Below are 56,757 nucleotides of genomic sequence, written 5' to 3'. Positions count from 1 at the left end.
TGGGATATCGGTCTGCTGATGTCGCAGATGCAGTTGATGCGGATGTTCGGTCCCAATCTGTGGGGCTGGCTGGTCGATCACTTCGGCCATCGCATCACGGTCATCCGGCTGGCCGGGGCGATCGGGCTGGCCGGCTTTTCCGCATTCTTCTGGCTGGACCGGCTGCCCGGCATGCTCGTCGCGATGGCGGTGCTGGCCCTGTTCTGGAGTGCCGCGCTGCCCCTGGTCGAGACCCTGACCTTCGACCACCTGCGCGAGGAACGCGGGCGCTACGGCAACATCCGGGTCTGGGGGTCGGTTGGTTTCATCATCGCAGTGATGGGCACCGGCGCGCTGCTCGACCGGGTCGCGCCGGTCGGCGTGCTCTGGGTCTGTGCGCTGATCCTCGCCGGCATCCTCGGTTGCGCGCTGGTTCTGCCGGAAGCGCCGCAGCGCCCGGTCGGCGGCGACGAGGCGCCGATCGGCCGGATCCTCCGGCAGCCGCGCGTGCTGGCCCTGATGGGTGCGTGCTTCGCCATGTCGGCGGCGCATGGCGGGTTCTACGTATTCTTTTCGATCCACCTGAGCGGCAACGGTTACGCCAAGACGGCGGTAGGCCTGCTCTGGTCGCTCGGCGTGCTCGCCGAGATCGGCATCTTCCTGCTGATGACGCGGATCGCCCGGCGCTTCTCGCTGCGTATGATCCTGCTCGTCTGCTTCCTGGCGGCAGTCGTGCGTTTCCTGCTGATGGGCTGGGCGGTTGCCTCGGTCGGCGCGATGGTCTTTGTCCAGCTGCTGCACGGGCTGACCTTCGGGGCCTACCACGCGTCGGCGATTGCCGCGGTCAACCAGTGGTTCCCCGGGAAATCGCAGGGGCGTGGGCAGGCGCTCTACTCCAGCCTGTCCTTCGGCGCCGGTGGTTTGCTCGGCGCGCTGGTCAGCGGCTGGACCTGGGACGACTGGGGCGCCGGCTGGAGTTTTTCGCTCGGCGCCGCCTTCGCGCTTGCCGGATTCCTGCTCGTCTGGCGCTGGGTTGGCGACGATGCCACGGTCGACATGGCCAAACCGGAAAAAACGCCGGATCCTGTGCAATAATTCAAGGCTTTACCGCACACTGCCAGGTCCCATGTCGAAGACACTTTACGACAAGCTGTGGGAGAACCATGTCGTCCATCAGGAAGCGGACGGCACGGCGCTCCTCTATATCGATCGCCACCTCGTCCATGAAGTGACCAGCCCGCAGGCCTTCGAAGGCCTGAAGCTGGCCGGTCGCAAGCCGTGGCGGGTTTCGTCGATCGTCTCGACCCCCGATCACAACACGCCGACCGACCACTGGGAAGAAGGGATCAAGGATCCGATCTCCCGCCTGCAGGTCGAGACGCTGGACGCCAACATCCGTGAGGTCGGCGCACTGGCCTACTTCCCGTTCAAGGATCCGCGGATGGGTATCCTGCACGTCGTCGGTCCGGAAAACGGTGCCACGCTGCCGGGCATGACCGTTGTCTGCGGCGATTCGCATACCTCGACGCACGGCGCCTTTGCCTGCCTGGCGCACGGTATCGGCACCTCCGAGGTCGAGCACGTGATGGCGACGCAGTGCCTGGTGCAGAAGAAATCGAAGACCATGCTGATCGCAGTCGAGGGCAAGCTCGGCAAGGGCGTCACCGCCAAGGACGTGGCCCTGGCCATCATCGGCACCATCGGTACCGCCGGCGGTACCGGCTACGCCGTCGAATTCGGCGGCAGCGCCATCCGCAGCCTGTCGATGGAAGGTCGCATGACGCTGTGCAACATGGCGATCGAGGGGGGCGCCCGGATGGGCTTCGTCGCCGTCGACGACACCACGATCGAATATCTCAAGGGGCGGCCGTTCTCGCCCAGGGGCGAGACCTGGGATCGGGCGGTCGCCTACTGGCGCACGCTGCATTCCGATCCGGGGGCCAGCTTCGACCGCGTGGTCACGCTCAAGGCCGAGGACATCCGGCCGCAGGTGACCTGGGGCACCTCGCCGGAAATGGTCGTCGGTATCGATGCCGTGGTTCCCGATCCGGCCAAGGAAAGCGATCCGGTCAAGCGCGAAGGGATGGAACGCGCGCTGCAGTACATGGGTCTCAACCCGAACACGCCGATCGCAGCGATCGCCATCGACAAGGTCTTCATCGGTTCGTGCACCAATTCGCGGATCGAGGACCTGCGCCAGGCCGCCGCCGTGCTCAAGGGCCGTCATGTCGCCGCCAACGTCAAGCTGGCGCTGGCCGTGCCCGGATCCGGGCTGGTCAAGCGCCAGGCCGAGGAAGAAGGCCTCGACCAGGTGTTCCGCGCTGCCGGCTTCGAGTGGCGCGAGCCGGGTTGCTCGATGTGCCTGGCGATGAACGCCGACCGCCTGGAACCGGGCGAGCGCTGCGCCTCGACGTCGAACCGCAATTTTGAAGGTCGCCAGGGTCCTGGCGGCCGGACTCACCTCGTCAGTCCTGCGATGGCCGCTGCTGCGGCGATTGCCGGGCGTTTTGCCGATGTTCGCGATATTTCCTGACCTAAGGAGCTGATCATGAAAAAAGTCGTTTTTGCCCTGTTGACCGTGACCACCCTGCTCGGCCTGAGCGCCTGCAATACCGTCCAGGGAATCGGCAAGGACATCGAAAAGGGTGGCGAAGCCATCCAGCGTTCGACCAGGTAAGGTGCCCATGGAAAAGTTCGTCCGCCTCGAGGGCCTGGTTGCGCCGCTCGACCGCAGCAACGTCGATACCGACGCGATCATCCCGAAGCAGTTCCTCAAGTCGATCAAGCGTTCCGGCTTCGGCCCGAACGCCTTCGACGAATGGCGCTACATGGATGTCGGCCAGCCCGGCCAGGATAATTCGCAGCGCCCGAAGAATCCGAACTTCGTGCTCAACCAGCCGCGCTACCAGGGTGCCGAAGTGCTGCTGACGCGTGCCAACTTCGGCTGCGGCAGCTCGCGCGAGCACGCCCCCTGGGCACTGCTCGACTATGGCTTCAAGGCAATCATTGCCGAGAGCTTTGCCGACATCTTCTTCAACAACTGCTTCAAGAACGGCATCCTGCCGATCGTGCTGCCGGCTGCCGAAATCGAGGTGCTGTTCCAGCAGGTCGAGGCGACGCCGGGCTACAAGCTGGTCGTTGACCTGCCGGCGCAGGCAGTCGTCCGTCCCGACGGCCACGGCGTTCCGTTCCAGATCGACGCCTTCCGCAAGGAATGCCTGATCAACGGCTGGGACGACATCGGCCTGACCCTGCGCCATGCCGACAAGATCAAGGCCTTCGAAGAGAAGCGCCGCGTCGAACAGCCCTGGCTGTTCGCCCAATAAGGAGTTTTCATGAAGATTTGCGTTCTGCCGGGTGACGGCATCGGTCCGGAAATCACTGCCGAGGCGGTGCGGGTACTCAATGCGCTCGATCTCAAGTTCGAGATGGAAACGGCGTTGCTTGGCGGCGGTGCCGTCGATGCGACCGGCAACCCCTATCCGGAAGCGACGCAGAAGCTGGCGCGGGCGGCCGATGCCGTGCTGCTCGGCGCCGTCGGCGGCCCGCAGTGGGACAGCCTGCCCCGCGAGCAACGCCCGGAGCGTGGCCTGCTCGGCATCCGCAAGGATCTCAACCTGTTCGCCAACCTGCGTCCGGCGATCCTTTACCCGGAACTGGCCAACGCCTCGACGCTGAAGCCGGAAGTCGTCGCCGGCCTCGATATCCTGATCGTCCGCGAACTGACCGGCGACATCTACTTCGGCCAGCCGCGCGGCGTGCGCGAGGAGAACGGCGAGCGCGTCGGCTTCAACACCATGGTCTACAGCGAGTCGGAAATCCGCCGTATCGGCCACGTTGCCTTCCAGGCCGCGCAGAAGCGCAACCGGAAGCTGTGCTCGGTGGACAAGATGAACGTCCTCGAGTGCACGCAGCTGTGGCGCGATGTGATGATCGAGGTGAGCAAGGATTATCCGGACGTCGAACTCAGCCACATGCTGGTCGACAATGCCGCCATGCAACTGGTCAAGGCGCCCAAGCAGTTCGACGTGATGGTCACCGGCAACATGTTCGGCGACATCCTCTCGGATGAAGCCTCGATGCTGACCGGTTCGATCGGCATGCTGCCGTCGGCCTCGCTCGACGACAAGAACAAGGGCCTCTACGAGCCGTCGCACGGTTCGGCCCCTGACATCGCCGGCAAGGGCGTGGCCAATCCGCTGGCGACCATCCTGTCGGCGGCGATGATGCTGCGCTACACCTTCGGTCTGGAAGAGCAGGCGGTGCGCGTCGAGAACGCAGTCAAGACGGTGCTGGCCCAAGGCTATCGTACCGGCGACATCTACGAGCGCGGGACCAACAAGGTCGGCACGAAGGAAATGGGCGACGCCGTGCTGGCGGCGCTGGCGTAAACCGATTTCACGGTCGACGCGTTAAACAGGGACATTTTGGGAGAGCTAGGATGAAGAAGGTTGGTCTGGTCGGTTGGCGTGGCATGGTCGGTTCCGTGCTGATGCAGCGCATGGTCGAGGAGGGCGATTTCGCCCATATCGATCCGGTTTATTTCTCGACGTCCGCCGCCGGCGGCAAGGCGCCGGTCTTCGGCGGCAAGGAAGCTTCCCTGCCGCTGCAGGACGCGACCAACATCGAGGCGCTGAAGGCCTGCGAGATCATCATCACCTGCCAGGGCGGCGACTACACCAAGGAAGTCTTCCCCAAGCTGCGCGCCGCCGGCTGGAGCGGTCACTGGATCGACGCCGCCTCGTCGCTGCGCATGGCCGACGATGCCGTGATCATCCTCGATCCGGTCAACATGCACGTGATCAAGGACGCGCTGGCCAAGGGCGGCAGGAACTGGATCGGCGGCAACTGCACCGTCTCCCTGATGCTGATGGGCCTGGGCGGACTGTTCCAGAACGACCTGGTCGAGTGGGCGACCTCGATGACCTACCAGGCTGCGTCCGGCGCCGGCGCGCAGAACATGCGCGAGCTGATCTCGCAGATGGGCGTCATCCACGACTCGGTCAAGGACCTGCTCGCCGATCCGGCCTCGGCCATTCTCGACATCGACCGCAAGGTTGCCGAGACGATCCGCTCCGACAGCTTCCCGAAGAAGAACTTCCGCAACACGCCGCTTGCCGGCTCGCTGATCCCGTGGATCGACGTGCCTTACGAAAACGGCCAGTCCAAGGAAGAGTGGAAGGGCGGCGCCGAATGCAACAAGATCCTCGGCAAGCCGGCTTTCCGCACGGCCGGTTCGATCCCCATCGACGGCCTGTGCGTGCGCATCGGCGCGATGCGCTGCCACAGCCAGGCGCTGACCATCAAGCTGAAGAAGGACGTGCCGCTCGACGAGATTTCCGACATGCTCGCCAAGGCCAACCAGTGGGCCAAGGTCGTGCCGAACGATCGCGAGATCTCCGAGCGCGAGCTGACCCCGGCCGCCGTCACCGGCACGCTGACGGTGCCGGTCGGCCGTCTGCACAAGATGGCGATGGGCCCGGAATACCTGGCCGCCTTCACCTGCGGCGACCAGTTGCTGTGGGGCGCCGCCGAGCCGCTGCGCCGCATGCTGCGCATCCTGCTCGACGCCTGACGTCATTTTTATGCCAAACAAACGGGGCTGCGGCCCCGTTTTTTATTTGTTGGGTATATGCAAAAAGTCAGCTACTGAGAAGCGGGTTTAGCTTGCATTGCTAAGTCCATGATGTTAATTTGATTCTCCCAAGTTATACGCTCAGGGCATGGCCGTGACCGACAACAATTCTTCCAAATTCAAGAAATGTGCGCTGGCGCTTGCCGTCGCTTCCTGTATGTCGCTTGCGACCACGGCCGCCGATGCGGCCGGACTCGGGAAGCTGACCGTGTTCTCCAGTCTCGGGCAGCCGCTGAAGGCTGAAGTCGAGATTGCGGCGACAGGTGAAGAACTGGTCGGCATGACGGCGCGCCTGGCGCCGCCCGACGTATTCAAGCAGGCCGGCATCGACTACGCCTCGTCGCTGAGCGACCTGCGCTTCGTGGTTGAAAAGCGGGCCAACGGCAAATCGGTGCTCAAGCTCAGCTCGCTGCGCCCGGTCAACGAGCCTTTCCTCGATTTTCTGGTCGAGTTGAACTGGCCGGCCGGTCGCCTGGTCCGCGAATACACCTTCCTCCTCGATCCCCCGGAATTCGCCGCGCCCCAGGGCACGCGTAGCAGCGTCGATGCCAAGCTGGTGGAAACCGTGCGTGGCGGCGCGGTCGTGCCCGAAGCGGTGGCGCGTCCGCAGCGTCCGGCTCGCGATCTGCCGGCGCCGGTCGCGCCTGTCGACAAGCCGGCCCCGGCCAAGCCCGCGGCAGCTGCCGACGGCGCTACCCGCCTGGTCGAAAAGGGCGACACCTTGCGCAAGATTGCGGCCGAGCGCCAGTACGCGGGCGTTTCGCTCGAGCAGATGCTGGTCGGGCTCTATCGCAACAACCGCGAAGCCTTCATCGAGAACGACATTCACCGCCTCAAGGCGGGGGCCATCCTGAACATTCCCGATGCGGCGAGCGTTGCCGCGGTATCGGACAAGGAGGCGCGGCAGATTTATGTGTCCTCCGGCGATTTTTCCGCTTACCGGCGCAAGATGGCGAGCGCGGCGAGCAATGCGCCGGCACGCGACGACGCGCCGGCAGCGCAGAGTACCAGCGGCCGGATCACGCCGAAAATCGACGAAAAACTGCCGTCGACCGATAGTGCCAAGGATCAGGTCAAGGTGGCGCGCGCCGATGCGCCGGGCAGTCGCGATGTCGACCGCATCGCTGCGGAAAAGGCGCTGCAGGAATCGCAGGCTCGGGTGACGCAGCTCGAGAAGAATCTCGGCGAGTTGCAGAAGCTGCTCGAAATGAAGAACCAGCGCCTGGCCGAGCTCGAAAAGCCGGCGGCGCCGGTCGAGAAACCCGCCCCGGCGCCGCTCGCGCCGGTAGCGCCGGTGGAGAAGGCGGCGCCGGTGGAGAAGGCGGCCCCGCCCGTCGAGCCGCCGCCCACCCCGGCGCCCGTGGTCAGTCCGGCGGCGCCCGCCGAAACGGCGCCGCCAGCGCCGGCCCCGGTCGAGCAAAAGCCGGTCGAGCCGGCCAAGCCGACCTTGCCGCCGGTCGAACCGGTGCCGGTCGAAGAGCCTGGGATGCTCGATGCGCTGCTCGAAGATCCGTTGCCGCTTGCCGGTGGCGCCGGCGCCATCGCGCTGCTGGCCGGCTTGCTGCTCTATCGCCGGCGCAAGGGCGAGGCCGCAGCTGCGCCGACGCAGACGACGGCAGTGCCTTCGCCGTCCAGCCTCGGTCCGAATTCGGTCTTCCGCATGACCGGTGGCCAGAGCGTCGATACCGGCAGCACGCCGCCGCATACCGGCGAGTTCAGCCAGGCCGGCCCGGGCACGATCGATACCGATGAGGTCGATCCGGTCGCCGAGGCCGATGTTTACATGGCCTACGGCCGCGATGCGCAGGCCGAGGAAATCCTGCTCGAGGCCATGCAGAAGGATCCGAATCGCCTGGCGATCCACGCCAAGCTGCTCGAAATCTACGCCAATCGCCGCAGTCTGAAGCAGTTCGAAACGCTGGCCGGCGAGCTTTACGCCCAGTCGGCCGGACTCGGCCCGGAATGGGAAAAGGTCGCCGCACTCGGCGCCGAGATCGACCCCGGCAACCCGCTGTACGGCGGCGCCAGTCTGGCCGCCAAGCCGGCCGCGGAAAAGTCCTTCGATCCGGATGCGACCGTCGTTGCCGGGGCTGCTGCTGCAGCTGCCGCAGCACTCGCGGTCGCCGACGTTACCGCCGACCAGCCGACGGCCGAACCGGTTCCGACGCCGGTGTTCGATGTCCCGGAATTTTCTGCGGAGGCCGACCCGGTCTTTGCCGAAGCCCTGGATATGCCGGACGCGGCTTCGGTCGACGCGCTGCCGGTCGATGAAATGAGCCTGGACTTCGATCTCGGCGATGCGGCGACAGTGGCAACTGCGGTCGAGGCCGTCGACGTCGTCGAGGCGACGCCCGAAGCCGTGGCTGAAGAGCACTACGTCGATACCGTGGTGACCGCCGAGGCGACACCGGATGCGCTCGATTTCGACCTCAGCGGCATGGTCGGCGGCGATACGCCGGCCGATGCCCCGGCAGAGGCCGGGTCGGTGCCGGTGGTCGACCTGGCGACGCTCGATCTGGCGGTCGAGGAGCCGGTCGAGTCTGCCGGCGACGCCGATGCGACGCCGGATTTCTCGCCGGAAGGCACGCTGGTGATTTCCGGCGGCCCGGGTTTCGGCCAGGCGGTGGATACCGATTTCTCGCTCGACGATTTGCCGTCGGTCGAGGAAACGCCGGTGGCCGATGTCGCCGCCGAACAGCCGGCCGAACAGCCGCAGCCGGTTGAGCCGGCGGTGGACGCTGTGCCGGAAGCGCTGCCCGCAACCTCTGCCGGCGAAGACCTGTCGCTGGAAATCGACGCCCCGGATCTGGTCAGTACCGTGGTCAACCCGGTCGCCGGTACGCCGGACGACATGGATTTCGATGTCAAGCTCAGTGATTCCGTCTTCCTCGGTCAGCCGATGATGGCTTCGGAGTTCGACATTGGCGCGATCAGCCTCGATCTTTCCGAACCGCCGGCAGCGGAAGCCGCTCCGGCCGAGGTCGCGGCGCCGGAAGCGCCGGCAGCCGAGCCGGCTGCACCGGCCGCGGTGCACGACGCGCACTGGGAAGAGGTCAATACCAAGCTCGACCTGGCCAAGGCCTACGAAGAGATGGGCGACCTCGAGGGGGCGCGCGAACTGCTCCAGGAGGTCCTCGGCGAAGGCTCGCCCGACCTGGTCGAGCAGGCGCAGGCGATCCTCGGGCGCATTGGCGGGTAAAATCCCGTCTTGCGATCGGCAAAAGGCCCCGTTCGGGGCCTTTTGCATTTCCGGAGCCGCTTCACCTTGCATCCATCTGCCGCTTTGCTTCTCTGGCTAGCCGCCGTCGTCGCGGTCCAGTACCTCGACTACCCGGGCCTGCTCGCTGCTGTCCTGCTGCTGCTGGTCCCCGGTGTTGGCGCCGCCTGGGCCGGCTTTGTCCGCCGTGCACGCTGGCTGTTGCTGACGCTGTGGCTGATCCTGGCCTACAACACCCCTGGCGAGGCCTGGGCCGACCAGGCCTGGGCGCCGACTTACGAAGGCCTGGCCGAGGCCAGTCTGCACGCGGTACGCCTGGTCGTCATGCTCGGTTGCCTGGCCTGGCTGTTCGTCCGCCTCGGCCGCGACGGGCTGCTTGCCGGGCTGTGGGGCTTGCTGGCGCCGCTGCGCCGCCTCGGGCTCGACAGCGAACGGCTGGTCGTCCGCCTGGCGCTGGTGCTCGAACGCCTGCAGCAGCCGCAGGAGAAAGGCGCCTGGCGGCGCATTCTCGTCGGCGAGCCGGATTTCGCCGGCGGCCCGCAGACGATCCGCTTGGCCGGCGCTGTCTGGGCCGGGCGCGACAGCCTGCTGGTGGCGGTGGCGGCGGTCTTGCTGACGGTGGCGGTGCTGGCATGAGGGTGGCGCTGGGGGTCGAGTATTTCGGTGCGCCGTTTCACGGCTGGCAAAGCCAGGCCGGCGGCGGTACCGTCCAAGATGCGCTCGAGGCGGCGCTGGCGACGATCGCCGGTAGCCCGGTGGCGACGCTGTGCGCCGGGCGGACCGATGCCGGCGTGCACGCGACGCAGCAGGTGGTGCATTTCGATGCCCCGGTCGAGCGCCCGTTGTCGGCCTGGGTGCGCGGCGTCAATACGCACCTGCCGGCTGGGGTTGCGGTGCGCTGGGCGCAGCCGGTCAGCGACGAATTTCATGCCCGCTTCAGCGCGCACGGGCGGCGTTACCGCTACCTGCTGCTCAACCGGCCGCAGCGTCCAGGCCTGTGGCAGGGGCGGGTCGGCTGGTTCCATCTGCCGCTCGACCTGGCAGCGATGCAGGACGCTTGCGGTCGACTGCCTGGCGAGCACGATTTCTCGGCCTTCCGGGCGGCACAGTGCCAGGCCAAATCGCCGGTCAAGCTGATGACCGGCGCCAGCGTCCGCCAGCAGGGGGCGATGTTCGTCTTCGACTTCGCCGCCTCGGCCTTCCTGCACCACATGGTGCGCAACCTGGTCGGGGCGCTGGTGCATGTCGGCAAGGGCGCGCAGCCGCCGGCCTGGATCGACGAGTTATTGCAACAGCGCGACCGCACCCGGGCGGCGCCGACGTTCTCGCCCGACGGCCTGTACTTCCGCGGCCCGGTTTATGCGCCCGAGTGGGGACTGCCCGAGCCGACCGACGATTTTCTCGATGGATTGCTGACATGAAAACCCGCATCAAGATCTGCGGCCTGACCCGCGAGGCCGATGTCGACGCGGCGGTCGCCGCCGGCGCCGACGCCATCGGCTTTGTCTTCTATCCGCCCAGCCCGCGTTACGTTGCGCCGGCGCGGGCGGCCGAACTGGCGCGCCGGGTGCCGCCCTTCGTCGACATCGTCGGGCTGTTCGTCAATGCGCCTGCCGGCGAAGTCGCGGCGACCTGTGCCCAAGTGCCGATCAACCTGCTGCAATTCCACGGCGACGAAGCGCCGGATTATTGTCGCAGCTTCGCCAGACCCTGGCTGCGTGCGGCGCGGGTGAGGCCGGGGCTCGATCTGGTAGAATTCGCGCGCTCGCATTCCGATGCGCGGGGATTGTTGCTCGATGCCTTCGTTGACGGTTATGGCGGCGGTGGCCATGTCTTCGACTGGACGCTGATTCCGCCGGGCTTGCCGGGGTTTTTGGTGCTTTCCGGCGGGTTGACCGTGGACAACGTCGGCGACGCCATTGCCCGGGTCCGGCCGGATGCGGTCGATGTTTCCTCCGGCGTCGAAGCGGGCAAGGGCATCAAGGATCACGACAAGATCGCGGCTTTTGTTGCCGCCGTCCGGGCGGCGGATGCGGCGATCAGCGAAGGATGAGGAAAATGCGGGAATCCGCGGGGGGTATCACCCGAACCTGTTGGCGGCGCCATCTGGCCAATCACCCTTGAGGTTGGGCGGCAGTTCCTTTGCGTCCACTTTTTTCAAGGAGTTATTCGATGTCCACGATCCCTTATGATTTTCCCGATGCACACGGCCATTTCGGTCCCTATGGCGGTGTCTTCGTCGCCGAAACGCTGTTCGGCGCCCTCGACGAGCTGAAGGCCGCCTACGCCGCGGCCCAGGCCGACCCGGCCTTCCGCGCCGAGTACGAGTACGAGCTCAAGCACTTCGTCGGCCGTCCGTCGCCGATCTACCACGCCAAGCGCTGGTCCGAACTGCTCGGCGGCGCCCAGATCTACCTCAAGCGCGAGGACCTCAACCACACCGGCGCGCACAAGGTGAACAACTGCATCGGCCAGGCCCTGCTTGCCAAGCGCATGGGCAAGCCGCGCGTCATCGCCGAAACCGGCGCCGGCCAGCACGGCGTGGCAACGGCCACGGTGGCCGCTCGCTACGGCTTCGAGTGCGTGGTGTATATGGGTAGCGAGGACGTGCGTCGCCAGGCCGCCAACGTCTATCGCATGAAGCTCCTGGGCGCCAAGGTGGTCCCGGTCGAATCCGGCTCGAAGACGCTGAAGGACGCGCTCAACGAAGCGATGCGCGACTGGGTCACCAACATCCACAACACCTTCTACATCATCGGCACGGTCGCCGGCCCGCATCCTTACCCGATGCTGGTGCGCGACTTCCAGAAGATCATCGGCGAGGAATGCCTCGAGCAGATGCCGGAAATGACCGGGCGCCAGCCGGATGCGGTGATTGCCGCGGTCGGCGGCGGTTCCAACGCGATGGGCATCTTCTATCCCTACATCAACCAGGAAAACGTCCGCCTGATCGGCGTCGAAGCCGCCGGCGACGGTGTCGACACCGGCCGCCATGCCGCCTCGCTGACCGCCGGCGTGCCCGGCGTGCTGCACGGCAACCGCACCTACCTGCTGCAGGACGAGGACGGCCAGATCATCGAGACGCACTCGGTCTCGGCCGGTCTCGACTACCCCGGCGTCGGCCCGGAACACGCCTGGCTGAAGGACATCGGCCGCGCCGAATACCAGCCGATCCGGGACGACGAGGCGCTCAAGGCCTTCCACGACCTGTGCCGCCTCGAAGGCATCATCCCGGCGCTCGAGTCGAGCCACGCCCTGGCCTACGCCGCCAAGCTGGCGCCGACGCTGCCCAAGGACAAGATCCTGCTGGTCAACCTCTCCGGCCGGGGTGACAAGGACATGCATACCGTGGCCGAAAAATCGGGGATCCAGTTCTGATGTCGCGCATCCAACAAACATTCGCCCGCCTCGATGGCCAAGGCCGCAAGGCGCTGATTCCCTTCATCACCGCCGGCGACCCGGATGCGGCGCTGACCTTGCCGCTGATGCACGCGCTGGTCGAGGCCGGCGCCGACGTGATCGAACTCGGCGTTCCCTTCTCCGACCCGATGGCCGACGGCCCGACCATCCAGCGTGCCTCCGAACGGGCGCTGGCCAAGGGCATGACGCTGCGCAAGGTGCTCCAGCTGGTTGGTGAATTCCGCAAGACCGACGCGACGACGCCGGTGGTGCTGATGGGCTACGCCAACCCGATCGAGGCGATGGGCCTGGAAAAGTTCGCGCAGGCGGCGTCGACCGTCGGCGTCGATGGCGTGCTGGTGGTCGATTACCCGCCGGAAGAGGCGGCCAAGTTCGGCGCGGCGATGCAGGCCTGCGGCATGGATCCGATTTTCCTGATCGCGCCGACGTCGACCGTCGAACGCATCGCCCAGGTGGCGAAGATCGCCAGCGGTTATGTCTATTACGTGTCGCTGGCCGGCGTCACCGGGTCCGGCGCGCTCAACGTCGATGCCGTCGCCGAGCGGCTGCCGGCGATCCGCGCCCAGACCGGCCTGCCGGTCGGGGTCGGTTTCGGCATCCGCGATGCCGCAACGGCCGCCCGTATTGCCGCCTTTGCCGACGCCGTCGTCGTCGGCAGCCGGATTATTGAAGAAATCGAGAAGTCGACCGTGGAGACGGCCTGCGCCAATGTCAGGACATTGGTTGCCGAAATCCGTCGCGGTGTTGATGAGGTGAAGAAATGAGCTGGTTGAACAAACTGTTGCCCCCGAAGATCAAGCGTGAGCAGGGCGGTCCGCAACGCCGCACGAACCTGCCCGAAGGCCTGTGGAGCAAGTGCCCGGCCTGCGAAGCGGTGCTCTACGCGACCGACCTGCAGAACAACCTGCAGGTTTGCCCGAAGTGCGGTCATCACCATCGCATCAATGCCCGCCAGCGTCTCGACCTGCTGCTCGATCCGGAAGGCCGCTTCGAGATCGGCGCCGAGGTGGTGCCGGTCGACAGCCTCAAGTTCAAGGATTCGAAGAAGTACCCGGATCGCCTGATGGATGCCAACCGCGATACCGGCGAAAGCGATTCGCTGGTGGTCATGCAGGGCGCGATCAAGAACATTCCGGCGGTTGCCGCCGCCTTCGAGTTCGACTTCATGGGCGGTTCGATGGGTTCGGTGCTCGGCGAGCGCTTCGTGCGCGGGGTCAATGTCGCGATCGAGCAGAAGACGCCGTTCATCTGCGTGGCCGCTTCCGGCGGTGCGCGCATGCAGGAAGGCCTGTTCTCGCTGATGCAGATGGCCAAGACGACGGCGGCGCTGACCCGCCTGTCGCAGGTCGGCCAGCCGTTCATTTCCATCCTGACCGACCCGACCATGGGCGGCGTCTCGGCCTCGTTCGCCTTCGTCGGCGACGTCGTCATCGCCGAGCCGAATGCGCTGATCGGCTTCGCCGGCCCGCGCGTCATCGAGCAGACGGTGCGCGAGAAGCTGCCGGAAGGCTTCCAGCGTGCCGAGTTCCTGCTCGACAAGGGTGCCATCGACATGATCGTCGATCGCCGCGAAATGCGCGACCAGGTCGCGCGGACGCTGGCACTGCTGCTCAACCAGCCGGCCGCCGCTTGAAGACTCTCGCCGACTGGCTGGCCCATCTCGAGGGCCTGCATCCGAAGGGGCAGGCCGGCATCGAGCTCGGCCTGGATCGCATCCGCCAGGTCAAGGCGGCGCTCGGCCAGGTCCAGCACTGCCCGGTGATCGTGGTCGGCGGCACCAACGGCAAGGGCTCGACCTGCGCCTACCTCGAGAACATCATCGACCGCGCCGGCTACAAGGTCGGCTGCTACACCTCGCCGCACATCCTCGCCTACAACGAACGCGTCCGCCTGAACGGCGTGCCGGTCGACGACGCCGCACTCTGCGCCGCCTTCGCCAAGGTCGAGGCAGCGCGCCTGGCGAGCGGTGTCGCCCTGACCTATTTCGAATTCGGCACGCTCGCCGCCTGGGAAGTCTTCGCCGCTGCCGGTGTCGAGGCGGCGGTGCTCGAAGTCGGTCTTGGTGGTCGCCTTGATGCGGTCAACGCCTACGAACCCGACGTTTCCATCGTCACCACCGTGGCCCTCGACCATACCGACTGGCTGGGGCCGGATCGCGAATCGATCGGCTTCGAGAAGGCCGGCATCTTCCGCGCCGGCAAGCCGGCGCTGTGCGCCGACCCGCAGCCGCCGCAACGCCTGCTCGACCATGCTGCGGCAATCGGCGCCGACCTGCGCCTGATCGGCCGCGACTTCGGCTTCGAACGCCCCGGCGCCGAAGCTGCCGAAAACCGCCTGCAGTGGCGCTGGTGGTGCCGTAGCGGCGCCCAGGTCGTGCGCCGCTCGCTGGCCTACCCGGGGCTGCGCGGGCCGACCCAGCTGTTCAATGCCAGCGTCGCGCTGGCCGCGCTGGAAGCCATTGCCGAGCAGTTGCCGGTAACCATGCAGGCGATCCGTCCGGGCTTGATCGAAACCGAATTGAGCGGGCGCTTTCAGGTCGTTCCCGGCAAGCCGGCGATCGTCCTCGACGTCGGCCACAATCCGCAGGCGGTCAAGGTGCTCGCCGACAACCTCTCGAACATGGGCTTCTTCGACCGCACCCGGGCGGTGCTCGGCATGCTCGCCGACAAGGACATCGCCGGTGCCCTGGCGCCGCTCAAGGATCGCGTCGACGTCTGGCACCTGGCCAGCCTGCCCGGGCCGCGCGGGACCACCGCCGCGGCACTGGCGCAGATCGTGCGCGCTGCCGGGGTCGGTGGCGAGATCGTCTGCCACGATACGCCGGCCGAGGCGATGCGGGCGGCCCGGGAGGCAGCCGGGGAAAGTGATAGAATCCTCGCCTTCGGATCATTCTACACGGTGGCCGGCGCGCTCGACGCGCTGGGCAGGAAAGCCTGATTGATGGAAGACAACGACGTTCAGCTGCAGCTCAAGAAACGCGCCCGCCGCCGCCTGGTCGGCGCCGTCTTCTTCGTCTCGCTGGTCGCCCTGGTGCTGCCGATGCTGATGGACCACGATCCGCGGCCGCCGGTCCAGGATGTCGAGATCCGCATTCCCGGCCAGGACGAGAAACCCTTCGCGCCGGCGATGGTCGCCGTCCCGGTCGAAAGCGCGCCGGCCGCGGAAGCGGCGCCGAAGACGCCGGCTGTCGAGGCGCCGGCGAAGATGACGGTCGACCGCCCGCAAAGTGAAAAAATGCCGGAAAAGGCGCCCGAGAAACCGGCCGAAAAACCACTCGAGAAGCCTGTCGACAAGCCGGTCAAGCCGGCGGAAAAGCCGCTCGAGAAGAAAGCCGAGAAAGCGCCCGAGAAGAAGCCTGAGCCGGCCAAGCCGGCTGCTGACGAGGAAGCCCGGCGCGCCGCCGCGATCCTCGCCGGCAAGGCGCCCGAGCCGGCCGCCGCTGGCGGCGCCCATGTCGTGCTCATCGGCGCCTTCGCCAACGAGGCCAATGTCGTCAGCTTGCGCAAGAAGCTCGGCGAGCTCGGCATCAAGACCTATACCGAGCCGCTCGATTCGCCGCAGGGCAAGAAGACCCGCGTCCGCGCCGGCCCCTTCCCGAGCCGCGAAGCTGCCGAGAAGGCGCTCGACAAGATGAAGCGGATCGGCGTCTCCGGCGTCGTCACAGCGAAGTCATGACGCTGTTCGACTACATCGCGATCGGCATCGTCGTCCTTTCCCTCGGTTTCGGTTTGTGGCGCGGCATGGTCAGCGAGATCATCGCGCTGGTCGCCTGGGGGCTGGGCATCTATGCCGCCTTCGTCTTCGGCCCCGAGCTCGGCGCCATGCTGCCCGGCGGCGTCGACGACCCGACGCTGCGCGCGCTGATCGGCTGCACGCTGGTCTTCTTCGGCGTGCTGATTGCCATGGCGATCGTCCGCATCCTCATTCTCAAGGCGGTCAAGGCGCTCGGGCTGTCGGTCTCGGACCGCGTGCTCGGGATGTTCTTCGGGCTTGCTCGCGGCCTGCTGGTGACCTTGCTGCTGGTCGCCCTCGGCGGCATGACCGCGGCGCCCAGCCAGCCCTGGTGGCGCGACGCGACGCTGGCGCCGCCGCTGGAAACGGCGGTGCTGGCAGTCAAGCCGATGTTGCCGGCCGATCTGGCCAAACGAATTCGATTCAGTTAATCAGGAAAAAATCATGTGCGGGATTCTCGGCGTATTGGCGACCACTCCGGTCAACCAGTTGCTCTACGACGGTCTGATGGTGCTCCAGCATCGCGGCCAGGACGCGGCGGGGATCGCCACCGCGCAAGGCAACACCTTCCACCTGCACAAGGGGCCGGGGCTGGTGCGCGACGTCTTCCGCACGCGCAACATGCGCGCCCTGCCGGGCAACTGCGGCATCGGCCACGTCCGTTATCCGACCGCCGGTTCGGCCTACAACTTCGCCGAGGCGCAGCCTTTCTACGTCAATTCGCCGTTCGGCATCGTCCTCGGCCACAACGGCAACCTGACCAATGCCGAGCAGCTCAAGGACGAGATGTTCCGTCTCGACCGCCGGCACATCAACACCAATTCCGACTCGGAAGTCCTGCTCAACGTCCTGGCGCATGAACTGCAGGCTGCCTCGCACGGCTATGAACTCGACGTCGACAGCATCTTCCAGGCGGTTGCCGGGGTCCATCGCCGTTGCCGCGGCGCCTATGCGGTGGTCGCCATCATCGCCGGCTACGGCCTGCTCGCCTTCCGCGACCCGCACGGCATCCGGCCGCTGATCTACGGCCAGAACGAGACGCCGGAAGGTACCGAATACCTGGTCTCGTCCGAGTCGGTCGCGCTCGATACCCTGGGTTTCCAGGCGGTGCGCGACATCGAGCCGGGCGAGGCGGTGTTCATCGATTTCAACCACCAGCTGCACAGCCGCCAGTGCGCCCAGCAGCCGATGTACGCGCCGTGCATCTTCGAATACGTCTATCTCGCCCGTCCGGATACCGTGATCGACGGCGTTTCGGTTTACGAAGCGCGGCTGGCGATGGGCGAGCTGCTGGCCGAGAAGGTGCGCAAGGTCATTCCGGTCGAGGAGATCGACGTCGTCATCCCGATTCCCGATTCGAGCCGGCCGTCGGCGATGCAGCTGGCGCAGGAACTCGGCATCCCGTTCCGCGAAGGCTTCGTCAAGAACCGCTACGTCGGCCGCACCTTCATCATGCCCGGCCAGGCGATGCGCAAGAAGTCGGTGCGCCAGAAGCTCAACACCGTCGGCCAGGAATTCAAGGGCAAGCGCGTGCTGCTGGTCGATGACTCGATCGTGCGCGGCACGACCAGTCACGAGATCGTCGAAATGGCGCGGGCTGCCGGTGCGGTCAAGGTCTACTTCGCCTCGGCGGCACCGCCGGTGCGCTTCCCCAATGTCTACGGCATCGACATGCCGACGCGGGCCGAACTGATCGCCACCGGCCGCACCGATGCCCAGATCGCCGCCGAAATCGGTGCCGACGCGCTGGTTTACCAGGACATCGAGGCGCTCAAGCAGTCGATCACCAAGCTGCGCGCCGACCTCACCGTGTTCGATGCTTCCTGCTTCGACGGCTGCTACATCACCGGCGACATCGACGCCTACTATCTCGACGCGGTCGAGGGCAAGCGCGGCAAGAAGCCGGCCAAGGGCGACGACAAGAACGAGGACGACGGCGACGGTCGCGAATCGCAGCAGATGGTGCTCGGCCTGGCCAACGGCGGACAGGAATGATGGCCGATCGTCCCGACTACCGCCCGGAAACGCTGGCCGTCCGCGCCGGCCAGGAGCGCAGCCAGTTCGGCGAGCATGCCGAGGCGCTCTACCTGACGTCGAGCTTCGTTTTCGGCAGCGCCGCGCAGGCAGCGAAGCGCTTCTCCGGCGAGGAGGAGGGCAATGTCTACGCGCGCTTCTCCAACCCGACCGTGAGCATGTTCGAGGAGCGCCTGGCGGCGCTTGAAGGCGCCGAGGATTGCGTTGCCACGGCCAGCGGCATGGCGGCGATCATGGCGCTGTGCCTGGCGCACCTCAAGCAGGGCGATCACATCGTCGCCTCGAACAGCCTGTTCGGCGCCACCGTGCAGCTGTTCAACAACATCCTGTCGCGCACCGGCATCACCACCACCTTCGTCTCGCATACCGACCCGGCGGCCTGGGAAGCGGCGATCCGCCCGGAAACCAGGCTGTTCTTCCTGGAAACGCCGTCGAATCCGCTGACCGAAATTGCCGATATCCGAGCGTTGACCGCGATCGCCCACGCCCACGGCATCCTGGTCGCCGTCGACAACTGCTTCTGCACGCCGATCCTGCAGAAGCCGCTGGCCATGGGCGCCGACCTCGTCGTCCATTCGGCGACCAAGTACATCGACGGCCAGGGGCGTGTCCTCGGCGGCGCCGTCTGCGGGCCGAAGAAGCTGACCGAGGAAGTCTTCAAGTACCTGCGCACCGCCGGGCCGACGCTGTCGGCATTCAACGCCTGGGTCCTGCTCAAGGGCCTGGAAACGCTGAAGATCCGGATCGAGGCGCAGGCTGCCAACGCCGCCCGCCTCGCTCACTGGCTGGAAGCGCACCCCAAGGTCGCCCGCGTCTTCTATCCCGGGCTGCCTTCGCACCCGCAATACGCGCTGGCGCAGACGCAGCAGGCCAGCGGCGGCGCCATCGTCTCCTTCGAGGTCAAGGGCGCCCGCGAGCAGGCCTGGACGGTGGTGGATAACTGCCGCCTGCTTTCGATCACCGCCAATCTCGGCGACACCAAGACCACCATCACCCATCCCGCCTCGACCACGCACGGCCGCATTTCCCCGGAAGCCCGGGCCGCCGCCGGCATCAACGAAGGCCTGCTGCGCATCGCGGTCGGCCTGGAAGCGGTCGAGGATCTGCAGGCCGACCTCGAGCGCGGCCTTTCCCTGATCTGATTTTCCGTGCGGACTCCCGGCTACGGCCGGGCGTCCGCCTTTGGAGTTGTCCATGCATTTTTCCGAACTCGGCCTCAAGGCCGAAATCCAGCGCGCCGTTGCCGAACAGGGCTACGACACGCCGACCCCGATCCAGCAGCAGGCGATTCCCGCGGTGCTTGCCGGCCATGACCTGATGGCCACGGCGCAGACCGGCACCGGTAAGACCGCCGGTTTCACGCTGCCCATCCTGCACCTGCTGGCGAGCGGGTCGAACGACCGCCTGACGCGCATTGCCAAGACGCCGCGCGTGCTGGTGCTGACGCCGACCCGCGAACTCGCGATCCAGGTCGAGGAAAGCGTGCGCACCTACGGCAAGCATCTGCCGATCAACTCGCTGGCCGTCTTCGGCGGCGTCGGCATCAACCCGCAGATCGCCAACCTGCGCCGCGGCGTGGACATCCTGGTGGCGACGCCAGGTCGGCTGCTCGATCACGTCCAGCAGCGCACGGTCGACCTCTCGGCCATCGAGATTTTCGTCCTCGACGAAGCCGACCGCATGCTCGACATGGGCTTCATCCGCGACATCCGCAAGGTCATCGCGCTGCTGCCACAGAAGCGCCAGAACCTGCTGTTCTCGGCGACCTTCTCGCCGGAAATCCGCGAGCTCGCCGCCGGCCTGCTCAACAAGCCGGTGTCGGTCGATGTCGCGCCGCGCAACACGGCGGCCGAGACGGTGACCCAGAAGGTCATCGAGACCGACCGCGAACGCAAGAAGGAACTGCTCTGCCACCTGTTCCAGACGCACGGCTGGCACCAGGTGCTGGTCTTCGCCCGGACCAAGCACGGCGCCGACGCGCTGGCGCGGACGCTGGACAAGGCCGGCATCAAGGCGGCGGCGATCCACGGCGACAAGTCGCAGGGCGCACGGACCCGCGTCCTCTCCGAGTTCAAGGAAGGCAAGCTGGTGGCGCTGGTGGCCACCGACATCGCGGCGCGTGGCATCGACATCGACGCGCTGCCCTACGTGATCAACTATGAACTGCCCAACGTGCCCGAGGACTACGTCCACCGCATCGGCCGCACCGGCCGTGCCGGCATGGCCGGCGAGGCCGTGTCGCTGGTCTGCCATGACGAGCGCCCGCAGCTGAAGGACATCGAGAAGCTGATCAAGCGCACGCTCGAGCGGGTCGTCATTGCCGGCTTCGAACAGTCGGCGGTGGCCACCCCGCGACCGCCGCAGCCACCGCGCGGGCCGCGCAAGCCGCAGCCGGGGCGCGGGGCGCCGGCGGCAAAATCGGGGCAAAACCCGGGTGGACCGCAAAAACACCGGAGCGGCAGTCGTCATCGCTGATCCCGCCGGCTGACGGCGGGCGTAAAATCCCCGAAAAGTTTTCGTCACACATAAAACAATCGGGGAGGGCAGCATGCCGGTGAAAATCGTCCGGTCGACCGCGTCGGCCTATCAATATCCGCTGTTGATCAAGCAGCTGCTGCTGACGCCACTGGCGACCGCGGCCGATCATGAAATCTGCTACCAGGGCCGGGTCCGCCACGACTACCGGACCCTGCGCCAGCGCATCGGCCGCCTTGCCGACGGTCTTGCCGGGCTCGGCGTCGAAGCCGGGCAGACGGTGGCGATGATGGACTGGGACAGCCATCGCTACCTCGAGAGCTTCTTCGCGGTGCCGATGATGGGCGCCATCCTGCAGACGGTGAATGTCCGTCTCAGTCCCGAACAGATCCTGTACACGCTGAACCATGCCGGCGCCGACGTGCTGATGGTCAACAGCGAGTTCTTCCCCATCCTCGCCGAGATCGCCGGCAAGCTGGAAACGGTGAAGACCTTCGTGCTGATTTCCGACGAGCCGGTCATGCCGGCGGCGCCGGTAGCCGCCGCTGCCGAGTACGAGGCGATGCTGGCGGCGGCATCGCCCGACTACGATTTTCCGGATTTCGACGAGAACGCCCAGGCGACGACCTTCTACACCACCGGCACGACCGGCAATCCGAAGGGCGTCTATTTCAGCCACCGCCAGCTCGTCCTGCACACCCTCGGCGTCGCCTCGGTCCTCGGCGGCGCGCACCGCCAGGGGCACATCCATCGCGACGACGTGTACATGCCGATGACGCCGATGTTCCACGTGCACGCCTGGGGCTTTCCCTACCTGGCGACGATGATGGGGCTGAAGCAGGTCTATCCCGGGCGCTACCAGCCCGACGTGATCTGCCGCCTGATCCACGAGGAGGGCGTCAGCTTCTCGCATTGCGTGCCGACCATCCTGCACATGATCCTCAGCCACGCCAAGGCGCGCGAGACCGATTTCTCGAAGCTCAAGATCCTCATCGGCGGCGCCGCGCTGCCCGAGGCGATGGCGATCGCCGCGCAGAAGCTGGGCATGGACCTGTTCTCCGGCTACGGCATGTCGGAAACCTGCCCGGTGCTGTCGATCGCCCATCTCGATACCGCCGATCTCGCGCTCGACATCGAGGCGCAGGCGGTGATCCGCGCCAAGACCGGGCGGCCGCTGCCGCTGGTCGACCTGCGCGTGGTCGATCCGCAGCTGCACGATGTCGCCCATGACGGCAAGGCCACCGGCGAGGTCGTCGTCCGCGCGCCCTGGCTGACCCAGGGCTATGTCGGCGCACCGGAAGCCTCCGAGGAACTGTGGGCCGGCGGCTACCTGCACACCGCCGACATCGGCAACATCAACCCGGCCGGTTACCTCAAGGTCACCGACCGGATCAAGGACGTGATCAAGACCGGCGGCGAATGGACCTCGTCGCTGCAGCTCGAGGACATCATCGCCAAGCACGAGGCGGTGCACGAGGTGGCGGTGATCGGCGTGCCCGACGACAAGTGGGGCGAGCGGCCGCTGGCGCTGGTGCTGCTCAAGCCCGACTTCGTCGGCCAGGTCAGTGAGCACGCACTACGCAATTTTGCCGCGCACGCAATCGAGGCCGAGGGGATTTCACGCTACGGCGTGCTGCTTCAGGTGCGCTTCGTCAAGACGCTGGTCAAGACCAGCGTCGGCAAGATGAACAAGCGCCTGATGCGGGCCGATCCGGACGCGCTCTGTCTCTGATTTTTGCCGGAAACGGCCGGTCGACCGTCAGTGTTACGGTCGACCGCTGCCCGCGGCGTTTTTCCGCAGTCCGGCCAGTTGCCGGTCGTGCCGGTGCGAGAGCAGCAGCAATGCGCTGGCGGCGCCGATCAGCGCCATGAACATGTCCGACTGGGTGTCCCACTCGTCACCCTGGGTGCCGAGGAATTCGTCGGCGCCCTGGCCCATCAACAGCGCCGCTGCCCACTCGATCAGCTCGTAGCAGGCGCTGATCGCCAGCGCCACGCAGATGCAGAGGAAGGCGCTCATCTTCGCGCCGCGGACCCAGTCGCCGCGCAGCAGGATTTCGCGGGCGACCAGCGCCGGCACGAAGCCCTGCAGGAAATGCCCGATCTTGTCGTAAGGATTGCGCGCCGTGCCCAACAGGTCCTGCAGCCAGAAGCCGAGCGGCACCCGGGCGTAGGTGTAGGCGCCGCCGCCGATCAGCACCAGCGCGTGGATGGCGATCAGCACGTAGAGCAGCGCCGTCAGCGGGTAGCTGTGCCGGGTGACGTAGAGCAGCGGCAGCGCGATCAGTACCGGCGCCACTTCCATCAGCCAGGTGACGCGGTCGTACGGGGCGATGCCGGAGGCGACCAGCGCGCCGACGACGATGCCGGCCAGCCCGGCGTTGATGCGGTCCTGATGGTTCATGCTTCAGCCCTCGTTGCGGATCAGTTGCAGCAGTTCCTCGCCGTAATGCTCGATCTTGGCGCTGCCCATGCCGGTGATGCCGGCGAGCAGGCCGTGGCTGACCGGTCGCGTTTCGGCGAGTTCGCGCAGCGTCTTGTCGTGGAGGATGACATAGGCCGGCACTCCCTGCTCGCGGGCGGTGTCGGCGCGCCACTTGCGCAGCAGCTGGAACAGCGCCTCGTCGGCCGGGGCCAGGTCGCTGACCGCAGCGCTGCTGCTGCGCGATGGCGACGACTTGCGTTTGAGCGGCCGGCGCAACTGGACCTGGCGCTGTCCCTTGAGCACTTCGCGGGCAGCGTCGGTGAGCTGCAGCGCGCCGTGCTCGGCCATGTCGACATGGACCAGGCCGGCTGCGGCGAGCTGGCGGAAAACGCTTTTCCAGGCGTGTTCGTCGAGGTCGCTGCCGACGCCGAAGGTCGGCAGCTGATCGTGGCCGTACTGGCGGACCTTGTCGCTGGCCTTGCCGCGCAGCACGTCGCTCAGGTGGCTGACACCGAAGCGCATGCCGGTGCGGAAGATCGCCGACAGCGCCTTCTGCGCCGCCAGCGTGCCGTCCCACAGTTCCGGCGGGTCGGCGCAGACGTCGCAGTTGCCGCAAGGCTCGCGTTGTTCGCCGAAATAGTTGAGCAGCACCTGGCGACGGCAGCGCGGCGCCTCGCAGTAGGCGAGCAGCGCGGTCAGGCGTTGCGACTCGAGAATCTTCTGGCCTTCGCCGGCACCCGATTCGGCGATGCGCGCGTGCTGCAGCGCGACGTCCTGCATGCCGTAGGCCATCCAGGCCTCCGACGGCTCGCCGTCGCGGCCGGCGCGGCCGGTTTCCTGGTAGTAGGCCTCGATGCTTTTCGGCAGGTCGAGGTGGGCGACGAAGCGCACGTCCGGCTTGTCGATGCCCATGCCGAAAGCGATCGTCGCGCACATGATCAGGCCTTCCTCGCGCAGGAAGCGGCGCTGGTTGGCGGCGCGCTCCTGGGCCGGCAGGCCGGCGTGGTAGGGCAATGCCGGATAGCCCTGGGCGGAGAGCCATTCGGCGGTTTCCTCGACCTTCTTGCGCGACAGGCAATAGACGATGCCGGCCTGGCCCTGGCGGCCGGCCAGGAAAGTGAGCAGTTGCTTCTTGGCGTTGTCCTTTTCCACCACGGTGTAGCGGATGTTCGGGCGGTCGAAGCTGGAGAGGAAGACCCGCGCCTCGCCGAGGCCGAGGCGGGCGAGCATCTCGTTGCGTGTCGCCTGGTCGGCGGTGGCGGTCAGGGCGATCCGCGGCACCCGCGGGTAGCGTTCGTGCAGTGCCGACAGCTGCAGGTATTCCGGGCGGAAATCGTGGCCCCATTGCGACACGCAGTGGGCTTCGTCGATCGCGAACAGCGCCAGCTTGCCGGCCGTGTAGAGGGCGTCGAGCATCGCCAGCGTGCGCTCGAGCAGCAGGCGCTCGGGGGCGATGTAGACAAGGTCGAGGCCGCCGCTGAACATCGCCTGCTCGACCGCCTGCGCCTCCTGCCAGGCCAGCGTCGAGTTGAGCACGGCGGCGCGGACGCCGAGCTGGGTGAGCGCGTCGACCTGGTCCTGCATCAGCGCGATCAGGGGCGAGACGACGATGGCGCAGCCCGGGCGCAGCAGCGCCGGAATCTGGTAGCAGAGGCTCTTGCCGCCGCCGGTCGGCATCAATACCAGGGCATCGCCGCCACCGGCGACATGGCCGATGATCTCGGCCTGGGCGCCACGGAAGGCGGGGTAGCCGAAGACATCGCGCAGGATGTCGAGGGCGGTGCTGACGGTCGACACGCGTTCAGGCCCGTTTTTCAGGGAGCACGGCTTCGCGGCGCAGCACCTCGCCATCCCAGACTAGGCATTCGCCGCGCTCTTCGTGCCAGTCGGCGAGCACCCAGCGTTCGACGTGGATGCCGTCGACGATGTGATCGTGCGTCGCCGGCTGGTGGGTGTGGCCGTGAATGAAGGTGGCGTAGCCGTGCTGGCGCAGGAAGTCCTCGGTCGCCGCCGGCTGCAGGTCGGTGTAGGGATTGTGCTTGTCGCGCTGGCTGGCTTCGCTGGCGGCGCGCATCTGGGCGGCAATGGCCCGCCGTTCGGCGAGCGGCCGGGCGAGGAAGGCGCTTTGCCAGACCTGGCTGCGCACCTGGTCGCGAAAACGCATGTACTCGCCGTCGTCGAGGCAGAGGGCGTCGCCGTGGGCGAGCACGAACTGCCATTCGGCGGTGGACAGGATGTAGGGCTCGTCGATCAGGCGAACGCCGGCGGCGGCGGCGAAGGCTTCGCCGAGCAGGAAATCGCGGTTGCCGTGCATGACCGCGATGTTCACGCCGCTGTCGGCGGCGGCGCGCAGCGCGGCGACGATGGCGACGTTGTCCGGATCGTCGATGTCGTCATCGCCGATCCAGGTCTCGAACAGGTCGCCGAGCAGGTAGAGTTCGCTGGCCTGGCGGGCGCGGCCGCCGAGAAAGTCGAGGAACAAGCGCGTCGCCCCGGGTGACCGGGGCGACAGGTGCAGATCGGATGCGAAGAGGATCAAACCACTTCCGCTTTTTCGATGATCACGTCCTCGACCGGCACGTCCTGGTGGAAGCCCTTGTTGCCGGTGCGCACGGCGCGGATCTTGTCGACCACGTCCATGCCGTCGACGACCTGGCCGAAGACGCAGTAGCCCCAGCCCTGGCCGGACGGCGCCTTGAAGTCGAGGAAGTCGTTGTCGACGGTGTTGATGAAGAACTGGGCGGTGGCCGAATGCGGGTCGCCGGTGCGGGCCATGGCGATGCTGCCGCGGACGTTCTTCAGGCCGTTGCCGGCTTCGTTCTCGATCGGGGCGCGGGTTTCCTTCTGGTTCATCCCGGGTTCCATGCCGCCACCCTGGATCATGAAGTTCTTGATCACGCGGTGGAAGATGGTGTTGTCGTAGTGGCCGGCCTCGACGTAGGCGATGAAGTTGGCGACCGTCTTCGGCGCCTTCTCGGCGTCGAGTTCGAGGCTGATGACGCCGAAGTTGGTGGTGAGCTTGATCATGGTGGGGTCCTTACTTTTCGGAAATGATTCTGACGTTCTGGATGACGACCGGCTTGACCGGCACGTTCTGGTGGAAGCCGGCGTTGCCGGTGCGCACGTCGGCGATCTTGTCGACCACCTCGATGCCGCTGACGACCTTGCCGAAGACCGCGTAGCCCCAGCCGTCGCGGCTCGGGTAGTCGAGCGCCAGGTTGTCGGCGTGGTTGATGAAGAACTGGGCGGTGGCCGAGTGCGGCTCCATCGTCCGCGCCATCGCGATCGTGCCGCGGCGGTTCTTGAGGCCGTTCCTGGCCTCGTTCTCGATCGGTTCGCGCGGCTTCTTCTGGTTCATGTTCGCATCGAAACCTCCGCCCTGGATCATGAAGCCGGGGATCACGCGGTGGAACACGGTGCCGGCGTAGAAGCCGTCCTTGGCGTACTGCAGGAAGTTGGCGACGCTTTTCGGCGCCTTGTCGGCATCGAGTTCGACGACGATGTTGCCCATGCTGGTCTGCAGTTCGACGGTGGGGGCGGCCCAGGCGTTGACGGTCGACAGCGTCAGGGCGGCAAAAATGCCGAGCATTTTCTTCATGTCAGGCGGCTCCTTCGTAGATGATCTTCCATTGACCGCCTTCGCGCACCCAGTACTGGCGCTTCTTCATGCGGTTGTTGAGGTTGTTGCTGCGGTAGTCCTGGTCGAAGGTGACGACCACGACTTCTTCCTTGCCCGGGTTGCGGAACACCGAGAGGTTGTCGAGGCTGAGCTTGATCCAGCTCTTGCCGGCATTGACCTGGCGCTTCTGCGCGGCGAAGTCGGCGTAGCCCTGGCCGCCGGCGTTGAACTCGCGCGAGTAATGCGACAGGTAGCGGTCGCTGTCGCGGCTTTCCCAGTCGGCCCGCCAGTTCTCGATGGTCCGGTTGAGTTCGTCGCGTTCCTTGCTCCAGTCGTCGAGCGACAGCCACTCGACTTCCGGGCTGATGATCACCGGCGTCAGGCCGACCTGCAGGTTGTTGCGGATCGCTTCGAGGTCCTGGTTGGTGAGCACGACGCAACCGTCGGAGGCGAGCGGCGGCCGGGCGAAGGTGTCGGAAGGCGTGCCGTGCAGCCAGATGCCGCTGCCGCCGCGACCGCGCCGGCGGTCCCACTCGTTCGGATAATTGATCGGGAAGGCACCGTTGCCGTAGAGGTCGGGCAGCTTCTGCCGCGACAGGTCGGCGGTGACGTGATAGACGCCGATCGGCGTCTTCTTGTCGCCCTCGGCGAACTTGTCGGCACCGAGTTTGCCCTGGGTGATGTAGTAGTCGGCGACGAAGCGCGGCCGGCCGCCGTTGCTGCGGTCGTTCTCGTAGAGATAGAGGCGCGAGCGGCGGGTGTCGACGACGACGGCGTAGCGCTGGTCCGGGCGCATCTGCAGCAGATAGCGCGGGACGTAGTCGGCCTGCGGTCTGTCGCGGTAGGCCTGGAGGCGCTTGAGCGCCTCGGCGCGGAGGTCGGCGACCTGTTCGGCGGAGGCGCCGCGGGCGGCGCCGAAGCCTTCGATCGGATGCACCCGGGCGAGCAGCAGGTCGCCCTTGATCAGGTGTGCCAGCCGGTAGTTCGGGTATTGCTGGAGCAGCGCCTCGGTCAGCTGCAGCGCGTTGCCCAGCTCACGCCGTTCGATCTCGCCGAAGATGCGCGTCAGCTGTGCTTCCGGACCGCCGTCGGAGACCGTTGCCGGCAGCGTTGCAGCGGCGTTGCCGGCCGGTGTGCTGACCGGCCACACCGGCAACGGCTGGTCGAGCGAGGCGGTGGCCGGCGCAGCCGTGACCGGCACGTCGTTCTCACCGAGAAAATGGATTGCCGCAGCGACGACAGCCAGCCCGATCAGGGCTGGCAGGACCAGCTTCGTCTTGCGCATCAGCGGGCGTTTTCTTCCTTGATCAGCCACTTGCCACCCGAGCGGACGAAGACCAGGGTCTTGCTGCTCGAGCTGTTCAGGCCGGGCGCCTGGTAGTGCTGACGGAAGCGGGCGGTGGCGCGGTCACCGTTGATCGTGATCACCGGATCGTCGACGGTCACCGAGATCTTGCCCGGGCGGTCGCCAATGCGCTGCTGGCGCTCGGCCTCCCAGGCCTTGCGGCCCATTCCCTTGGGGGTGTTGAAGTCGCTGGCGTAGGCGGCCAGGTAAGCCTTCATGTCCTTGCGCGACCAAGCCTTGGCCCAGGCGGTGATGGCCTTGGCGACGTCGTCGCTGGCGGCGTCATGGGCCGGCGCCGCGGCCGGCTTGCTGTCGACGGCGGCGGCCACCGGGCTGGCCGCAGGGGTGGGGGCGGCGACCGGTGCGGCGGCGCCAGGCGTCGTCGTGACCACGGTCGCGCTCGGGGCGACGGCCGGCTTGGCCGGCTGCACCGCAACCGGTGCCGGGGCGGCGGCGATCGCGGCCGGGGCCGGCGGCTTGACGTTGCCCTTGCCGGAGGTGCTGATCAGGTCGCGGATCAGGGCCAGCTTGTTCTGTGTCGTGGCGTTGGCGCCGTCGAGCTGGAGGGCCTTGTCGTAGGCCTGGCTGGCCAGCTTGGCGTAGACGTCGCCGAGGTTCTCGTAGGCGATGGCGTAGGACGGGTGCGTGCGGATCGCCATTTCCAGCGCCGTGCGCGCCTTGTCGTACTGCTTCTGCTGGGCGTAGAGGACGGCGAGGTTGTTGTACGGCTCGGGCAGTTCCGGGTAGTCCTCGGAGAGCTTGGTGAATACGCCGATGGCGTCGGCCGGACGGTTCATCTCGGTGAGGATCAGACCCTTGAGGAAGCGACCCTGGGCATCCTTCGGCCGGCTGCTCAGGTACTGGTCGACTTTTTCCAGGGCCTGCGCGTGCTGGCCATGCTTGATCAGGCGCTGGATGTCGGGCAGGTTGTCGGCAAAAACCGGGGCGGCAAAGCCGATGGAGAGGCCGAAAGCCAACGCGCGGAGCGTCCGGAAGCGAGGCTGGATCAAGGATTTGGAGGTCATCGCCGTGCTATAATTTCCGAGGTTTTCAATCGCTCAATTCTACCAAAGAAGCGGTAGAAGCCATAGGTTTGGCGAGCGTTCCTACACTTCTTTTCATTCCGTCATGCTAAAGATATTCAACTCACTCAAGCGCGAAAAGCAGATATTCGAACCGATCGAGGCCAACAAGGTTCGCATGTATGTCTGTGGCATGACGGTTTACGACTACTGTCACCTCGGTCACGCCCGCGTGATGGTCGTCTTCGACATGGTGTACCGCTGGCTCAAGGCTTCCGGCTACGACGTCACCTATGTGCGCAACATCACCGACATCGATGACAAGATCATCCGTCGTGCTGCCGAGAACGGCGAGACGATCCAGCAGCTGACCGATCGCTTCATCGCCTACATGCACGAGGATGCCGACGCCCTCGGCGTGCTCCGTCCGGACCACGAGCCGCGGGCGACCGAGTTCGTGCCGCAGATGCAGGACATCATCAGCCAGCTCGAGCAGAACGGCCTGGCCTACCAGGCGGCAGACGGCGACGTCAATTACGCGGTGCGCAAGTTCCCGGGCTACGGCAAGCTCTCGGGCAAGTCGCTCGACGACTTGCGCGCCGGTGAACGTGTCGAGGTCGATAACGCCAAGCAGGATCCGCTCGACTTCGTCCTCTGGAAGCGGGCCAAGGCCGGCGAGCCGGCCTGGCCGTCGCGCTGGGGCGACGGGCGTCCGGGCTGGCACATCGAATGCTCGGCGATGAGCTCGTCGCTGCTCGGCAAGCACTTCGACATCCACGGCGGCGGTCAGGACCTGCAGTTCCCGCACCACGAGAACGAGATCGCCCAGTCCGAGGGCGCCAACTGCTGCAGCTACGTCAATTACTGGATGCACAACGGTTTTGTCAGGGTCGACAACGAAAAGATGTCGAAATCCCTGGGCAATTTCTTCACCATCCGCACCGTGCTCGAGAACTACGACGCCGAAGTCGTCCGCTTCTTCATCCTGCGCGCCCACTACCGCAGCCCGCTCAACTACTCGGATGCCCATCTCGACGACGCCCGGCGTTCGCTCGACAGCCTCTATTTCACGCTGCGCGACGTGCCGCCGCTGACGGTCGACATCGACTGGACGCAGGATTTCGCAGCCCGTTTCTCCGCCGCGCTGAACGAGGACTTCGATTCGCACGGCGCGATCGCCGTGCTCTTCGAACTGGCGGCCGAAGCCAACCGCCAGAAATCGGCTGCACTGTCCGGCCTGCTCAAGGCACTCGGCGGCGTCATCGGCCTGCTCGAACGCGAGCCGCTGGCCTACCTGCGCGCCGGCCCGGCCGCCGGCGGGCTCGACGAGGCGGCGATCGAGGCCCTGATCGCCCAGCGTGCCGATGCCAAGAAGGCGCGCGATTTCGCCACCGCCGACCGGGTCCGCGACGAACTCAAGGCGGCCGGCATCGTCCTCGACGACAGTCCGCAGGGAACCACCTGGCGCCGCGCCTGAGCGCCCTCGCCGGAAAAACGGAAACGGCCCGTGAAAACGGGCCGTTTTTTCGTGTCGACCGTCAGTGTCTCAGCGCAGGACCTTGCCGCCCGGGCCGATCACGGTCAGTTCGACGAAGCGCGAACCGTGGCGCGCGGTCGGCGAATAATTGACGCGGTAGCCGCCGAAATCGACGTTGCTGATGCTTTCCAGCGAACTGATCAGCTTGTCGCGGCTGAGGTCGCGGCCGGCGCGGCGCAGGCCTTCGACCATCGTGCGCGCGGTCAGGTAGGCCTCGAGGCCGTAGTAGGAATAGCTGCCGGCCTTGGCGGCGAGCTTCTGGTAATCGCGGACGACCGGCACGATGTCGTTCCAGGGGTAGGGCACGACCTGCGAGATGCCGATGCCGCGGGCTTCCGGACCGAGTTCCTGGACCAGTTGCTCGGTGCCGACCGGCGATAGTGTCATGAACATCGGATTCTGGCCGGCCCGCTTCATCGCCCGGACGAAGGCCGCGGTCGGCTTGTACAGCGTGACCATGACGACCGCCTGGGGGTTGCTCTTGGCAATTGCCTGAACCGCGGCATTGACGTCGAGCGAATTGCGCTCGACGGTGCCGACCGCCGACGGCGCCAGGTTATGTTTCTTCAGCGCCGCGGCGACGCCTTCGAGACCGGCCTTGCCGAAGCCGTCGTTCTGGTAGAAGACGGCGATGCTGCGCAGGCCGATCGAAACCATCTGATTGACGATCGCCTCGGTTTCGTCGGCGTAGCTGGCGCGGACATGGAACATCAGCCGCGAGTTCGGATTGGCCGAGATCGGCTGGCGCAGCGTCGCGGCGCCCGAAATGGTGCCGACCAGCGGTACGCCGGCCGGGCCGAAGACGGTGTTCATGGCTTCGGTGGTCGGGCTCGAACCGTAGAAGGAGAGCAGCGCGAAGACCTTCTTGTCGTTGATCAGCGTGCGTGTGTTGGCAACCGTGCGCTCGGTTTCGTAGCCGTCGTCGAGGGCGACCAGTTGCAGCTTGCGGCCGTTGATGCCGCCGCCCTTGTTGACCTGGTCGAAGTAGCGTTCGACGGTCTGCCGCATGTCCTCGCCGTAGGCGCCGTTCGGCCCGGAGAAAGGCGCCGACATGCCGAGCGTGACGGTCGTGTCGGTGATGCCGTTATCGGCCCAACTGCTTGCCGACAGCGCGATGACGGCAGCGGCTCCGAGTCGTTTCAGGAATTTCATTTTTTTGCTCTCCCCCATGGTCGACCGTCCGATTCTAGCAGTGGAGAGGCGTTTGCGGGCAAGCCAGAAAAAAGGCGCCGGTTTTGCCGGCGCCTTTGGCGGTACTGGGCAAGGTCCGGAAATTATTCTCCGAAGAACTCCCGGACCTTGTCCATCCACGACTTGGCGCGGGGGTTGTGCTTGTGGTCGGAGTCCTTGCTCGATTCTTCCAGTTCGCGCAGCAGTTCCTTCTGGCGGTCGGTGAGGTTGACCGGCGTCTCGACGACGACGTGGCACATCAGGTCGCCGTGGGTATGGCTGCGGACGCCCTTGATGCCCTTGCCGCGCAGGCGGAAGACCCGCCCGGACTGGGTTTCCGGCGGAATCTTGATGGCTGCGGCGCCATCCAGCGTCGGGATCTCGATCTCGCCGCCGAGTGCCGCGGTGGTGAAGGAGATCGGCATCTCGCAGTGCAGGTCGTTGTGGTCGCGCTGGAACACCGCGTGCTGCTTGAGGTGGATCTGCACGTAGAGGTCGCCCGGTGGGCCGCCGTTGACGCCGTGTTCGCCTTCGCCGGCCAGCCGGATGCGATCGCCTTCGTCCACACCGGCCGGAATCTTCACCGCCAGCGTCTTGTGCTGCTTGATGCGGCCGGCGCCGCCACAGGATTTGCACGGGTCGGCAATGAAGCGGCCGGTGCCGTGGCACTTGTGGCAGGTCTGCTGGATCGAGAAGAAGCCCTGTTGCAGGCGGACCTGGCCGGAACCGTTACAGGTCGGGCAGGTCTTCGGCTGGGTGCCGGCCTTGGCGCCGGAGCCGTGGCAGGCGTCGCATTCCTCCATCGTCGGGATGCGGATCTTGGTCTCGGTACCGTGCGCTGCCTGTTCGAGGGTGATCTCGAGGTTGTAGCGCAGGTCGGCGCCGCGGTAGATGTTCGAGCGCCCACCGCCGCCACCGCCCCGGCCACCGAAGATTTCGTCGAAGATGCCGCCGAAGGCGTCGGCAAAACCGGCGCCGCCGCCACCGCCGCCGAAACCGCCCATGCCGGCTTGCGGGTCGACGCCGGCGTGGCCGTACTGGTCGTAGGCGGCGCGCTTCTGCGCGTCCGACAGGATTTCGTAGGCTTCCTTGGCTTCCTTGAACTTTTCCTCGGCCGCCGGATTGTCCGGGTTGCGGTCGGGGTGGTATTTCATCGCCAGCTTGCGGTAGGCCTTCTTGATCTCGTCGTCGGCCGCATCGCGGTTGACGCCGAGGATTTCGTAAAAGTCGCGTTTAGACATGCTGTGGTCCCGTCTATGTGACAAAGGCGCCGAGCGCCGCCGGAGGTCTCCGGAAGGCTCGGCGCCGCGTGCTCAGGCCAGGAATTACTTCTTGTCCTTGTTCACTTCCGTGAATTCGGCATCGACGACATCGCCTTCGACGGTCTTTTCCTTCGGCTGCTCGCCACCGGCGGCACCGGCGGCACCGGCTTCGGCCTGCTGCTGGGCGTACATCTTTTCACCCAGCTTCTGGGCGGCGGCCGACAGGGCTTCGGTCTTGGCGGTGATGACGTCCTTGTCGCCGTCGCGCAGCACGTCCTCGACATCCTTGATCGCCGCTTCGATGGCTTCCTTCTCGGCAGCGTCGAGCTTGTCGCCGTACTCGGTCAGGGACTTCTTGACCATGTGCACCATGCCGTCGGCCTGGTTGCGGGCGTCGGCGAGTTCGTGCGCCTTCTTGTCTTCCTCGGCGTGCAGCTCGGCGTCCTTGACCATGCGTTGAATTTCTTCTTCGCTCAGGCCGGAGTTGGCCTTGATGGTGATCTTGTTTTCCTTGCCGGTGGCCTTGTCCTTGGCGGTGACGTGCATGATGCCGTTGGCGTCGATGTCGAAGATGACCTCGATCTGCGGCGTGCCGCGCGGGGCCGGCGGGATGCCTTCCAGGTTGAACTGGCCGAGGCTCTTGTTGCCGGAGGCGACTTCGCGTTCGCCCTGCAGCACGTGGATGGTCACGGCGGACTGGTTGTCGTCGGCGGTGGAGAAGACCTGGCTGGCCTTGGTCGGGATCGTGGTGTTCTTCTGGATCAGCTTGGTCATGATGCCGCCCAGCGTCTCGATGCCGAGCGACAGCGGGGTCACGTCGAGCAGCAGCACGTCCTTGACTTCGCCTTGCAGCACGCCGCCCTGGATGGCGGCGCCGACGGCGACGGCTTCATCCGGGTTGACGTCCTTGCGCGGCTCCTTGCCGAACACTTCCTTGACCTTCTCCTGCACCTTCGGCATGCGCGACTGGCCGCCGACCAGGATCACGTCGTCGATGTCGCCGACCTTGCAGCCGGCATCCTTCAGCGCGGTCAGGCAGGGGGCGACGGTGCGCTCGATCAGTTCGTCGACCAGCGACTCGAACTTGGCACGGGTGATCTTCAGCGCCAGGTGCTTCGGACCGGAGGCGTCGGCGGTGATGTAGGGCAGGTTGATTTCGGTCTGCTGGCTGGAGGACAGCTCGATCTTGGCCTTTTCGGCGGCTTCCTTGAGGCGTTGCAGGGCGAGCACGTCCTTCTTCAGGTCGGTGCCGGATTCCTTCTTGAATTCGTCGATGATGTAGTCGATCAGGCGCTGGTCGAAGTCTTCGCCACCGAGGAAGGTGTCGCCGTTGGTGGCCAACACTTCGAACTGCTTTTCGCCATCGACGTCGGCGATTTCGATGATGGAGATGTCGAAGGTGCCGCCGCCGAGGTCATAGACGGCGATCTTCTTGTCCTTGCCGGCGACCTTGTCCATGCCGAAGGCGAGGGCAGCGGCGGTCGGCTCGTTGATGATGCGCTTGACTTCCAGACCGGCGATGCGGCCGGCGTCCTTGGTGGCCTGGCGCTGGCTGTCGTTGAAGTAGGCCGGCACGGTGATGACGGCTTCGGTGACTTCCTCGCCGAGGTAGTCTTCGGCGGTCTTCTTCATCTTGCGCAGCACTTCGGCGGAGACCTGCGGCGGCGCGATCTTCTTGTCGCGCGCTTCGACCCAGGCGTCGCCATTGTCGGCCTTGGTGATCTTGAAGGGCATCAGGGCGATGTCCTTCTGCACTTCCTTCTCTTCGAAGCGGCGGCCGATCAGGCGCTTGACCGCGTACAGCGTGTTCTTCGGGTTGGTCACGGCCTGGCGCTTGGCCGGGGCGCCGACCAGGATCTCGCCGTCTTCGGTGTAGCCGATGATCGACGGCGTGGTGCGCGCGCCTTCCGCGTTCTCGATGACCTTGGGGGTGCCGCCTTCCATGATGGCGACGCAGCTGTTGGTGGTGCCGAGGTCGATACCGATGATCTTGCCCATGATGTTCTTTCCTGAAAGTGAATTACCGATGTTCGTGAAGTGGGGATGGCGATCCCGATTTCAAGCGGTTTTTTACGGTCGACCGTAAAAAACGGCGATTTTTGCTATTTGCCCTTGGCGACCATGACCAGGGCCGGACGCAGGACGCGGTCGGCGATCAGGTAGCCCTTCTGCAGGACGGTGACGACGGTGTTGGCTTCCTGCTCCGAATCGACCATGCCGATCGCCTGGTGCTGGTGCGGGTCGAACTTCTCGCCGACCGGATTGACTTCGATCAGCGCATTCTTTTCGAAAGCCGAAACCAGTTGCTTGAGGGTCAGTTCGACGCCGGACTGGAAGCTGTCCACGGTCTGCTCGGGCACGGCCAGCGCCGCCTCGAGGCTGTCCTTGACGGCCAGCAGTTCGCCGGCGAATTTCTCGACAGCGAATTTGTGCGCCTTGCTGATGTCTTCCTGGGCGCGGCGGCGGATGTTCTCGCCCTCGGCCTTGGCGCGCAGCCAGGCGTCGTGGGTTTCGGCGACCTTCAGTTCGAGGGCGCGCAGCTGCTCCTCGAGGCTGGGCAGCGTGTCGATGTGCGATTCGCCGGCGGCCGGCGTTTCTGCGTTCAGGTTTTCCTGCGGGATTTCCGGGTTGGACATGGTGTTTCTCCAAAAAGGCTGTTCGCTAGATGGGGATGCTCCGGCGCCTTTCAAGAGCCGCCGGGAACTTTTTGTCTACACTTGTTTACAGTGCTGGCCGAAACCTCGTGCTAGCATCGGTTCAAAGGTTTTTCCGAACGCACCGGACATGGAATCAATAGGCAAGTACCGCGTCATCCGCGAGCTGGGCAAGGGGGCCACCGCCACCGTCTATCTTTGCGACGATCCGGACAATGCGCGCCAGGTGGCGGTCAAGGTGATCCGCTTCGGCCAGGATTGCGCGGCGATGTCGCGGCGCATGCGCAAGCTGTTCCAGAACGAGGGGATGGTCTCGCGCCGGCTCGATCATCCGAACATCGTGCGCGTCTTCGACGCTGTCGTCGAGGACGATTTCGCCTACCTGGCGATGGAGTACGTCGACGGCTTCAGCCTCGAGGAGCACTGTCGCATCGACAGGCTGCTGCCGATGCACCGGGTCATCGGCATCATCTTCAAATGCTGCATGGCGCTCGATGCCGCCTACCGCCAGGGCATCATCCACCGCGACATCAAGCCGGCCAACATCATGGTCGCTGCCGGCGACGAGGCCAAGATCGCCGATTTCGGCCTGGCCCTGAACATGAACAAGGATCTTGACCGCGACTCGACCTTCATCATGGGCGTCGGTTCGCCGGCCTACATGTCGCCGGAGCAGATCAAGGGCTACCCGCTGAACCAGAAGACCGACCTCTACTCGCTCGGCGTGGTGATGTTCCAGCTGCTCACCGGGCGGCTGCCGTTTCGCGCCAACAACCAGGCGACGCTGGTGTACAAGATCGTCAATACCGATGCGCCAGCGGTCACCGCGCTCAATCCGAACCTGCCCGAGGGGCTCAACGCGATCCTGCGCAAGGCGCTGGAGAAGGATCTGTACAGCCGTTACCGCAACGGTGCCGAAATGGCCAAGGATCTCTCGGCGGTGCGCTACCAGATTCTCGACGACGACGAAACGGCGCAGGATAACCGGCATTTCGAACAGTTGCGCCGGACCGAGTTCTTCACCGAGTTCGAGAATATCGAACTGTGGGAGGTGCTGCGTGTCTCGGTCTGGCGCGAAGTTGCCGCCAATGTCGCGCTGATCCGCGAAGGTACCAACAGCAAGGTCTTCGGGATCATCATCAGCGGTTGCGTCGAAGTATCGGTCGGCGGCAAGGCGCTCTGCCGCCTCGGTCCGGGCGAGCCGGTCGGGGAGGTCGCCTTCCTGCATCCGGCGAGCGACCTGCGCCACGCCACCGTGGTCACGCTCGAACCGACGCTCTTCGTCGAGATCAATGCCTCGGCCCTGGCGCTATCTTCGGAGGAGCTCGGCGAGCGCATGCGCAATGCCCTGCTGGCACGCCTGATCGGGCGCCTGCGCGAAGTCAACAAGATTGCCGCCAGTCTTGGCCAGAAGGCCCTGAATCCGGCCACCAGCTCGCAATACGGCAGCGGTCTAAACCTCGAGCTGTCGCCCGACTGAGCCGGGCCCCGGCGACGGCATTCGGCGCCGCCGCCGGCTACCGGTCAGACCTTGAAGCGGCCGACCAGGTTGGCCAGGCCGTCGGCCAGGCGCTTCAGATCGTGGGCTGCGCCGGCAGTCTGCTCGACGGCGCCGGTATTGTCGCGGGCCATGCCGGCGATCGCCTCGATGCTGGTCTCGACGTCTCCGGAGAAACGGCGCTGCTGGTCGGTGGCACTGGCGATCGCCTCGAGACCGTGGTCCACCTCGCTGACCGAGCCGTTGGTCGCCTGGAGCACGCTGGAGACCGAGGCAACGGCTGCCTGGCTGGTTTCCAGATGGTGAATGCCGGCCTCGATGCTGCGCCGGACGGCGACCGACTGGGCGCTCAGGTTGGCAGTGATCGAGTCGATCTCGCTGGCCGAACGCGACGATTTTTCTGCCAGCTTGCGCACTTCGTCGGCGACGACCGCGAAGCCGCGGCCCTGCTCGCCGGCCCGCGCCGCCTCGATGGCGGCATTCAGCGCCAGCAGGTTGGTCTGCTCGGCGATGTCCTTGACCTCGCGGGTCATCGTCGTGATCGCTTCGGTGTTGCGCACGAAGTTATTGACCGATTCGGCCATTTCCTTGACTGCGCTCTCGACGACGTTCATTTCTCCGAGCAGCGTCTGCAGGTTGCGGCTGCCCTCGTTGGCCCTGGCCAGGCTTTCCTGCGACTGATGCTGGACGTGCTCGGCGCTCTGGGCGATCGACGAGATGCTGGAAACCAGCTGCTCGACGGCCGCTGCGGCGTCGTTCGATTTCTCGTTCTGCAGGTGCGAACTCTGCGATACCCGGTCAGCGCTGTCGGATAGGGCCGAGACGCGGGCCGAGACCTGGCTGGCAGCATCGCGGACCTGGCTGACCAGTTGCTGGAAGTTGCCCATCATCTCGTTGAAGACATAGGCCGACTGGCCGACTTCGTCCTTGCCGCTGACCGGCAGGCGGCGCGTCAGGTCGCCTTCGCCGCGGGCGATGTCGCGCAGTCCCTGGCGCAGCTGCTCGAGCGGCGCGGTGACGAAGTGGTGGGTCAGGAAATAGATGATCAGCAGCAGCGCGCCCAGCGCGCCGAGTGCGGCGCCAGCGATCTTCAGGCGGAAGCTGGCGACTTCGGCCTCGACCGAGTCGAGCGAGACCTTCATGCTGACCAGGCCGAGAACCGTGCCTTCGGGGACCTGGTGGCAGACGATGCAATCCTTGCCGAGGTAGTTGGGCGAGGCATTGGTCGGATTGATCACGCGCAGGAAGGAGCTGCCGTTCTCGTGCTCGACCGAGACGTACGGCTTGCCGTCGCGCATCACCTGCTGCTCGAGGCTGTCGAGCTCGCGCTTGCTCTTGGTGTCGGGGCCGTAGAGCTTGACCACGGCCTCGCTGCGGGCGACATGCAGATCCTTGATGATCGACAATTGCTTGATCTGGTCGAGGAAAACCTCGCGCTGGCCGACGGTGCCGGTGATCATCATCCCCGTCAGCCCGGCCATCGTCATCTCGTGGATGCTTTGCGAGAAATCCTTTGCCTGCTTGATCGCCGTGTCGCGGTTGACCTGGGTCATCCAGACGATGGCACCAGCCCAGATCAGCGCGAGGACAACCCAGATTGCAGCGGTGAGTCGGACCCAAATCTTCAAGTCGGCAAAACGTGGCATGTCTCGGTAACCTTTGTTGTCGTCGTTTTGACAGTCCCCTCAGACTGTCAGGTCTATTTGCTGGATTGTGCCAGCCCTCCCATCCTCATGCAAAAATATTCCTGAACTGCGTACCTGGCCGAGCATGCGGTTGTCGTGGGTGTTCAGGTCGAAGGGGCTGGCGACCCGGGCCAGCGCGATGGCGCCGACGCCGCTGTCGGCGAGCGTGCGCAGTGCGCCACCGCCTTCGCCATCGGGCTGCCACAGCCTGAGTTGCTCGAAGGCGGCATCGTTTTCGTCGATCCAGCCGTTGCCGTCATCGTCGAGAGCGGCAAGTTCCTGGAAGCCATCGCCGCTGTTCGGGCCGAACAGTTCGCGGCCGTCGTTGATCCGGCCGTCGCCGTTGCGGTCGAAGACCAGGTAGGCGCTGCCGCTGGCCAGGCGGGCGATCTGTTCGTCGTCGCCGTCGGCGTCGAGATCGAAGGCAAAGCGCTGGTCGACCAGGCTGGCGGCGTTGCCGGCAAAGTTGAGGACGAGCGGATCGACCTTCCTGGCCGCGTCGCCGAGGCGCAGGCTGACCGAGCTTTCCTCGTGGTACACCCGCGACATCGCCAGATCAAGCTGGAAGCCGATTTCGCGGCCGTCGGCAGTCTTGACCGTGCCGCTTGCCGAGAAACTGGTGTACTCGGCCTCGGTGTAGGACTCGTGGTAGTCGTATTCGATGCCGTAACCGGCTGGCTGCTGTGCCTGGGCCGCTGCTGCTGCCGGTGCCGCTGCGCCGTTCTCCGCTTTCAGGTCGCTCTGGTTGAAGACGCGCATGCGCTTGCCGGTAAGCATCTCGAGCATCATCCGGATCAGTGTCGTCTTCGGGTCGGTGTCGAGTTCGCTGGCGGCGGCGTCGCTGGTTTCGGCCGCGGCGGCGGCGAGGCCGGCTTCGGAAAGGACAACTTCGGCCGCCGGGCGGGCGTTGCCGTTGCCCTCGAAATCCGGGCGCTGCGGGCCGACCCACATGCGCAGCGATTCGTTGACTTCATGGCGTTGCAGGCTGGCGTGCGACGAGGCCATCTGGAGTTCGGCGCTGGCGATTTTCATGGTGGCCTCCGGGCAGTGTGCAGTGACACACTGTTAACGGCCGCCGAAGGCAAATATTAAATCGTGCCGGAATGCGGTGCCAGCCAGCGTTTCAGCGAAGACAGGTCGAGCGCGCCGCTGTGCCGGGCGATTTCGCGGCCGTCGCGGAAGACGATCAGCGTCGGGATGCTGCGGATGGCGAAGCGGGCGGCGAGCGCCGGGTTGGCCTCGGTGTCGACCTTGAGGAAGCGGAGCTGCGGTTCGAGCTCGCTGGCCGCCTGCGCGAAGGCCGGCGCCATCATCCGGCAGGGGCCGCACCAGGCGGCCCAGAAGTCGACCACCAGCGGCAATTCGCTGCGCGTCAGCTGGCGCTCGAAGGTGTCGCCGTCGACGGCCAGCGGCGTGCCGGTGAATAGCGGTCGATGGCATTGGCCGCAGTTCGGTGCGGCGCCGGTTTTTGCCCGCGGCAGGCGGTTGACCGCAACACAGTGCGGGCAGACGAGGTGCAGGGATTCGCTCATGCTTGGCTCCTGGATATCAGTAGATGCTGATATGTGGGCGAAGCCCGCCGATTCAAGTCGTCGCGCCGTGCTTTCGGGCCGCCGCGGCGCTTGCGGCGAGTGCCTGCGGATCGTCGGCGCGGCGGGTTTCCCAGCCGCCGAGGTGGCGCTCGACGAGGTTGCCGAGCGCGGCGATCCAGTCCGGCGCTTCGTTGAGCGCAGGGATGTAGTGATAGGCCTGGCCACCGGCGGCCAGGAAGTCGTCGCGCCCCTCCTGGGCGATTTCCTCGAGCGTTTCCAGGCAGTCGGCGGAGAAGCCCGGGCAGATCACGTCAACCCGGCGCACCCCGGCCTGGCCCCAGGCGTGCAGGGTCGGCGCGGTGTAGGGCTGCAGCCATTCGGCCTTGCCGAAGCGGGACTGGAAGCAGATCTGGTACTGGTCGTCGCGCAGGCCGAGACGTTCGGCGAGCAGACGGCCAGTCTTGTGGCATTCGCAGAAGTAGGGGTCGCCGAGGTCGAGGCTGCGCCTGGGCAGGCCGTGGAAGCTCATGAGCAGGCGGTCACCGTCGCCCAGTCGGCCGACCTGCTGCCAGTGGCGCTCGACGCTGGCTGCGAGTGCTGCCAGGTAGCCATCGTCGTCGTGGTAATTGCGCAGGAAGCGCATCTCCGGCTGGTTGCGCGTCTGCAGCAGCCAGCGGGCAGCTTCGTCTACGACGGTGGCGGTGGTGCTGGCGGCGTACTGCGGATACATCGGCACGACCAGAATGCGGCGGTTGCCGGCGGCTTTCAGCCGGTCAAAAACGGCAGCGACCGAGGGTTGACCGTAACGCATCGCCCAGGCGACCTCGACCCGGTGACCGCGCTCGCCCAGCCAGCCCTTGAGCAGCTTGGCCTGGCGTTCGGTGTGCACGCGCAACGGCGAGCCTTCGTCGGTCCACACGGTGGCGTACTTTGCCGCCGATCTGGCCGGCCGGATATTGAGGATGATGCCATTGAGGATCAACCACCACAGTGCCTTGGGAATCTCGACCACGCGCGGGTCGGAGAGGAACTGCTTGAGATAGCGGCGCAAGGCCGGCGCAGTCGGCGCCTCGGGCGTGCCGAGGTTGACCAGGACGATGGCGGTGCCGGCGGGTGTGCCGTGGCGGTAGGGCGGTTCGGGCTGGAAGCGGGGCATCAGTTGTCGTTCTTGCCGGAAAGGGCGGAAGTGAGCAGGCGGGCGGTGATGTCGACGATCGGGATGACGCGCTCGTAGGCCATCCGGGTCGGGCCGATGACGCCGACCGAGCCGACCACCTGGCCGTCCACGCTGTAGGGGGCGGCGACGACGCTGCATTCGTCGAGCGTGGCGATGCCGGATTCGCCGCCGATGAAGATGCGCACGCCTTCGGCGCGGTTGGAAATGTCGAGCAGGCGCATCAGGCTGGAGCGCTGCTCGAACAGGTCGAACAACTCGCGCAGGCGCTGCATGTTCGACGAAAGTTCCTCGACATCGAGCAGGTTGCGCTCGCCGGAGATCACGTAGGGCTTGGCGTTTTCGTTGAGCGCGGCGTCGCCGGCCTCGAGGGCAAGCGACATCAGCGGCTTGATGTCGTCGCGCAGGCGCTGCAGTTCGCCGGCCAGGCGCTGGCGGATCTGCTCGAAATCGAGCCCGGCGAAATTCTGGTTCAGATAGTTCGCCGCCGCGACCAGTTCAGCCGGGCTGTAGGCCTTGTCGCTGCTGAGGATGCGGTTCTGCACGTCGCCGTCGGTGGTGACGATGATGAGCAGGATGCGCTTCTCGGACAGGCTGAGGAACTCGATCTGGCGGATGCGGTTGGCGGCACGGCGCGGGGCGATGACGACGCCGGCGAAGTGGGTCAGGCTGGAGAGCAGTTGCGAGGCATTGGCGATCACCTGGTTGGCCGGCAGGCCGTGCAGGGCTTCCTCCATCGCGCCCATCTGGCGGGCTTCGAGCGGCTGCACGGTGAGCAGGCTGTCGACGAACAGGCGGTAACCGCGCGCCGTCGGTACCCGTCCGGCCGAGGTGTGCGGGCTGGCGACGAAACCGGCTTCCTCGAGGTCGGCCATGACGTTGCGGATCGTCGCCGGCGACAGGTCGAGGCCGGAAAATTTCGACAAGGCGCGCGAGCCGACCGGTTGCCCGTCGGCAATGTAGTGTTCGACCAGGGCCTTGAGCAGGGTGCGCGAGCGATCATCAAGCATGGCGCTGATTTTACAGAAAACCGGCGGCGGCACGGCAAGCCGTTTTTTATGCAAGAATTCGCACCCATGAACCGTCTGCGCCAACCCCGCACCATCGCCCTCGTCGGCAAGTACCACAGCCCGGAAATCGCCGAATCGCTGCGGCGCCTGGCCGAGTACCTGCACGAGCGCGGCGTCTCGGTCTTTGTCGAGCGCGAGACCGCCGAACACATCGGCCGGCTGGTCGATCTGTCGCGCTGGGTCACCTGCGGTTTCAACGATATCGGCGCCCACGCCGACGTCGCCATCGTCCTCGGCGGCGACGGCACCATGCTCAACGCCGCCCGCCGGCTGGCCCGCTACTGCGTGCCGCTGGTCGGGGTCAACCAGGGCCGGCTCGGCTTCATGACCGACATTGCCCGCGACGACATGCTGAGCTGCATGGACGACCTGCTCGACGGCCGCTTCCTGCGCGAGAACCGCATGCTGCTGGCGGCCGAGGTGATCCGCGACGGTCGCGAGATCGCCACCAACATGGCACTCAACGACGTCGTCGTGGACAAGGGGGCGATCGGCCGGATGATCGAGTTCGAACTGTTCATCGACGGCGAGTTCATCTACAACCTGCGTTCCGATGGCCTGATCGTGTCCACGCCGACCGGCTCGACCGCCTATTCGCTGTCGGCCGGCGGCCCGATCCTGCATCCGACGCTGACCGGCATCGCCCTGGTGCCGCTTTGCCCGCACGCGCTGACCAATCGTCCGGTGATCGTCAACGACAGCGCCGACATCGAGCTGCGCATCGCCCATGCCGACGATCCGCGCGTGCACTTCGACGGCCAGCTGACGCTCGATCTGCAGACCGGCGACAGCGTTCGCCTGCGCCGTTCCGAACACACCATCTGTTTCCTGCATCCACCCGGTTACAGCTACTTCGCCATGCTGCGGCAGAAGCTGCAGTGGAGCGAGCGGCCCAAGGGATAAGCATGCTCCGTCACCTGACCCTGCGCGACTTCGTCATCGTCGACCGCCTCGAACTCGAATTTTCCGCCGGTTTCGGCACGCTGACCGGCGAAACCGGCGCCGGCAAGTCGATCCTGATCGACGCCCTGGCGCTGGCGCTCGGCGAGCGTGGCGACGCCGGCGTTGTTCGCGCCGGCTGCGACAAGGCCGAGATTGCCGCGACCTTCGATGTCGCCGCCGTGCCCGACGTCACCGCCTGGCTCGACGAAAATGGGCTCGACGCCGGCGATGAGCTGCTGCTGCGCCGGGTGGTCGACGCCAACGGCCGGTCGCGCGCCTGGATCAACGGTTCGTCGGCGACCGTCCAGCAACTGCGCGAAGTCGGCGAATGGCTGGTGGACATTCACGGTCAACATGCCCACCAGTCACTTTTGCGTGCCGATGCGCAGCGCCAGCTGCTTGACGGCCATGCCGGTCTGGGCGAGCTGGCGCGCGCAGTCGGTGGCGCCTGGAAGGACTGGCGCGACGCCGAACAGGCCTGGCGGACGGCGAGCGAAGGTGCTGCCGCGCTGCTGCGCGAGCGCGAACAACTGGAATGGCAGGTCGGCGAGCTGGCAGCGCTGGCCTTCACCGCCGACGAATGGAGCGAGCTCGACCTCGAGCATCGTCGCCTCGGTCATGCGGCCAGCCTGATCGAGGGTGCCCAGTACGCGCTCGCCGTGCTCGCCGAGGATGATGCTGCCTGCGAGCGCCAGATCGACCGCGTCGCCACCCGGCTGGCCGGGCTGGCCGACTACGATCCGGCGCTGGCCGAGGTGGCCGGGCTGCTCGGTTCGGTTCAGGCCGAGTTGGCGGACGCGGTGTCCACGCTGCGCCGCTATGCCGACCGTGCCGATCTCGATCCGTCGCGGTTGGCCGAAGTCGAAGCGCGGATGGATGCGGTCATGGCCCAGGCGCGCAAGCACCGGGTGCCGCCGGTCGAACTGCCGGCGCTGCTCGCCGGCTGGCAGGCGCGCTTGGCCGAACTGTCGGCGGCCGCCGATCTCGAAGGGCTGCGGACGCGTGTCGATGCACTGCGCAGCGCTTACCTGGAAGTCGCCGGGCGGTTGTCGGCCGGACGGCGCCAGGCAGCCGACGAGATGGGCGCCCGCGTCAGCGAGATCATGCGCCAGCTGGCACTGTCTTCCGGCCGTTTCGAGGTGGCGCTGTTGCCGGTCGATGGCGGCGCGGTGTACGGCCTCGAGCAGGTTGAATTCAGGATCGGCGGCCTTGCCGGTAACGAAGCCAGGGCGCTGGCCAAGGTTGCTTCCGGCGGCGAACTGTCGCGCATCAGCCTGGCCATCCAGGTTCTCACTTCGCGTTCGGCCAGCGTGCCGACGCTGATCTTCGACGAGGTCGATGTCGGCATCGGCGGTGGCGTTGCCGAGATCGTCGGCCGTCTGCTGCGCGAACTAGGCCGCGAACGCCAGGTGCTTTGCGTCACCCATCTGGCCCAGGTGGCGGCGCAGGCGGACTGGCAGTGGCAGGTGAGCAAGGCCAGCCGCGACGGCGTCGTCCTGTCGGCGATCCGGGCGCTCGATGACGACGGCCGGGTTCAGGAAATCGCGCGCATGCTGGGTGGCGTCGAGATCACCGGGATCACGCTCGAGCACGCCCGCGAACTGTTACGGTCGACGCCCGAAAAAGCCTGAAAACCGGGCCTAAAGACCAGCGATCAGGCGGCTGATCGCGTAAGCCGACAGGAGCAGGAAAAAAACGCCGCTGATGCGGTGAATCCAGACCAGCGGCAGACGGTTGAGCAGGCGGCGGCCGGCGACGATGCCGAGCAGCGATGTGCTCGCCAGCGCCAGCGTGGCCCCGGTCCAGATGGCTGCGGCGCTGCCGGTGCTGCCCAGCCCGGCGACGGCAATCTGCGTCTTGTCGCCGAATTCGGCGAGGAAGATGAGCAGGAAGGTGGTCGCGAAAATCCCGTGTCCGGGCTTTTCATCGATTGCCTCGTCCTCGTCTTCATCCTGATAGCGCAAGGCGCCGATGCCGAACACCGCGAACAGTACGGCGACAGCCGCCGTCACCGCCCAGTCCGGCAGCCAGCTGGCGACGGCCGCGCCGAACAGCACTGCCAGCAGATTGAGCAGTGCGAAGGCAGCGATCGCGCCGAATGCGACCGGCAGGCCGCGATGGCGTGAAGCGAGGGTCATGCAGACGAGCTGGCTCTTGTCGCCGAATTCGGCCAGGCCGATCACCAGAAAGCTGGTGCCGACCGAGGAGAGCCAGGCGCCGCTGAGCGGGGCGCCAGGATCGAGCATCGGGAGCGCTTACTTCTTGCCGGCTTCGTCCTCGCCCGGGTTGGGCAGGTGGTTGCTGCAGATGCCGTAGATGTAGAGGGCGTGCTCCTGGATCTTGAAGCCACGTTCCTCGGCGATCATCTGCTGGCGACGCTCGATTTCGGCGTCGTAGAACTCTTCGACCCGGCCGCATTCGACGCAGACCAGGTGGTCGTGGTGCTTGCCGTGGTTGATCTCGAACACGGCCTTGCCGGATTCGAAGAAATGGCGTTCGAGCAGGCCGGCCTGCTCGAACTGCGTCAGCACCCGATAGACGGTGGCCAGGCCGATATCCATGTTTTCGGCAATCAGCATCCGGTAGACGTCTTCGGCCGTCATGTGGCGCATCGTGCCCTTCTCGAACAGCTCAAGGATCTTCAGCCGGGGAAAGGTGGCCTTCAGGCCGATGCTCTTGAGGCTCTGCGGGTCGCTCATGTCGATGTTTCCTGTTTTTGTACGGGGCTGGGTATCTGATTATTTCGGGTATGATATACCGCTTCACAGCCGATACGAAACCTCCGGAATTCGCATGCGCCTTCCCCGCTCACTGCTCCTTGTCGCGGCCTGCTCGCTGCTGGCCGCCTGCTCCTACAAGCCGAGCTTCATCAACGAATACAAGATCGACGTCCAGCAGGGCAACGTCCTGACCCAGGACATGGTTGCCCAGCTCAAGCCGGGGCAGACGCGCGAACAGGTCCGTTTCATCCTGGGCAGTCCGCTGATTGCCGACATTTTTCACCGGCAGCGCTGGGACTACGTCTATCGCTTCCGCAATGGCCGCACCGGCGAGGAACAGAGTCGCCGCTTCTCGGTCTTCTTCAATGCCGAAGGTCGCCTCGAGCGCGTTGCCGGCGATGTCGAAGTGGCTTCGGTCGAGGAACTGACGACGCCGGTGTCACGGACCCGTCTGGTCGATCTCGGCACGATTTCCGAGGCTGCTGCCGCCGAGCCGGCGGAGCCGCCCGAAGAGCCGGGATTCGTCCGGCGCCTGTTGAACCGTATTGGGTTTTAAGCAATGAGCAAAGCACGTATTGGCATCGTCGGTGCCAGCGGCCGCATGGGCCGCATGTTGATCGAAGCGGTCCTCAAGGATGATGCCGTGGTTCTCGGCGGTGCCTTCGATCTTCCCGGTAGCCCGGCCATCGGCAGCAATGCCGGGGCGCTGGTCGGCCTGGGCAGTGACGTTCTGGTCAGCGGTGATCTCGCCGGTGGCATGAAGGACATCGATTGCCTGATCGATTTCACCCGTCCGGAGGGGACGCTGGAGCACCTGGAAATCTGCCGCAAGGCGGGGGTCGGCATCGTTATCGGCACGACCGGCATCGACACCGCCGGCAAGGCGGCGATTGCCGCGGCTGCCCGGGACGTGCCGGTGGTCTTCGCGCCGAACATGGCGGTTGGCGTGAATCTGGTGTTCAAGTTGCTCGACACGGCGGCGCGCATTCTCAACGAAGGCTACGACATCGAGATCGTCGAGGCGCATCACCGGATGAAGGTTGATGCCCCTTCGGGGACTGCGCTGCGCATGGGTGAAGTCGTTGCCAGTGCGCTTGGGCGCGATCTTGCCGATTGTGCTGTGTACGGCCGTGAGGGCGTCACCGGCGAGCGCGATCCGTCGACCATCGGTTTTGCCACCGTGCGCGGCGGCGACATCGTCGGCGACCATACGGTGATGTTCTGCGGACTCGGCGAGCGCGTCGAGATCACCCACAAGGCCAGCAGTCGCATGCCCTATGCCCTCGGTAGCCTGCGTGCCGCCCGTTTCATCTTCGGCCGCGCCAATGGCCTGTTCGACATGCAGGACGTTCTCGGCTTCCGCTGATCGCGATGAAATCGCGCCTGCTCCAGCGCCAGCTGCAGGAGTTGTTCGGCGGCGAGGGCGATGCCGGGTTCCGGCGCTGGCTCGAGACGGCCGAGCAGCAAGGGCAGGGCGAACTGGTGCAGGCCATCGGCAAACTCGTCGAACGGGTCGATGCCGCCTATCTGGCGTACACCGGGCTGAGCAACTGGAACACCGTGCTCTCCGGCGATGCGCTGGCCGACTGGAACCTGCGTAGCGGGACCATCGATGCCGGTCGGCACTGGAAGGAAATGCTCGGCTACAGCCAGGCCGAGATCGAAGACGGCATCGTTCATTGGCAGCGTCTGGTGCATCCCGACGACCTGCGTCAGCTGCAGTCGCGGATGGCGGCGCACGTGGCCAGCCGCGATCGCTGGTTCGAGCTCGAATGCCGGCTGCGGGCCAGGGATGGCAGCTGGCGCTGGTTTCTGGTGCGTGGTGCGGTGGCGGCCCGCGAAGCGAGTGGTGAGCCGGCACGGATGCTGGTCCTGCAGCGTGACATCAGCCAGAGCAAGGCGGGCGAGGCCGACCTGATCGCCGCCAAGGAGGCCGCCGAGTCGGCGAACAAGGCGCGGGGGGCCTTCCTTGCCAACATGAGCCACGAGATCCGGACGCCGATGAACGGCATCATCGGGATGACCGAACTGGCCCTTGATACCGAGCTCGATGCCGAACAGCGCCATTACCTGAAGACCGTCAAGTCGTCGGCCGAGTCGCTGCTGACCATTGTCAACGACATCCTCGACTTCTCGAAGATCGAGGCCGGGCGGATGGAGGTCGAATCGGTCGCTTTCCTGGTCGAGGACGTGATCCTCGAGGCCGTCCGGGTCCTAGCCGTGAATGCCCATCGCAAGGGCCTGGAACTGGTCGTCGACGTACGTCCGGAAGTGCCGCTGCGGATGCTTGGCGACCCGACCCGCCTGCGGCAGGTGGTGATCAACCTGGTTGGCAATGCGATCAAGTTCACCGAACGGGGCGAGGTCGTCGTCAGCGTTGGCGTCGACCGCGGGGACGGGGGCGCTGATCTGCTCCATGTGGCTGTTCGGGATACCGGCATCGGTGTCCCGCAGGACAAGCAGCGGGCGATTTTCGATGCCTTCTCCCAGGCCGATGTGTCGACCACCCGCCGCTTTGGCGGCACCGGGCTGGGGTTGGCGATCTGCGCCAAGCTGGTCCAGTTGATGGGGGGGCGGGTCTGGCTGGAGAGCGCCGAAGGGCGAGGCTCGGTATTCCATTTTACGGTCGGTTTGCGAGTCGACCCTGGAACAGTGCCGCCGGCGGTGGTCGCTGCCTTGCCGTATCGCGGGCGACGGGCGCTGGTCGTCGAAGATTGCGAGGTCGCCGGGCGTTGCCTGCTCGGCATGCTCGAACGTGCCGGTATCCAGGCTTCGCTGGTGGCCGACCCGGTCCAGGCGGCGGCCGCGATGAACAAGAGCCGGGCCATGGATTTTCCTTTCGACTATCTGCTCGTCGATGCGGCGATGGCGGCGCCGGGCGGCATGGCGATGGTCGAGAGCTGGCGGCACGGTGGTCAGCGCGAGCGGATCATGGTGATGTTGACGACCGAGAATCAGCGCCACGATCTCGGTCGCCTGCGCGAACTCGGCGTTGCGGTACATCTGGTCAAGCCGGTCGGTGCCGGCGATCTCGAGGTGGCGCTGGGCTTGGCCGAAGTCTCCGGTGGTGGGGCGCGCGAGGGTGTCGAGCTTGACGCTTTCGATGTGCCGGATGTCCCTCTGGCGAGCCAGGTCGGCGGGTTGCGCGTGCTCCTGGTCGAGGACAATCCGGTCAACCAGGAGCTGGCGTTGCGCCTGCTGGAGCGGCGTGGCCACCAGGTCAAGGTTGCCAACAACGGCGCCGAGGCGGTGGATATGTTCGATCAGGGCTCGTTCGACGTCATCCTGATGGACATGCAGATGCCGGTGATGGGGGGCATCGAGGCGACCGAGGCGATCCGTTCGCACGAAATGCGGCGCAGCTGGGTGATTTCGCACGAATTGAAGCCGATCTACATCATCGCCATGACCGCCAATGTCATGGAGAGCGACCGTGAGCGCTGCATCGCTGCCGGGATGAATGATTATGTTGCCAAGCCCTTGCGGCCGGAGGTGCTGTATGCCGCGCTGGCCCGGGCCTCCGGCGAGGAGCCGGGAATCGCTTCGGTGATCGGGCCGGTCGTGGTGCGTACGCATGCCTCGGGGATCGACCTCAAGTCGGCGCTCGATAACCTGGGTGATGCCGATCTGCTGGCAACCATGGCCGGCATGTTGCTCGGTGAATGGGACGGGCATCTTGGCAACCTGGCGCAGGCGTTGGCGGCACGCGACCCGGTGGCGGTGCGTCTGCATGCGCATACGCTGAAGAGCCTGGTGGCGATGTTCCATGCCGAGGGCGCGCGCCGTCGTTCGCTCGAGATCGAGCAGGCGGTGATGGCGGAAAACCTCGACTGGCTCGCCTGCGAGGCCGGGTTTGCCGCGCTCCGCGACGAAATGGCGCGGATCCGACCGCATCTGCAGGCCTTCGTCGAAACGCGTGTAATGCCTTGAATTTGCCTGAAAAGGGCCTTTTCGGCTAAAATGGCAAGGTTAAAAAAGCACAAGCGGGGAGGCGCGAGCCTTCCCGCTTGGCACATGAACGAGCAGAAAAATTACAGGAGAGCTGACGTGTCGCTGCTGCCCTCATTCACACCCGCCATCCTCGCCCTCGCCGACGGGACGGTTTTCAAGGGCCAATCCATCGGCGCCGACGGCGTAACCAGCGGTGAAGTCGTTTTCAACACCGCGATGACCGGCTATCAGGAAATCCTGACCGATCCGTCGTATTCCCGCCAGATCGTCACGCTGACCTATCCGCATATCGGCAACACCGGCTGCAATGCCGAAGACTTCGAGTCGCGCGCCAACTACGCCGCCGGTCTGGTGGTCAAGGACCTGCCGCGCCTGGCCTCGAACTGGCGCTGCCAGGACGATCTCGGTACCTATCTGAAGAAGCACGGCATCGTTGCTATCGCCGGCATCGATACGCGCAAGCTGACCCGCATCCTGCGCGAAACCGGCGCCCAGGCCGGTTGCATCCTCGCCGGCGAGGTCGATGAGGCCAAGGCGCTGGCGATGGCCCGTGCCTTCCCGGGGCTGGCTGGCATGGACCTGGCCAAGGTCGTCTCGGCGACCGAGCGCTACACCTGGAGTGAAGCCGAGTGGACGCTCGACGGCTACAAGCAGCGGGGCGAGGAGCGCTTCCATGTCGTCGCCTACGACTTCGGCGTCAAGAGCAACATCCTGCGCATGCTCGCCGAGCGCGGCTGCAAGCTGACGGTTGTTCCCGCCCAGACGCCGGCTGCCGATGTCCTGGCGCTGCAGCCGGACGGCGTCTTCCTGTCCAACGGTCCGGGGGATCCGGAACCCTGTGACTATGCTATCGCCGCCATCCGCGAGATCCTCGCCGCCGGCGTGCCGACCTTCGGCATCTGCCTCGGCCACCAGTTGCTGGCCCTGGCTTCCGGCGCCAGAACGCTGAAGATGAAGTTCGGTCACCACGGTGCCAACCACCCGGTCAAGGACATGGATACCGGCCAGGTGTTGATCACCAGCCAGAACCACGGTTTTGCGGTCGACCCCGAGTCGATGCCGAAAAACCTGCGAGTCACCCATGTCTCGCTGTTCGACGGTTCCAACCAGGGGATTGCCCGCACCGACGTGCCGGCCTTCTCCTTCCAGGGGCACCCGGAAGCCAGCCCCGGCCCGCACGACGTGGCCTACCTGTTCGATCGCTTCCTCGACACCATGACGCGCGGCGTGGCTGCGCTCAACAGCGCGCAATAAGCGGCACAGAGAGAGATAACGATGCCGAAACGTACAGACATCAAGAGTGTTCTGATCATTGGCGCCGGCCCGATCATCATCGGCCAGGCCTGTGAATTCGACTATTCCGGTGCGCAGGCCTGCAAGGCCCTGCGCGAAGAGGGTTACAAGGTCATCCTGGTGAACTCCAACCCGGCGACGATCATGACCGACCCGGAAATGGCCGACGTCACCTACATCGAACCGATCACCTGGCAGGTCGTCGCCAAGATCATCGAGAAGGAACGTCCGGACGCGCTGCTGCCGACCATGGGCGGCCAGACCGCGCTGAACTGCGCGCTCGACCTCGACCGTGAAGGCGTGCTGGCCAAGTTTGGCGTCGAACTGATCGGTGCTTCCAAGGAAGCCATCGACAAGGCCGAGGACCGCCAGAAATTCAAGGACGCGATGACCAAGATCGGTCTCGGTTCCGCCCGCTCGGCCACTGCCCACAGCATGGAGGAGGCCTATCAGGTGCAGGCCACCATCGGCTTCCCGACCATCATCCGCCCGTCCTTCACGCTCGGCGGCACCGGCGGCGGCATCGCCTACAACATGGAAGAGTTCGAGACCATCTGCAAACGCGGTCTCGAAGCCTCGCCGACCAACGAGCTGCTGATCGAAGAGTCGCTGCTCGGCTGGAAGGAATACGAGATGGAAGTGGTCCGTGACAAGGCGGACAACTGCATCATCGTCTGTTCCATCGAGAACCTCGACCCGATGGGCGTGCACACCGGTGACTCGATCACAGTCGCGCCGGCGCAGACGCTGACCGACAAGGAATACCAGCTGCTGCGCAACGCCTCGATCGCCGTGCTGCGTGAAATCGGCGTCGATACCGGCGGCTCCAACGTGCAGTTCTCGATCAATCCGAAGGATGGTCGCTGCATCGTCATCGAAATGAACCCGCGCGTGTCGCGTTCCTCGGCGCTGGCTTCCAAGGCCACCGGTTTCCCGATTGCCAAGATCGCCGCCAAGCTGGCCGTCGGCTACACGCTCGACGAGCTGGCCAACGACATCACTGGCGGCAAGACGCCGGCGTCGTTCGAGCCGTCGATCGACTATGTCGTCACCAAGGTGCCGCGTTTCGCCTTCGAGAAGTTCCCGCAGGCCGATTCGACGCTGACCACCCAGATGAAGTCGGTCGGCGAAGTGATGGCCATGGGCCGCACCTTCCAGGAATCGCTGCAGAAGGCCCTGCGTGGGCTGGAAGTGGGTGTCGATGGCTTCAACCTGAAGTCGGTCGATCCGGAAACCATCGACGAGCAACTCGCCCGTCCGTCGCCGGATCGCCTGTGGTACGTCGCCGACGCCTTCGGCATCGGCATGTCGGTCGAGCGCGTCTTCGAACTGACCAAGATCGATCCGTGGTTCCTCACCCAGATCAAGGAGATCGTCGATCTCGAACTGGCCGTGGAAAAACGCGAATTTGCGTCGTTGACCGCGGAAGAGGTTCGTTTCCTGAAGCAGAAGGGCTTTGCCGACCGTCGTCTGGCCTACCTGCTGAAGACCAGCGAGTCCGAATTCCGCGCCCGCCGTCACGCCCTTGGCGTGCGTCCGGTGTACAAGCGCGTCGATACCTGCGCCGCCGAATTCTCGACCGGCACCGCCTACCTTTACTCGACTTACGACGAGGAGTGCGAAGCGCAGCCGACCGACAAGAAGAAGATCATGGTTCTCGGTGGCGGTCCGAACCGCATCGGCCAGGGCATCGAGTTCGACTACTGCTGCGTGCATGCCGCGATGGCCATGCGCGAAGACGGTTACGAGACGATCATGGTCAACTGCAACCCGGAAACGGTTTCCACCGACTACGACACCTCGGATCGCCTCTACTTCGAGCCGCTGACCCTGGAAGACGTGCTCGAAATCTGCGCCATCGAGAAACCGGTCGGCGTCATCGTCCAGTACGGCGGCCAGACGCCGCTGAAGCTGGCGCTGGCGCTGGAAGCCAACGGCGTGCCGATCATCGGCACGACGCCGGAGTCGATCGACATTGCCGAAGACCGCGAGCGCTTCCAGAAGCTGCTGCACGACCTCGGGCTGAAGCAACCGCCGAACCGCACGGCGCGCACCGAAGAGGATGCGCTGCGTCTGGCGCAGGAAATCGGCTATCCGCTGGTTGTCCGTCCGTCCTACGTGCTCGGCGGCCGCGCCATGGAAATCGTCCATGAGCAGAAGGATCTCGAGCGCTACATGCGCGAAGCGGTCAAGGTCTCCAACGATTCGCCGGTGCTGCTCGACCGCTTCCTCAACGACGCCGTCGAATGCGACGTCGATGCGCTGTCCGACGGCGAGGAAGTGATCATCGGCGGCGTCATGGAGCACATCGAACAGGCCGGCGTGCACTCCGGCGACTCGGCCTGCTCGCTGCCGCCGTACTCGCTGTCCGCTGCCGTTCAGGACGAGCTGCGCCGCCAGACCAAGCTGATGGCCAAGGCGCTCAACGTCTGCGGCCTGATGAACGTGCAGTTCGCGATCAAGGACAACGACGTCTACGTGCTCGAAGTCAATCCGCGTGCCTCGCGTACCGTGCCTTACGTCTCCAAGGCGACCGGGCTGCAGCTGGCCAAGATCGCTGCCCGCTGCATGGCCGGTCAGAGCCTGAAGGCCCAGGGCATCACCAAGGAAGTCGTGCCGCCGTACTACTCGGTCAAGGAAGCCGTCTTCCCCTTCGTCAAGTTCCCCGGGGTCGACACCATTCTTGGCCCGGAAATGAAGTCGACCGGCGAAGTCATGGGCGTTGGCACGACCTTCGCCGAGGCCTTCGTCAAGTCGCAGCTGGCCGCCGGCGTCAAGCTCCCGGTTTCGGGCAAGGTCTTCCTGTCGGTCAAGGACAGCGACAAGCAGAAGGCGGTCGAGATCGCCCGTCACCTGCACGAAGCCGGCTTCCATCTGGTCGCCACGCGCGGTACCGCGCACGCCATCGAGGCGGCCGGCCTGCCGGTGCAGCCGGTCAACAAGGTGACCGAAGGGCGTCCGCACATCGTCGACATGATCAAGAACAACGAGATTGCGCTGATCATCAACACCGTCGAGGAAAAGCGCGGGGCGATCAACGACTCGCGGTCGATCCGGACGTCCGGCCTGCAGGCGCGGGTGACGATGTACACGACGATCTGGGGTGCCGAAGCGGCCGCCGAAGGCATCCGCAACCTTGGCGAACTCGTGGTCTATCCGATCCAGGCGCTGCACGCGCAGCTGCACTGAAACCAACCAGAACCACCGCCGGGCCGCCTTTTTCGGGCGCCGGCGGTTTTGCTTTTGCAGGGAAATGAGATGAGCAAAGTTCCGTTGACCGTAACCGGCGCCGAAAAACTTCGCGAGGAGCTGCATCGGCTGAAGACCGTCGATCGCCCCTGGGTGATCGCTGCGATCGCCGAGGCGCGTGCCCACGGCGATCTCTCCGAAAACGCCGAGTACGATGCTGCGAAGGAGCGCCAGGGCTTCATCGAAGGGCGCATCCAGGAGGTCGAGGGCAAGTTGTCGAACGCCCAGATCATCGATCCCAAGCTGCTCGATGCCGACGGTCGCTGTGTTTTCGGTGCCACCATCGAGATCGAGGATCAGGACAGCGGCGAGGTCGTCGTCTACCAGATCGTCGGCGAGGACGAGGCCGACATCAAGAACGGCAAGCTGTCGGTGGCTTCGCCGATGGCCCGGGCGATGATCGGCAAGTATGCCGGCGATATCGCCCAGGTTCAGGCGCCGGGCGGCATCCGCGAGTACGAAGTGCTCGACGTGCGTTACGAGTAAGTCGATGAACCGCCTCGCCGAAAGCCTTTACCAGTTTGCGCTGACACTGTGGGTCGGCGGGCTGTGGGCGATCGGTTACCTCGCGGCGCCGGTGCTCTTTGCCCAGCTGGGCGATCGCCAGTTGGCCGGCCAGGTTGCCGGACAGCTGTTTGCCCTGGTAGCGGCGATCGGGCTTGGGGCGGCGATCTACCTGGTGGTTTTCCTGGTGGCCCGCAGTGGCGCCCGGGTCTTCCGCCAGGCCGGTTTCTGGCTGGTCCTGCTGATGGCGGCGATGGCCGCCGTCCAGCTGTTCGGCATCCAGCCACTGATGGCGCAGCTCAAGCTCGAAGCCTTGCCACGCGAAGTCATGGAGAGCGTGCTGCGCGACCGTTTCGCCACCTGGCACGGGATTTCCAGCGTGCTCTACCTGGTGCAGAGCGGGCTGGGATTGTGGCTGGTCGTCTGGAGCGGCCGCGCCGCCCGTTGATCAGCCCTGGAAGCTGCGTTTGGTGCGGCGGGGAGCGGCGGCGCGGGTTTTTTGCGAATTATTGCGGTCGACCGTCAACTTTTCCGGATTTTCCCGGTAGACGACGAGCAGTTTGCCGATATGCTGTACCGGCGCCGCGGCAAGTTCCTGGCAGATGCGTTCGTAGTAGGCCAGGCGATCCTCGCGGCTGTCGCCATAGACGCGGATCTTGATCAGCTCGTGCGCCTTCAGGCAGACGTCGATTTCCTTGAGCACGGCGTCGCTCAGGCCGTTCTCGGCAATCGAGACGACCGGGTTGAGGCCGTGGGCCCGGGCGCGCAGTTCGCGGACCTGGGCGGATGTCAGTTGTTGCATGTGAAAACCTTTCAAAAACGGCATTTTACCGAATGAAACGAACCAGAACCAGCAAGGCGTGGATGCGCGAGCATGTGAACGACCCCTATGTCCAGCTTGCGAAGAAGGAAGGCTGGCGCTCGCGCGCCGCTTTCAAGCTGATGGAGATCGACGACAAGGACAAGCTGCTGCGCCAGGGCGAGGTCGTCGTCGACCTCGGGGCGACCCCGGGCGGCTGGTCGCAGGTCGCCGTGCAGCGGGTCGGCAGTGGTGGTCTGGTGTTCGCCCTCGACTTGCTGGAGATGGCGCCGATTGCCGGCGTGCACTTCATTCAGGGCGATTTCCGCGAAGACGAGGTGCTGCGCCAGCTAGAAGAAAAACTCGGCGAGCGTCGGGTCGGGCTTGTAATGTCGGACATGGCCCCCAACATGTCAGGAGTGCCGCTGGTCGACCAGGCCCGGGTGATGCACTTGGCCGAGCTCGGGCTCGAGTTCTCGCAGGCTCATTTGAAACCGGATGGCGCTTTTCTGGTCAAAGTTTTCCAGGGCAGCGATTACGAGGCTTTCGTCAAGGCGATGCGGGCGACTTTTCGTACCGTCGCCGTGCGCAAGCCGGATGCCTCGCGTGACCGCAGCGCCGAGATTTACCTGCTTGGCCGCACATTGCGCTGACAGTTTTGTTTAGAATGATGTTTTTATCGCTCGACGAATCAGAAGGAGAGCCAGCTTGAACAACATGTTCAAAAACCTCGCGATCTGGATGGTGATCGGCCTCGTGCTGATGACCGTCTTCAACCAGTTCAACACCCGTCAGGTCGCGACCGGTGCCGTCG

Annotated in this window: 52 protein-coding genes (2 of these 52 only partly in view); 33 read left to right on the top strand and 19 right to left on the bottom strand. The window is 65.7% G+C overall.

Going from position 1 to position 56,757, the window contains the following annotated elements:
* The 20 genes from DFR40_RS06845 to DFR40_RS06750 form a co-directional block, all read left to right on the top strand.
* Positions 1–1,074, top strand: the 3' portion of a protein-coding gene (locus DFR40_RS06845; protein ID WP_121457735.1) for an MFS transporter. The gene continues 114 nt to the left of window position 1, outside the view; 1,074 of the gene's 1,188 nt are visible here — the last part of the coding sequence; its start codon lies off the left edge, out of view; its stop codon occupies positions 1,072–1,074.
* Positions 1,075–1,105: 31 nt separating this feature from the next.
* Entirely contained in the window at positions 1,106–2,512 is a 1,407-nt protein-coding gene (leuC, locus tag DFR40_RS06840; RefSeq protein WP_121457734.1) for a 3-isopropylmalate dehydratase large subunit, read from the top strand.
* 15 nt (positions 2,513–2,527) lie between these two features.
* Positions 2,528–2,656 carry an entericidin A/B family lipoprotein gene (locus DFR40_RS06835; RefSeq protein ID WP_121457733.1) on the top strand — a complete coding sequence of 43 codons (129 nt, stop codon included), beginning with the start codon at positions 2,528–2,530 and terminating at the stop codon, positions 2,654–2,656.
* Positions 2,657–2,663: 7 nt separating this feature from the next.
* Entirely contained in the window at positions 2,664–3,305 is a 642-nt protein-coding gene (gene leuD, locus DFR40_RS06830; protein WP_121457732.1) for a 3-isopropylmalate dehydratase small subunit, read from the top strand.
* A 9-nt stretch (positions 3,306–3,314) separates the two neighbouring features.
* Positions 3,315–4,370 carry a 3-isopropylmalate dehydrogenase gene (leuB, locus tag DFR40_RS06825; RefSeq protein WP_121457731.1) on the top strand — a complete coding sequence of 352 codons (1,056 nt, stop codon included), beginning with the start codon at positions 3,315–3,317 and terminating at the stop codon, positions 4,368–4,370.
* Between the two features lie 50 nt (positions 4,371–4,420).
* Positions 4,421–5,554 (top strand): aspartate-semialdehyde dehydrogenase, encoded by a 1,134-nt coding sequence (asd, locus tag DFR40_RS06820; protein WP_121457730.1) that lies wholly within the window; start codon positions 4,421–4,423, stop codon positions 5,552–5,554.
* Between the two features lie 148 nt (positions 5,555–5,702).
* A complete protein-coding gene (locus DFR40_RS06815) occupies positions 5,703–8,813 on the top strand; it encodes a motility hub landmark protein FimV (protein WP_121457729.1) in 3,111 nt (1,036 codons plus the stop codon).
* Between the two features lie 66 nt (positions 8,814–8,879).
* Positions 8,880–9,467: a CbiQ family ECF transporter T component gene (locus DFR40_RS06810; RefSeq protein ID WP_170160170.1), complete on the top strand. Its 588-nt coding sequence runs from the start codon at positions 8,880–8,882 to the stop codon at positions 9,465–9,467.
* Complete coding sequence (truA, locus tag DFR40_RS06805) at positions 9,464–10,252, top strand: tRNA pseudouridine(38-40) synthase TruA (RefSeq protein ID WP_121457727.1); 789 nt, start codon at positions 9,464–9,466, stop codon at positions 10,250–10,252. Before DFR40_RS06810 ends, truA begins: the two co-directional genes overlap by 4 nt.
* The gene (locus tag DFR40_RS06800; RefSeq protein ID WP_121457726.1) at positions 10,249–10,884 is read left to right on the top strand and encodes a phosphoribosylanthranilate isomerase; all 636 of its coding nucleotides are present in this window, start codon (positions 10,249–10,251) and stop codon (positions 10,882–10,884) included. Before truA ends, DFR40_RS06800 begins: the two co-directional genes overlap by 4 nt.
* 119 nt (positions 10,885–11,003) lie before the next feature.
* Complete coding sequence (gene trpB, locus DFR40_RS06795) at positions 11,004–12,209, top strand: tryptophan synthase subunit beta (protein ID WP_121457725.1); 1,206 nt, start codon at positions 11,004–11,006, stop codon at positions 12,207–12,209.
* Positions 12,209–13,015 carry a tryptophan synthase subunit alpha gene (gene trpA, locus DFR40_RS06790; protein ID WP_121457724.1) on the top strand — a complete coding sequence of 269 codons (807 nt, stop codon included), beginning with the start codon at positions 12,209–12,211 and terminating at the stop codon, positions 13,013–13,015. The genes trpB and trpA overlap by 1 nt, the downstream gene beginning before the upstream one ends.
* On the top strand, positions 13,012–13,884 hold the full coding sequence (gene accD, locus DFR40_RS06785) for an acetyl-CoA carboxylase, carboxyltransferase subunit beta (protein ID WP_121457723.1): 873 nt from the start codon (positions 13,012–13,014) through the stop codon (positions 13,882–13,884). Before trpA ends, accD begins: the two co-directional genes overlap by 4 nt.
* Positions 13,881–15,188, top strand: a complete 1,308-nt coding sequence (gene folC / locus DFR40_RS06780; protein WP_121457722.1) for a bifunctional tetrahydrofolate synthase/dihydrofolate synthase — start codon at positions 13,881–13,883, stop codon at positions 15,186–15,188. The genes accD and folC overlap by 4 nt, the downstream gene beginning before the upstream one ends.
* A 3-nt stretch (positions 15,189–15,191) precedes the next feature.
* A complete protein-coding gene (locus DFR40_RS06775; RefSeq protein WP_121457721.1) occupies positions 15,192–15,926 on the top strand; it encodes an SPOR domain-containing protein in 735 nt (244 codons plus the stop codon).
* The gene (locus DFR40_RS06770; RefSeq protein WP_121457720.1) at positions 15,923–16,414 is read left to right on the top strand and encodes a CvpA family protein; all 492 of its coding nucleotides are present in this window, start codon (positions 15,923–15,925) and stop codon (positions 16,412–16,414) included. The genes DFR40_RS06775 and DFR40_RS06770 overlap by 4 nt, the downstream gene beginning before the upstream one ends.
* 13 nt (positions 16,415–16,427) lie before the next feature.
* Positions 16,428–17,978 carry an amidophosphoribosyltransferase gene (purF, locus tag DFR40_RS06765; protein WP_121457719.1) on the top strand — a complete coding sequence of 517 codons (1,551 nt, stop codon included), beginning with the start codon at positions 16,428–16,430 and terminating at the stop codon, positions 17,976–17,978.
* Positions 17,978–19,159, top strand: coding sequence for an O-succinylhomoserine sulfhydrylase (locus tag DFR40_RS06760; RefSeq protein WP_121457895.1), 1,182 nt, complete (start codon positions 17,978–17,980; stop codon positions 19,157–19,159). The genes purF and DFR40_RS06760 overlap by 1 nt, the downstream gene beginning before the upstream one ends.
* Before the next feature lie 52 nt (positions 19,160–19,211).
* Positions 19,212–20,492 (top strand): DEAD/DEAH box helicase, encoded by a 1,281-nt coding sequence (locus tag DFR40_RS06755; protein ID WP_121457718.1) that lies wholly within the window; start codon positions 19,212–19,214, stop codon positions 20,490–20,492.
* Positions 20,493–20,565: 73 nt separating this feature from the next.
* Entirely contained in the window at positions 20,566–22,224 is a 1,659-nt protein-coding gene (locus DFR40_RS06750) for a fatty acid--CoA ligase (RefSeq protein WP_121457717.1), read from the top strand.
* Positions 22,225–22,257: 33 nt separating this feature from the next.
* Here the strand turns inward: DFR40_RS06750 and DFR40_RS06745 are convergent, their stop codons facing one another.
* The 7 genes from DFR40_RS06745 to DFR40_RS17485 are packed head-to-tail and all read right to left on the bottom strand — an operon-like array spanning position 22,258 to position 28,858.
* Entirely contained in the window at positions 22,258–22,896 is a 639-nt protein-coding gene (locus tag DFR40_RS06745; RefSeq protein ID WP_121457716.1) for a DUF2238 domain-containing protein, read from the bottom strand.
* Between the two features lie 3 nt (positions 22,897–22,899).
* Positions 22,900–24,768, bottom strand: coding sequence for a DNA helicase RecQ (gene recQ / locus DFR40_RS06740; RefSeq protein ID WP_211329743.1), 1,869 nt, complete (start codon positions 24,766–24,768; stop codon positions 22,900–22,902).
* Positions 24,719–25,399 carry a UDP-2,3-diacylglucosamine diphosphatase gene (locus tag DFR40_RS06735; protein WP_245985623.1) on the bottom strand — a complete coding sequence of 227 codons (681 nt, stop codon included), beginning with the start codon at positions 25,397–25,399 and terminating at the stop codon, positions 24,719–24,721. Before DFR40_RS06735 ends, recQ begins: the two co-directional genes overlap by 50 nt.
* A gap of 53 nt (positions 25,400–25,452) precedes the next feature.
* Positions 25,453–25,944 (bottom strand): peptidylprolyl isomerase, encoded by a 492-nt coding sequence (locus DFR40_RS06730; RefSeq protein WP_121457713.1) that lies wholly within the window; start codon positions 25,942–25,944, stop codon positions 25,453–25,455.
* A gap of 10 nt (positions 25,945–25,954) precedes the next feature.
* Positions 25,955–26,515, bottom strand: coding sequence for a peptidylprolyl isomerase (locus DFR40_RS06725; protein ID WP_121457712.1), 561 nt, complete (start codon positions 26,513–26,515; stop codon positions 25,955–25,957).
* A 1-nt stretch (position 26,516) separates the two neighbouring features.
* A complete protein-coding gene (locus DFR40_RS06720; protein ID WP_121457711.1) occupies positions 26,517–27,821 on the bottom strand; it encodes a L,D-transpeptidase family protein in 1,305 nt (434 codons plus the stop codon).
* The gene (locus DFR40_RS17485; RefSeq protein WP_281270059.1) at positions 27,821–28,858 is read right to left on the bottom strand and encodes a nuclear transport factor 2 family protein; all 1,038 of its coding nucleotides are present in this window, start codon (positions 28,856–28,858) and stop codon (positions 27,821–27,823) included. Before DFR40_RS17485 ends, DFR40_RS06720 begins: the two co-directional genes overlap by 1 nt.
* 151 nt (positions 28,859–29,009) lie before the next feature.
* On the opposite strand from DFR40_RS17485, the gene cysS reads away from it, so the two are divergent.
* Complete coding sequence (gene cysS, locus DFR40_RS06710; RefSeq protein ID WP_121457709.1) at positions 29,010–30,380, top strand: cysteine--tRNA ligase; 1,371 nt, start codon at positions 29,010–29,012, stop codon at positions 30,378–30,380.
* A gap of 69 nt (positions 30,381–30,449) precedes the next feature.
* Here cysS and DFR40_RS06705 read toward each other — a convergent pair whose 3' ends face one another.
* The 4 genes from DFR40_RS06705 to grpE form a co-directional block, all read right to left on the bottom strand.
* On the bottom strand, positions 30,450–31,592 hold the full coding sequence (locus DFR40_RS06705) for an ABC transporter substrate-binding protein (RefSeq protein ID WP_121457708.1): 1,143 nt from the start codon (positions 31,590–31,592) through the stop codon (positions 30,450–30,452).
* 122 nt (positions 31,593–31,714) lie between these two features.
* On the bottom strand, positions 31,715–32,851 hold the full coding sequence (dnaJ, locus tag DFR40_RS06700; RefSeq protein ID WP_121457707.1) for a molecular chaperone DnaJ: 1,137 nt from the start codon (positions 32,849–32,851) through the stop codon (positions 31,715–31,717).
* An 84-nt stretch (positions 32,852–32,935) separates the two neighbouring features.
* Positions 32,936–34,870: a molecular chaperone DnaK gene (dnaK, locus tag DFR40_RS06695; RefSeq protein ID WP_121457706.1), complete on the bottom strand. Its 1,935-nt coding sequence runs from the start codon at positions 34,868–34,870 to the stop codon at positions 32,936–32,938.
* A 104-nt stretch (positions 34,871–34,974) separates the two neighbouring features.
* Positions 34,975–35,508 (bottom strand): nucleotide exchange factor GrpE, encoded by a 534-nt coding sequence (gene grpE / locus DFR40_RS06690; protein WP_121457705.1) that lies wholly within the window; start codon positions 35,506–35,508, stop codon positions 34,975–34,977.
* Between the two features lie 148 nt (positions 35,509–35,656).
* Between grpE and DFR40_RS06685 the strand changes: the two genes are divergently transcribed.
* Entirely contained in the window at positions 35,657–37,006 is a 1,350-nt protein-coding gene (locus tag DFR40_RS06685; protein ID WP_121457704.1) for a protein kinase domain-containing protein, read from the top strand.
* 44 nt (positions 37,007–37,050) lie between these two features.
* Here the strand turns inward: DFR40_RS06685 and DFR40_RS06680 are convergent, their stop codons facing one another.
* From DFR40_RS06680 to hrcA, 5 genes are read right to left on the bottom strand one after another with little or no spacing between them, the layout of a single operon-like run.
* Positions 37,051–38,652, bottom strand: a complete 1,602-nt coding sequence (locus DFR40_RS06680) for a methyl-accepting chemotaxis protein (RefSeq protein ID WP_342767609.1) — start codon at positions 38,650–38,652, stop codon at positions 37,051–37,053.
* 57 nt (positions 38,653–38,709) lie between these two features.
* Positions 38,710–39,741 carry a VCBS repeat-containing protein gene (locus DFR40_RS06675; RefSeq protein WP_121457702.1) on the bottom strand — a complete coding sequence of 344 codons (1,032 nt, stop codon included), beginning with the start codon at positions 39,739–39,741 and terminating at the stop codon, positions 38,710–38,712.
* Positions 39,742–39,797: 56 nt separating this feature from the next.
* Positions 39,798–40,241 carry a thioredoxin TrxC gene (gene trxC / locus DFR40_RS06670; RefSeq protein ID WP_121457701.1) on the bottom strand — a complete coding sequence of 148 codons (444 nt, stop codon included), beginning with the start codon at positions 40,239–40,241 and terminating at the stop codon, positions 39,798–39,800.
* A 52-nt stretch (positions 40,242–40,293) separates the two neighbouring features.
* Entirely contained in the window at positions 40,294–41,397 is a 1,104-nt protein-coding gene (gene hemH, locus DFR40_RS06665) for a ferrochelatase (protein WP_121457700.1), read from the bottom strand.
* Positions 41,397–42,425: a heat-inducible transcriptional repressor HrcA gene (hrcA, locus tag DFR40_RS06660; RefSeq protein ID WP_121457699.1), complete on the bottom strand. Its 1,029-nt coding sequence runs from the start codon at positions 42,423–42,425 to the stop codon at positions 41,397–41,399. Before hrcA ends, hemH begins: the two co-directional genes overlap by 1 nt.
* 48 nt (positions 42,426–42,473) lie before the next feature.
* Between hrcA and DFR40_RS06655 the strand changes: the two genes are divergently transcribed.
* Both DFR40_RS06655 and recN read left to right on the top strand, forming a co-directional pair.
* Positions 42,474–43,388 (top strand): NAD kinase, encoded by a 915-nt coding sequence (locus tag DFR40_RS06655; RefSeq protein WP_121457698.1) that lies wholly within the window; start codon positions 42,474–42,476, stop codon positions 43,386–43,388.
* Between the two features lie 2 nt (positions 43,389–43,390).
* Positions 43,391–45,058: a DNA repair protein RecN gene (gene recN, locus DFR40_RS06650; protein WP_121457697.1), complete on the top strand. Its 1,668-nt coding sequence runs from the start codon at positions 43,391–43,393 to the stop codon at positions 45,056–45,058.
* Positions 45,059–45,067: 9 nt separating this feature from the next.
* On the opposite strand, the gene DFR40_RS06645 is transcribed toward recN, so the two are convergent.
* Complete coding sequence (locus DFR40_RS06645; RefSeq protein ID WP_121457696.1) at positions 45,068–45,673, bottom strand: TMEM165/GDT1 family protein; 606 nt, start codon at positions 45,671–45,673, stop codon at positions 45,068–45,070.
* 9 nt (positions 45,674–45,682) lie between these two features.
* Positions 45,683–46,126: a ferric iron uptake transcriptional regulator gene (gene fur, locus DFR40_RS06640; protein WP_121457695.1), complete on the bottom strand. Its 444-nt coding sequence runs from the start codon at positions 46,124–46,126 to the stop codon at positions 45,683–45,685.
* Between the two features lie 94 nt (positions 46,127–46,220).
* Here fur and DFR40_RS06635 point away from each other — a divergent pair, with 94 nt between their 5' ends.
* The 7 genes from DFR40_RS06635 (at position 46,221) to DFR40_RS06605 (ending at position 55,592) form a co-directional block, all read left to right on the top strand.
* The gene (locus DFR40_RS06635) at positions 46,221–46,703 is read left to right on the top strand and encodes an outer membrane protein assembly factor BamE (protein ID WP_121457694.1); all 483 of its coding nucleotides are present in this window, start codon (positions 46,221–46,223) and stop codon (positions 46,701–46,703) included.
* A gap of 3 nt (positions 46,704–46,706) precedes the next feature.
* Positions 46,707–47,513 carry a 4-hydroxy-tetrahydrodipicolinate reductase gene (gene dapB, locus DFR40_RS06630; RefSeq protein WP_121457693.1) on the top strand — a complete coding sequence of 269 codons (807 nt, stop codon included), beginning with the start codon at positions 46,707–46,709 and terminating at the stop codon, positions 47,511–47,513.
* Between the two features lie 5 nt (positions 47,514–47,518).
* The gene (locus DFR40_RS06625; protein WP_121457692.1) at positions 47,519–50,077 is read left to right on the top strand and encodes a response regulator; all 2,559 of its coding nucleotides are present in this window, start codon (positions 47,519–47,521) and stop codon (positions 50,075–50,077) included.
* 126 nt (positions 50,078–50,203) lie between these two features.
* Complete coding sequence (carA, locus tag DFR40_RS06620) at positions 50,204–51,352, top strand: glutamine-hydrolyzing carbamoyl-phosphate synthase small subunit (RefSeq protein ID WP_121457894.1); 1,149 nt, start codon at positions 50,204–50,206, stop codon at positions 51,350–51,352.
* 21 nt (positions 51,353–51,373) lie between these two features.
* Entirely contained in the window at positions 51,374–54,580 is a 3,207-nt protein-coding gene (gene carB / locus DFR40_RS06615) for a carbamoyl-phosphate synthase large subunit (protein ID WP_121457691.1), read from the top strand.
* A gap of 69 nt (positions 54,581–54,649) precedes the next feature.
* Positions 54,650–55,126, top strand: a complete 477-nt coding sequence (gene greA / locus DFR40_RS06610; RefSeq protein WP_121457690.1) for a transcription elongation factor GreA — start codon at positions 54,650–54,652, stop codon at positions 55,124–55,126.
* A gap of 4 nt (positions 55,127–55,130) precedes the next feature.
* Positions 55,131–55,592: a DUF4149 domain-containing protein gene (locus DFR40_RS06605; RefSeq protein ID WP_121457689.1), complete on the top strand. Its 462-nt coding sequence runs from the start codon at positions 55,131–55,133 to the stop codon at positions 55,590–55,592.
* Here the strand turns inward: DFR40_RS06605 and yhbY are convergent, their stop codons facing one another.
* Positions 55,593–55,946 (bottom strand): ribosome assembly RNA-binding protein YhbY, encoded by a 354-nt coding sequence (gene yhbY / locus DFR40_RS06600; protein ID WP_121457688.1) that lies wholly within the window; start codon positions 55,944–55,946, stop codon positions 55,593–55,595.
* Between the two features lie 32 nt (positions 55,947–55,978).
* On the opposite strand from yhbY, the gene rlmE reads away from it, so the two are divergent.
* A complete protein-coding gene (gene rlmE / locus DFR40_RS06595) occupies positions 55,979–56,596 on the top strand; it encodes a 23S rRNA (uridine(2552)-2'-O)-methyltransferase RlmE (RefSeq protein ID WP_121457687.1) in 618 nt (205 codons plus the stop codon).
* A gap of 55 nt (positions 56,597–56,651) precedes the next feature.
* Positions 56,652–56,757 carry the 5' end (the start) of an ATP-dependent zinc metalloprotease FtsH gene (gene ftsH, locus DFR40_RS06590; RefSeq protein WP_121457686.1) on the top strand. The gene runs 1,775 nt beyond the window's last position, so the window shows 106 of its 1,881 coding nt (coding positions 1–106); the start codon lies at positions 56,652–56,654; its stop codon lies off the right edge, out of view.

The sequence above is a fragment of the Azonexus fungiphilus genome (genome assembly GCF_003634965.1).
Lineage (GTDB): Bacteria > Pseudomonadota > Gammaproteobacteria > Burkholderiales > Rhodocyclaceae > Azonexus > Azonexus fungiphilus.
Note: the sequence above shows the minus strand (reverse complement) of the source record. Positions and strands in the feature narration are given on the sequence as shown.

Bases quoted from the DNA above. Each gene is read 5' to 3' on its own strand.
- greA (WP_121457690.1), top strand. From the start codon at position 54,650: ATGAGCAAAGTTCCGTTGACCGTAACCGGCGCCGAAAAACTTCGCGAG.
- accD (WP_121457723.1), top strand. From the start codon at position 13,012: ATGAGCTGGTTGAACAAACTGTTGCCCCCGAAGATCAAGCGTGAGCAG.
- leuD (WP_121457732.1), top strand. From the start codon at position 2,664: ATGGAAAAGTTCGTCCGCCTCGAGGGCCTGGTTGCGCCGCTCGACCGC.
- DFR40_RS06645 (WP_121457696.1), bottom strand. From the start codon at position 45,673: ATGCTCGATCCTGGCGCCCCGCTCAGCGGCGCCTGGCTCTCCTCGGTC.
- trpA (WP_121457724.1), top strand. From the start codon at position 12,209: ATGTCGCGCATCCAACAAACATTCGCCCGCCTCGATGGCCAAGGCCGC.
- rlmE (WP_121457687.1), top strand. From the start codon at position 55,979: ATGAAACGAACCAGAACCAGCAAGGCGTGGATGCGCGAGCATGTGAAC.
- cysS (WP_121457709.1), top strand. From the start codon at position 29,010: ATGCTAAAGATATTCAACTCACTCAAGCGCGAAAAGCAGATATTCGAA.
- leuC (WP_121457734.1), top strand. From the start codon at position 1,106: ATGTCGAAGACACTTTACGACAAGCTGTGGGAGAACCATGTCGTCCAT.
- DFR40_RS06775 (WP_121457721.1), top strand. From the start codon at position 15,192: ATGGAAGACAACGACGTTCAGCTGCAGCTCAAGAAACGCGCCCGCCGC.
- DFR40_RS06755 (WP_121457718.1), top strand. From the start codon at position 19,212: ATGCATTTTTCCGAACTCGGCCTCAAGGCCGAAATCCAGCGCGCCGTT.
- trpB (WP_121457725.1), top strand. From the start codon at position 11,004: ATGTCCACGATCCCTTATGATTTTCCCGATGCACACGGCCATTTCGGT.
- DFR40_RS06800 (WP_121457726.1), top strand. From the start codon at position 10,249: ATGAAAACCCGCATCAAGATCTGCGGCCTGACCCGCGAGGCCGATGTC.
- dnaJ (WP_121457707.1), bottom strand. From the start codon at position 32,851: ATGTCTAAACGCGACTTTTACGAAATCCTCGGCGTCAACCGCGATGCG.
- leuB (WP_121457731.1), top strand. From the start codon at position 3,315: ATGAAGATTTGCGTTCTGCCGGGTGACGGCATCGGTCCGGAAATCACT.
- dnaK (WP_121457706.1), bottom strand. From the start codon at position 34,870: ATGGGCAAGATCATCGGTATCGACCTCGGCACCACCAACAGCTGCGTC.
- purF (WP_121457719.1), top strand. From the start codon at position 16,428: ATGTGCGGGATTCTCGGCGTATTGGCGACCACTCCGGTCAACCAGTTG.
- DFR40_RS06815 (WP_121457729.1), top strand. From the start codon at position 5,703: ATGGCCGTGACCGACAACAATTCTTCCAAATTCAAGAAATGTGCGCTG.
- asd (WP_121457730.1), top strand. From the start codon at position 4,421: ATGAAGAAGGTTGGTCTGGTCGGTTGGCGTGGCATGGTCGGTTCCGTG.
- hrcA (WP_121457699.1), bottom strand. From the start codon at position 42,425: ATGCTTGATGATCGCTCGCGCACCCTGCTCAAGGCCCTGGTCGAACAC.
- fur (WP_121457695.1), bottom strand. From the start codon at position 46,126: ATGAGCGACCCGCAGAGCCTCAAGAGCATCGGCCTGAAGGCCACCTTT.
- DFR40_RS06750 (WP_121457717.1), top strand. From the start codon at position 20,566: ATGCCGGTGAAAATCGTCCGGTCGACCGCGTCGGCCTATCAATATCCG.
- recN (WP_121457697.1), top strand. From the start codon at position 43,391: ATGCTCCGTCACCTGACCCTGCGCGACTTCGTCATCGTCGACCGCCTC.
- DFR40_RS06745 (WP_121457716.1), bottom strand. From the start codon at position 22,896: ATGAACCATCAGGACCGCATCAACGCCGGGCTGGCCGGCATCGTCGTC.
- trxC (WP_121457701.1), bottom strand. From the start codon at position 40,241: ATGAGCGAATCCCTGCACCTCGTCTGCCCGCACTGTGTTGCGGTCAAC.
- truA (WP_121457727.1), top strand. From the start codon at position 9,464: ATGAGGGTGGCGCTGGGGGTCGAGTATTTCGGTGCGCCGTTTCACGGC.
- DFR40_RS06770 (WP_121457720.1), top strand. From the start codon at position 15,923: ATGACGCTGTTCGACTACATCGCGATCGGCATCGTCGTCCTTTCCCTC.
- DFR40_RS06635 (WP_121457694.1), top strand. From the start codon at position 46,221: ATGCGCCTTCCCCGCTCACTGCTCCTTGTCGCGGCCTGCTCGCTGCTG.
- DFR40_RS06675 (WP_121457702.1), bottom strand. From the start codon at position 39,741: ATGAAAATCGCCAGCGCCGAACTCCAGATGGCCTCGTCGCACGCCAGC.
- recQ (WP_211329743.1), bottom strand. From the start codon at position 24,768: ATGGCGAGGTGCTGCGCCGCGAAGCCGTGCTCCCTGAAAAACGGGCCT.
- DFR40_RS06625 (WP_121457692.1), top strand. From the start codon at position 47,519: ATGAAATCGCGCCTGCTCCAGCGCCAGCTGCAGGAGTTGTTCGGCGGC.
- DFR40_RS06605 (WP_121457689.1), top strand. From the start codon at position 55,131: ATGAACCGCCTCGCCGAAAGCCTTTACCAGTTTGCGCTGACACTGTGG.
- DFR40_RS06720 (WP_121457711.1), bottom strand. From the start codon at position 27,821: ATGCGCAAGACGAAGCTGGTCCTGCCAGCCCTGATCGGGCTGGCTGTC.
- DFR40_RS06835 (WP_121457733.1), top strand. From the start codon at position 2,528: ATGAAAAAAGTCGTTTTTGCCCTGTTGACCGTGACCACCCTGCTCGGC.
- DFR40_RS06705 (WP_121457708.1), bottom strand. From the start codon at position 31,592: ATGAAATTCCTGAAACGACTCGGAGCCGCTGCCGTCATCGCGCTGTCG.
- carB (WP_121457691.1), top strand. From the start codon at position 51,374: ATGCCGAAACGTACAGACATCAAGAGTGTTCTGATCATTGGCGCCGGC.
- dapB (WP_121457693.1), top strand. From the start codon at position 46,707: ATGAGCAAAGCACGTATTGGCATCGTCGGTGCCAGCGGCCGCATGGGC.
- DFR40_RS06685 (WP_121457704.1), top strand. From the start codon at position 35,657: ATGGAATCAATAGGCAAGTACCGCGTCATCCGCGAGCTGGGCAAGGGG.
- DFR40_RS06730 (WP_121457713.1), bottom strand. From the start codon at position 25,944: ATGATCAAGCTCACCACCAACTTCGGCGTCATCAGCCTCGAACTCGAC.
- DFR40_RS06725 (WP_121457712.1), bottom strand. From the start codon at position 26,515: ATGAAGAAAATGCTCGGCATTTTTGCCGCCCTGACGCTGTCGACCGTC.
- DFR40_RS06760 (WP_121457895.1), top strand. From the start codon at position 17,978: ATGGCCGATCGTCCCGACTACCGCCCGGAAACGCTGGCCGTCCGCGCC.
- DFR40_RS06655 (WP_121457698.1), top strand. From the start codon at position 42,474: ATGCAAGAATTCGCACCCATGAACCGTCTGCGCCAACCCCGCACCATC.
- yhbY (WP_121457688.1), bottom strand. From the start codon at position 55,946: ATGCAACAACTGACATCCGCCCAGGTCCGCGAACTGCGCGCCCGGGCC.
- hemH (WP_121457700.1), bottom strand. From the start codon at position 41,397: ATGCCCCGCTTCCAGCCCGAACCGCCCTACCGCCACGGCACACCCGCC.
- grpE (WP_121457705.1), bottom strand. From the start codon at position 35,508: ATGTCCAACCCGGAAATCCCGCAGGAAAACCTGAACGCAGAAACGCCG.